This is a genomic window from Paenibacillus sp. yr247, assembly GCF_900103825.1.
Classification (GTDB): Bacteria; Bacillota; Bacilli; order Paenibacillales; family NBRC-103111; genus Paenibacillus_E.
The window spans coordinates 1-57,671 of record NZ_FNIF01000025.1 but is presented as its reverse complement, the minus strand read 5'-3'; the positions used below and the strand labels follow the sequence as shown (position 1 = coordinate 57,671).

The 57,671-nt window shown below is 41.4% G+C and carries 39 protein-coding genes and 2 pseudogenes (1 of these 41 running past the window's edge); 10 read left to right on the top strand and 31 right to left on the bottom strand.

From position 1 onward, the window contains the following. The 7 genes from BLT91_RS25285 to BLT91_RS34015 all read right to left on the bottom strand — a co-directional run. A protein-coding gene (locus tag BLT91_RS25285) for a dynamin family protein (protein WP_175532524.1) crosses the window boundary here: on the bottom strand, window positions 1-275 show its start. 1,711 nt of this gene lie to the left of the window's left edge; only the first 275 of its 1,986 coding nucleotides appear in the window; it begins with the start codon at window positions 273-275; its stop codon lies beyond the left edge, outside the window. Between the two features lie 11 nt (window positions 276-286). Then, window positions 287-823 carry a hypothetical protein gene (locus BLT91_RS25280; protein WP_090826327.1) on the bottom strand — a complete coding sequence of 179 codons (537 nt, stop codon included), beginning with the start codon at window positions 821-823 and terminating at the stop codon, window positions 287-289. Window positions 824-933: 110 nt separating this feature from the next. Continuing rightward, window positions 934-1,167 (bottom strand): hypothetical protein, encoded by a 234-nt coding sequence (locus tag BLT91_RS25275; RefSeq protein ID WP_090826325.1) that lies wholly within the window; start codon window positions 1,165-1,167, stop codon window positions 934-936. Between the two features lie 13 nt (window positions 1,168-1,180). After that, a complete protein-coding gene (locus BLT91_RS25270; RefSeq protein ID WP_090826322.1) occupies window positions 1,181-2,503 on the bottom strand; it encodes a DUF445 domain-containing protein in 1,323 nt (440 codons plus the stop codon). Further along, window positions 2,500-3,780, bottom strand: a complete 1,281-nt coding sequence (locus tag BLT91_RS25265) for a DUF445 domain-containing protein (protein WP_175532523.1) — start codon at window positions 3,778-3,780, stop codon at window positions 2,500-2,502. The genes BLT91_RS25270 and BLT91_RS25265 overlap by 4 nt, the downstream gene beginning before the upstream one ends. 561 nt (window positions 3,781-4,341) lie before the next feature. Beyond that, window positions 4,342-4,515 (bottom strand): hypothetical protein, encoded by a 174-nt coding sequence (locus BLT91_RS32000; protein ID WP_175532522.1) that lies wholly within the window; start codon window positions 4,513-4,515, stop codon window positions 4,342-4,344. Between the two features lie 904 nt (window positions 4,516-5,419). Further along, window positions 5,420-5,752: a helix-turn-helix domain-containing protein gene (locus BLT91_RS34015; RefSeq protein WP_368086856.1), complete on the bottom strand. Its 333-nt coding sequence runs from the start codon at window positions 5,750-5,752 to the stop codon at window positions 5,420-5,422. 605 nt (window positions 5,753-6,357) lie between these two features. Here BLT91_RS34015 and BLT91_RS25240 point away from each other — a divergent pair. The 4 genes from BLT91_RS25240 (at window position 6,358) to BLT91_RS25225 (ending at window position 10,857) form a co-directional block, all read left to right on the top strand. Beyond that, window positions 6,358-7,191, top strand: coding sequence for a hypothetical protein (locus BLT91_RS25240; protein WP_090826307.1), 834 nt, complete (start codon window positions 6,358-6,360; stop codon window positions 7,189-7,191). A 108-nt stretch (window positions 7,192-7,299) separates the two neighbouring features. Then, window positions 7,300-8,790: a tyrosine-type recombinase/integrase gene (locus BLT91_RS25235; protein WP_175532521.1), complete on the top strand. Its 1,491-nt coding sequence runs from the start codon at window positions 7,300-7,302 to the stop codon at window positions 8,788-8,790. A gap of 12 nt (window positions 8,791-8,802) precedes the next feature. Continuing rightward, a complete protein-coding gene (locus BLT91_RS25230) occupies window positions 8,803-9,909 on the top strand; it encodes a tyrosine-type recombinase/integrase (protein ID WP_090826301.1) in 1,107 nt (368 codons plus the stop codon). A 15-nt stretch (window positions 9,910-9,924) separates the two neighbouring features. Next, window positions 9,925-10,857, top strand: coding sequence for a tyrosine-type recombinase/integrase (locus BLT91_RS25225; protein WP_090826298.1), 933 nt, complete (start codon window positions 9,925-9,927; stop codon window positions 10,855-10,857). Between the two features lie 273 nt (window positions 10,858-11,130). Here BLT91_RS25225 and BLT91_RS25220 read toward each other — a convergent pair whose 3' ends face one another. From BLT91_RS25220 to brxF, 16 genes are all read right to left on the bottom strand, one after another. Beyond that, window positions 11,131-11,601, bottom strand: a complete 471-nt coding sequence (locus BLT91_RS25220; RefSeq protein ID WP_090826295.1) for a hypothetical protein — start codon at window positions 11,599-11,601, stop codon at window positions 11,131-11,133. Between the two features lie 299 nt (window positions 11,602-11,900). Beyond that, on the bottom strand, window positions 11,901-13,241 hold the full coding sequence (locus tag BLT91_RS25215) for a hypothetical protein (RefSeq protein ID WP_090826292.1): 1,341 nt from the start codon (window positions 13,239-13,241) through the stop codon (window positions 11,901-11,903). Window positions 13,242-13,258: 17 nt separating this feature from the next. Beyond that, a complete protein-coding gene (locus BLT91_RS25210) occupies window positions 13,259-14,746 on the bottom strand; it encodes a DUF2357 domain-containing protein (RefSeq protein WP_090826289.1) in 1,488 nt (495 codons plus the stop codon). Continuing rightward, window positions 14,721-16,955, bottom strand: a complete 2,235-nt coding sequence (locus BLT91_RS25205) for an McrB family protein (RefSeq protein WP_090826286.1) — start codon at window positions 16,953-16,955, stop codon at window positions 14,721-14,723. Before BLT91_RS25205 ends, BLT91_RS25210 begins: the two co-directional genes overlap by 26 nt. Further along, window positions 16,952-17,647, bottom strand: coding sequence for a hypothetical protein (locus BLT91_RS25200; protein ID WP_090826283.1), 696 nt, complete (start codon window positions 17,645-17,647; stop codon window positions 16,952-16,954). Before BLT91_RS25200 ends, BLT91_RS25205 begins: the two co-directional genes overlap by 4 nt. Before the next feature lie 18 nt (window positions 17,648-17,665). Beyond that, the gene (locus BLT91_RS25195; RefSeq protein WP_090826280.1) at window positions 17,666-18,604 is read right to left on the bottom strand and encodes a hypothetical protein; all 939 of its coding nucleotides are present in this window, start codon (window positions 18,602-18,604) and stop codon (window positions 17,666-17,668) included. Window positions 18,605-18,878: 274 nt separating this feature from the next. Continuing rightward, window positions 18,879-19,226: a hypothetical protein gene (locus tag BLT91_RS25190; RefSeq protein ID WP_090826277.1), complete on the bottom strand. Its 348-nt coding sequence runs from the start codon at window positions 19,224-19,226 to the stop codon at window positions 18,879-18,881. An 88-nt stretch (window positions 19,227-19,314) separates the two neighbouring features. Further along, window positions 19,315-21,150, bottom strand: coding sequence for an SIR2 family NAD-dependent protein deacylase (locus BLT91_RS25185; protein WP_254777138.1), 1,836 nt, complete (start codon window positions 21,148-21,150; stop codon window positions 19,315-19,317). A gap of 224 nt (window positions 21,151-21,374) precedes the next feature. Beyond that, a complete protein-coding gene (locus BLT91_RS25180; RefSeq protein WP_090826274.1) occupies window positions 21,375-24,467 on the bottom strand; it encodes an AAA family ATPase in 3,093 nt (1,030 codons plus the stop codon). Further along, a complete protein-coding gene (locus BLT91_RS25175; protein ID WP_090826271.1) occupies window positions 24,424-25,620 on the bottom strand; it encodes an exonuclease SbcCD subunit D in 1,197 nt (398 codons plus the stop codon). Before BLT91_RS25175 ends, BLT91_RS25180 begins: the two co-directional genes overlap by 44 nt. 619 nt (window positions 25,621-26,239) lie before the next feature. Then, window positions 26,240-29,449, bottom strand: a complete 3,210-nt coding sequence (locus BLT91_RS25170; RefSeq protein ID WP_090826268.1) for a DEAD/DEAH box helicase — start codon at window positions 29,447-29,449, stop codon at window positions 26,240-26,242. Between the two features lie 51 nt (window positions 29,450-29,500). Next, window positions 29,501-30,214, bottom strand: coding sequence for a hypothetical protein (locus BLT91_RS25165; RefSeq protein WP_141225082.1), 714 nt, complete (start codon window positions 30,212-30,214; stop codon window positions 29,501-29,503). Between the two features lie 9 nt (window positions 30,215-30,223). Next, entirely contained in the window at window positions 30,224-32,098 is a 1,875-nt protein-coding gene (gene pglZ, locus BLT91_RS25160; RefSeq protein WP_090826261.1) for a BREX-3 system phosphatase PglZ, read from the bottom strand. Window positions 32,099-32,112: 14 nt separating this feature from the next. Continuing rightward, window positions 32,113-34,863: a DNA methyltransferase gene (locus tag BLT91_RS25155; RefSeq protein ID WP_090826257.1), complete on the bottom strand. Its 2,751-nt coding sequence runs from the start codon at window positions 34,861-34,863 to the stop codon at window positions 32,113-32,115. After that, on the bottom strand, window positions 34,856-38,536 hold the full coding sequence (locus BLT91_RS25150) for a DUF6079 family protein (protein WP_090826254.1): 3,681 nt from the start codon (window positions 38,534-38,536) through the stop codon (window positions 34,856-34,858). Before BLT91_RS25150 ends, BLT91_RS25155 begins: the two co-directional genes overlap by 8 nt. A 21-nt stretch (window positions 38,537-38,557) precedes the next feature. Further along, a complete protein-coding gene (gene brxF / locus BLT91_RS25145; protein WP_090826251.1) occupies window positions 38,558-39,016 on the bottom strand; it encodes a BREX-3 system P-loop-containing protein BrxF in 459 nt (152 codons plus the stop codon). Window positions 39,017-40,318: 1,302 nt separating this feature from the next. On the opposite strand from brxF, the gene nrdI reads away from it, so the two are divergent. From nrdI to nrdF, 3 genes are read left to right on the top strand one after another with little or no spacing between them, the layout of a single operon-like run. Then, window positions 40,319-40,678, top strand: a complete 360-nt coding sequence (gene nrdI / locus BLT91_RS25140; RefSeq protein WP_090826248.1) for a class Ib ribonucleoside-diphosphate reductase assembly flavoprotein NrdI — start codon at window positions 40,319-40,321, stop codon at window positions 40,676-40,678. After that, complete coding sequence (nrdE, locus tag BLT91_RS25135) at window positions 40,665-42,749, top strand: class 1b ribonucleoside-diphosphate reductase subunit alpha (RefSeq protein ID WP_090826245.1); 2,085 nt, start codon at window positions 40,665-40,667, stop codon at window positions 42,747-42,749. The genes nrdI and nrdE overlap by 14 nt, the downstream gene beginning before the upstream one ends. A gap of 21 nt (window positions 42,750-42,770) precedes the next feature. Further along, window positions 42,771-43,763 carry a class 1b ribonucleoside-diphosphate reductase subunit beta gene (nrdF, locus tag BLT91_RS25130; RefSeq protein WP_090826242.1) on the top strand — a complete coding sequence of 331 codons (993 nt, stop codon included), beginning with the start codon at window positions 42,771-42,773 and terminating at the stop codon, window positions 43,761-43,763. A gap of 11 nt (window positions 43,764-43,774) precedes the next feature. On the opposite strand, the gene BLT91_RS31995 is transcribed toward nrdF, so the two are convergent. Then, window positions 43,775-44,053, bottom strand: a complete 279-nt coding sequence (locus BLT91_RS31995) for a hypothetical protein (protein WP_175532520.1) — start codon at window positions 44,051-44,053, stop codon at window positions 43,775-43,777. A gap of 372 nt (window positions 44,054-44,425) precedes the next feature. On the opposite strand from BLT91_RS31995, the pseudogene BLT91_RS25125 reads away from it, so the two are divergent. Beyond that, window positions 44,426-45,250 (top strand): annotated as a pseudogene (locus BLT91_RS25125) (S8 family peptidase); the annotation flags it as partial. Window positions 45,251-45,315: 65 nt separating this feature from the next. Here the strand turns inward: BLT91_RS25125 and BLT91_RS25120 are convergent. Further along, a pseudogene (locus BLT91_RS25120) lies at window positions 45,316-45,571 on the bottom strand (DALR anticodon-binding domain-containing protein); the annotation flags it as partial. A gap of 1,038 nt (window positions 45,572-46,609) precedes the next feature. On the opposite strand from BLT91_RS25120, the gene BLT91_RS25115 reads away from it, so the two are divergent. After that, complete coding sequence (locus BLT91_RS25115; protein ID WP_090826239.1) at window positions 46,610-47,050, top strand: 3'-5' exonuclease; 441 nt, start codon at window positions 46,610-46,612, stop codon at window positions 47,048-47,050. 320 nt (window positions 47,051-47,370) lie between these two features. On the opposite strand, the gene BLT91_RS25110 is transcribed toward BLT91_RS25115, so the two are convergent. The 6 genes from BLT91_RS25110 to BLT91_RS25085 all read right to left on the bottom strand — a co-directional run bounded on the left by BLT91_RS25110 (window position 47,371) and on the right by BLT91_RS25085 (window position 57,201). After that, the gene (locus BLT91_RS25110; protein ID WP_090826236.1) at window positions 47,371-47,754 is read right to left on the bottom strand and encodes a hypothetical protein; all 384 of its coding nucleotides are present in this window, start codon (window positions 47,752-47,754) and stop codon (window positions 47,371-47,373) included. A 67-nt stretch (window positions 47,755-47,821) separates the two neighbouring features. Beyond that, window positions 47,822-48,613 carry a hypothetical protein gene (locus BLT91_RS25105; protein WP_090826234.1) on the bottom strand — a complete coding sequence of 264 codons (792 nt, stop codon included), beginning with the start codon at window positions 48,611-48,613 and terminating at the stop codon, window positions 47,822-47,824. A gap of 75 nt (window positions 48,614-48,688) precedes the next feature. Next, complete coding sequence (locus tag BLT91_RS25100) at window positions 48,689-51,994, bottom strand: UvrD-helicase domain-containing protein (RefSeq protein WP_090826231.1); 3,306 nt, start codon at window positions 51,992-51,994, stop codon at window positions 48,689-48,691. Further along, entirely contained in the window at window positions 51,987-54,893 is a 2,907-nt protein-coding gene (locus BLT91_RS25095) for a PD-(D/E)XK nuclease family protein (RefSeq protein WP_090826228.1), read from the bottom strand. The genes BLT91_RS25100 and BLT91_RS25095 overlap by 8 nt, the downstream gene beginning before the upstream one ends. An 18-nt stretch (window positions 54,894-54,911) precedes the next feature. Next, window positions 54,912-55,877: a helix-turn-helix transcriptional regulator gene (locus BLT91_RS25090; protein ID WP_090826225.1), complete on the bottom strand. Its 966-nt coding sequence runs from the start codon at window positions 55,875-55,877 to the stop codon at window positions 54,912-54,914. 79 nt (window positions 55,878-55,956) lie between these two features. Beyond that, on the bottom strand, window positions 55,957-57,201 hold the full coding sequence (locus BLT91_RS25085; protein WP_090826222.1) for a vWA domain-containing protein: 1,245 nt from the start codon (window positions 57,199-57,201) through the stop codon (window positions 55,957-55,959). Window positions 57,202-57,440: 239 nt separating this feature from the next. Here BLT91_RS25085 and BLT91_RS25080 point away from each other — a divergent pair. Further along, window positions 57,441-57,671: HTH domain-containing protein (locus tag BLT91_RS25080; protein ID WP_368086855.1), on the top strand; the 231-nt coding region annotated here is incomplete at its 3' end.

The window sequence follows — 57,671 nt, the reverse complement described above, 5'->3', positions numbered from 1 at the left end:
CCCATCCCCATGACAAAAAGCGTAAACGGCTGTTCCATACCTTCCGATAATTGCCCGATCTGAACGGAGGCATTCCACGCAGAATTCGTAAATTGCCGCAAAAGAGAAGCATTGTCGAACTCCGGCAATTGCCGAAGGCGGTCAGCCTTTCCCGAAATATCCATCGCACACGTTCGAATACCAAGTTGAAGTTGCAGTCGGGTTCTTTGGTAATACATATCCCGTACTTTCTCAAAGAGATGCTGAGCTCTTTGCTCGAGCGATTGCTGCGCCATGTCGCTGCCCCTCATTTCTTCAGATAAAGTGCTACAGCAGCCCCAATGGTCACGAGCAATTCCATTCCGACAAGCCAGTATAACGTCTTGCGGAACTTATGTTGTCTGTACTGCTCCTGACTGAACAGGTTCGTGAATTCTAGCAGCTTCTCTTGCAAAAACAATCGGTTGGTATCGCCAATGTCCCGCACGTATGACTTCATAAAGATGTGCTGTTCCTGACTCAGCCTTATCGTTTCCTTGTGCGCTGCAACGGCTTCATCCGATAGCTTCTGATGAGCATGCATCAACTTCTCGTCGACAGCATCAATTCGTTTATGAACGTCTGCAAACTGGTCAGCATTCTGCCGCAAAAAATCTTCAAGCTTCTGCACCGAAAATTGAAGCCGCTCCGCGATACCCGGCAGCTTGGCCCCAGCCTGTTTAATCGTTTCTTCGCTGCGTTTGACCTCCTGCAGGACGCTTTGTTTGGAAATTTCCGTTGTAATGTCCGTAATCAGGTTTTTAAATTCATCCGCCAAGGACGTGGAAGAGTTCTGTACTGTCATTTGGAAGGCCTCCGACCATGATTTTTGATAGTTTATGCAAAATAAAAATGCACAAGATTATAATGTCTATTCAACACGGTCCCTTGGGTCAATAAGACGATTTGGTTGAGCTAGTTCAAGAACACCGCTTTAAAAATGGCGATAATGGCAGTTATACCCACGATAACAAGTAGCGCCAATGAAATATACATGAATGGTCCAATTATTAACGATAGCAGAAATGTTACTCCGGAGGAAAATAAACAAAACATTCCCACCTTTCCATTCAGCTCCATATAGTCTATTCTGCTTTTGAGAAAGCCAAAAGCCACTAACACGATAATAATTCCGATGATGAAAGGCATGCTGCTGCTCCTTTTATACAAAATAGATGAGATGCAAAAATAAGAATAAAATGCCCCCGATGAAACCGCCTACTAGCGAGCCGTTAATTCGAATCCGTTGCAAATCTTCCCCAACCTTTTCTTGCACGAACGATACCAACCGGTCTTTGGTGAAAGATGTCAAGGTTTCGCGAACAATTTGACCGATAAGATGATGTTCCATTTCAATTACTTTCCGGAGAAATTGCTGTGCATACTCTTCCAGCCAATCCTTCATGACTTCATCGTTCTTAAATGTATTCCAATATCTCCGGATTGCCTCTCCCCCCCAGTCTCTGATATCAGTACTTTGCAGCGGCAGGTCCTTTACCGTTACATACATCAGGTCCTTATCATTCTGTAAAAAATCGATTAATGTTTTTATAAATGACTCGATTGGATAGGCAAATGACGTATGGTCCAATACTTGTTGCTTCCAAGTATCAATTGCTTGTGAAAGATCGGACCGGCCATCCAAATTCCTCGCCAAACGCCCAAGCATATCGATTACGAGCAATCGGAGCTCATGATCCGAACGGCTCAAGTCGTTCACGAACTCGATAAGGTCATCATAAATAGCTTCGACTGCATCATCAATGTTTACAGAATTCGTTGTTTCAGCGAATTTATATATAGCCTTTTTGGCAACTTTAGAAAAGATATTGCCTTCATTTACTCTGTTGTCTATCTCGAGTTCCAATACTTTTCGAATCTCGAGCTTTATGGAGGGACTTGAAATTTGTTGACGGCATAAATCAATCAGGTAATCCAAACCCTTATTTATTTCACCTCTATCAAGCGCCAAAGTTAAAAAATTACCAGCAAAAGGCGAAACGTCTGTTTTTCGAAGCCAGTTAATAAGCTGCAACTCAAACGTTTGCGCGGTTTTGGTGATGTCGAGCTGAGAGAGCAAACCCGTTATCCATTTCCATCCTTGCTCCGACAAGTCGTTACCCTTGTTTTTATGCTCGACCCATTGTATCAGGGTATTTACGATATGGAACTGGGCGAGCTTGTCCTTGATCGCTTCCCGGTTGAGCAGTTCCTTCTCGACCATGCTGACAATACCATCGATTAGCTTATTCCGGTTGGTCGGGATTATTGCCGTATGGGGAAACGGCAGTCCCATTGGCCGTTTAAATAAAGCCGTGACTGCGAACAAATCCGCCAAACCGCCGACCAATCCAGCTTCCGCCATAAATATAAGAAGCTTGGTCCACCACTGATCCGGGAAGTGATGCGTCAAATAAACCGAGACAATAAAGAGTACTGTTACAAGCAGCAGCGTCAGATGAGCCTTTGTTTTCATATTCATCATGATATCAACTGCTCCGTTATCGTTTTTACAATAAAAAGTATAATCCCTACAAGTGCCCCGACGACAGTGCCGTTCAATCGTATGTATTGCAAATCCTTACCCGCCTTATCTTCAATGTATCTTACCAATTCTTGTTCGGTGAATGCATTTAATTTCTCCCAAACAAATTGGCCAATTTGATCATGCTCTTCTTCGATCCATATCATTGCTTTATCTTTGAACCAACGATCCAATTGGTCTAGTTTGACAGAGTCATCTTGTAACTTATGTAATCCCTCATCCAGCATGGAGTTGAGCCATGGGAATGGAATTTCTCCTATCTCCGAGGCTGCAGCTACCTGCCGATACCCTTCCAGCCATTCCTGTAAAACAGCATCCAATTCGATTCTTTTCTGGAACGAATGTATGAGATTGAGCTTCATCTGCTCTACCCGATATCGAAGCAATTCGTCTTTACGCAACTGTATAATAATAGCTCCAATCCAGTTGCTCAGCTGTTTGCGAAACGGATGGGAAGGTGAACGAAAGTTTTCCAACTGGTCAGCCAACCAGCTCTGAACCTTACCACTATAGCTATCGGCCTTAATCCCCATGATGTTATTGACGGCTTTTTTCCTCCAACTTCCTGACTCGTAAGAGTGAAGTACCGCTTCAATCAATTCCTCCAGAATGGAGCGGAATTCCTGAGATTTAATAATTTTTATCAGTTCATCCGTTAGGAAATGAAGGATGCGCTCGTCATAGCGGTGCCGTATTGACCATTCGCCGATATCGGCTATTATATCCGACATTTGTATTGCTCCAGCATGCTCGAGAATAAACGACTCCACCGATTTGACCATCTCCGGAAGATCCATCTTTGTCAAAATATCTGAAGCTAGTCGTTGCAAGATGGAACCGACATCACCCTTTCCTCCGTGATAATTCAAATAGGTCAGAATAACCTCTGTAAAACGATAATTGTTTAACTTTTCCCGTAAACTCTCAACGGTCAGCAGTTCATTCTGCACCATATTGACTAGCTCACGCAAAAAGCGCTCACGATTTTTGGAAATAATCCGTGTGCCCATTTTTTCAGGCCACTTGATTCCCAACGGATTACGAAAGAGTGCGCTTACTGCGAACGAATCGGCCAATCCTCCGACGGTAGCGGCACTGAATCCGATGAAGCAATACTGACCCCAGAGATGCTGCTGGAACGGGTATGTCGCAATCGAGCCGATAAAAGAGAATGCAATTAAGCTATCTGCAGCGGTTTTAGTCGATAGTTTGAACATGTCATTTTTTTCTCCTAATTTTTTCAAGTTAATATCCTTAGCAAACATTGGGTAGGTCCCTAGTAGGTAATAATACGCAACTTTCTTATTATATATAGAATCGAGGAAGAAAAATGTCGACTCTTGTCGAATTTAATATAAAAAGAGAATTAATTATTAAGGGTGGATCTGCTTGTTTCGACTCCTCCCAGTATAAATGATGAATGGTTATCTAACCGGAGAAACCAGGTAATGTTGCAACTGGATTGTCCAACTTGACGGTATCGCGAAATAAAGCCATATCGAGCAATCGCCTTGATGCTAAAACCTGTAGTTCTCATATAATAAATTAACAACCCGATCATTACTGATCGGGTTGTTATCTGCAATGTAGAACACCTTTATACTAGAATCGGCCTTCTCCATCTGCAGACTCGAATCAATCTCTTCCCCGAGCGTTCCTCTACTTCGAAAACATCGCCCGTTTACCGCTTCTATCAAATCGTAACCTTCACGATCAGCACCTTAAAGGTGCCGCCATGGCCCGATCGTGGCATGGCATAGTGCCGCCAGGTACGTACCTTATAGTTCAAGCGGTGCCTCCCTCGTTGCTGCAGTCCCGTCGCTGGCAAGCTTGCTCCACTCAAGGGTGCCTCGCAAACGGACCCCGTCATGTAGCCGGAACCGTCGGTCGACTGTGCCCGCTTGCTGATTCGCTTTTTCCGCAGCAAAGCCATGTCCTCTTTCTGCACCCATGATAACATTTTCGGGAGTACAACATTCCGTTACTAAAAACTCCAGAAACTATGCCGGTAACACTGTGTCCTTTGGAAAATTCATAGGCATCGCATAGCTGCTCGGTTTGCTGGCATAACGATGAGCAGTAGTCACTTTGGGTCTCTATATAGTGTCAATTAATATGTCTCCTTTGGAAAAATTTCACCCAAACTAGAGATTATAATAATAGAATTTCAAATTTATAGAAGTTAAGAGTACTCTTAACAGAACTTAATTACTTACATTAAGGTAATAATGCTTAGAACAACTCAGTGTATGATTGGACTCAAGAGGATAATTCCAGCTATACTATCTTGTAGACATACTGCCTTATCCTTAATTACATATCCTTCTCTCCCACTTCCGAGTATTAGTTTTTTTTGACTCAAAATCTCAATGAGAACCTCTATTGAACTTCTTGTTTCAGTTGGTCTTGTTAAGTGAGTTAGAAATGCTGAAATATCTGATCTACTACGTATTCTCATTCCTCTAATTTTTCGATTGTACATTAGAAAATACCTTCTATTCTGTCCGAATTCAAAAATATAGTGCTGCAAGAATCTCACTATTTCAAGTGACTACATACCTGGAGTAAGATATATTCTACACAACATCTTTATATCCCTCCAAAATATAACAAAAATTTTCCAAGAAATTCTCATGAGACTCCTACTAAAGTCATAATAGCGATTATGAGACTATATTTACAACACCACTTTATCACCAAATGTTATCTTAAGATCAATGAGCCCAATAACGAGACATGGTTTTTATTATTTGGAACATACATAAATGCACCGTTTCACGAAACATAAAAAAACTGCGCCGCTGGCGCAGGAGTTCGCTATTGTTTATTTTTCGTGATTAATACTATTGAAAAAGTTCACTGTTTTGATGATGGATTCTCTAGCCAAGAATTAATCGCCTCTCTATGAAATAAAATCCTTCTTCTTATCCTTACATAAGGGACTTGATTTTCCCGTACCATGGTATATATACAATCCGTAGAAACTCCTAGGTAACTAGATAATTCAACAACAGAAAATACAGCTTTTAATTGGCCGCTTTCTTGCCGATGGACATTAACTTCGGTCGGCGTTCCATAAGATACAACTTTGTTTTGTTGGTTTTCTTCATCTGATTCGACCATTAACTTCTCTTCCAATTCTAATAATCTCTTTAATAAATTGATTCTCATCAAAACATATTCCCTCATTACAAAATCTCCTTTCAACAATTATGACTATATTTTTCACCGAACAAATCAGTGCCCATCAAATCCTATTGCAAATTTTAATAAATAATAGTATAAACAAGATGCGAGACACCTCTACTCGCGCCCGTTCCTCTCGGGCTGAGCACGACTCCAGGTCAAAAGGACGCATCCCATATGCGCTGGTTGGTTATGTCCCCTATGACGCATGACCATTTATGAATGTTGCCAAATGGTAGCGGTAACAAGAGAAGGTTAAATTTACATTACGAAGTAAACCTTGCCCTGAGTATTTCACTTTTCAAAAAAGGGGACCAACTGGTTTATTTGTTATGGACTTTTACTCCTGGTCGACATTTTCATTTTACCCCTTAGAGTTGAGTCATTGACCAAAACTTGGTCTGACACTAATTTGAATAGTAATTTGAAACGGGACACTATGCAGCTGAGCAGAGTGTTTTTTGCTTTGTTCTGTAAAATAAATCTGAAGGTGGTTCATTAGTAACAAGTATTTCCAGATTTCATTCAGTTTCACTTTTTTTTAGTTCGACTAAGAGTTTCTACGTGATGCATCAAATTACAATATCATAGTTATTGGTGATGAATATATGACATTTGATCCGGTAATGTATAAAACAAATCGCAGCGCAGTATACGAGCACTATAACGTATACTTAAGTGAATCCCAAAATTTCAACTCCATACAAAGCGTATTGGTAGAATCAAGAAATAAGATTCTTAGTCTTTGGCATTATGAACTGCTGATTCTGCAAAGCTCCATCGAGCAGTGGCAGACGCTGATGAACGATCCCAGTCTTAATTTCAGACGCGGATTATGTGCAAAGCTCCTCAAACTCGAAAGGGCAGCTATCATGGATGAGCTAGACTTATCAAATGGTGCAGTTAGCAATCTATTTAATGAATCTACAAAGCCAAATTGGCCGCGGCCATTTCAACTTAGCGTTCTTTTCGAGCACCCGTGGCAGCTTGTCAATTATGAATCTCCTGATCCTTATTCTTATCTTGAATCTCCAGAGTATTTTGAGGAAAGAGTTTCAAAAAAAATGTACCTTCAAGATCTTGTTAATGAAAGATCAAAAGTAACAAGCATTCGCGGTTATGTTATTCTTGATGCTCCAAAGCTATTCTTACAAGAGTCAAATGCAGTTACTGGCCGTTGGGTTACTACTTATCCAGAATTCGATTATTTTGAATTTCATCTCAATAGCGAACCATTAGTAAATAATGTGCTTCGTAAAGGCCTTCAAGAACTATTTCCGTTGGCTAAACATGTTATCACCACTTATCGTCCCTTTAAACCGTTAACTAAACGATCGCTGTGGGTCATCGTTCCAAAGAATGAAAACCTGCCTTCGTACGCAGGAATGCTTCATGAACTAAAGGAATATCGGGAGCACACAGAGTATCACAGACTTAGATAAGATATAATTCGTTCTCGAATGCAAGTTTAGTTGAACTAAGAAATTAAGACCCCCTGTCCATTCATGTTAACGCTATTAGCAATAGGACATGAATGGAGGAAATCCCAAATGAAAAATCCCAAAAATACACCCCCTTCGAATCACATTCCTCTCCAGAGCGATGCCCTGGATACCCAAGAATCTTTTCTGCAGAATAATTATTTTGCCGAAAAGATTCTTGACCTTCCAGGTATGCTTCCCCCTCAAAGTGACGATCATGATATTAGAAAGATCACACGGGAGAAGGTGGAAGAGATGCTGTACGCTAGTAAACTTCAAGAAGTTCAAGTTACTCCTGAACACCGACCTGGTCCGACAGGTATTAATCCTTGGATATTGGAAAATAAGGTCAAGGAAGAGATCGGATCCAGACTATTACGAGAATACTTAGCCAAGTCTGTGCACCTTGCCCCTTCTACTTTTTATAAGCTTTACGCCTCTATAAATAATCTGTTGCGTCATATAGCCGGAATTCATCACATCAATCCTTTGCAAGTTCAAGATGAACACCTCCTTGAACCGGATATCTATGAGCGCATTCTAAAGTCTCCGTTACGTCCACCTGTGAACCGAAAACTCGTTCAAAACTTATTAAACACTCTAAATCAGGAACCGATAGTTGAACTGGCCACTCCTGCAACTCGGGTAACAAATGAAGTTCATCGGAAATTGCAGCAGTATCAACTATATCTGCAGCAAAAAGGTTACTCCAATGAATACACCCGACATTGCGTCGCAAACGTTCGTGAAATGCTTACTTGGCTTTGTAGCAATATACGAGAATTTGCAGGTCTATCCCCTCTAGCCATCTCAATTTTTAAGATTAAGAATGAGCACTTGTTAGAATACCGATCGTTCATGCTCAAACAAGTACAGACTGGCATTTACAGCCCCATTACATTTAGTCATGTGATTTCATCGATTCGGTCGTTTTATAAATACTTGCAGGAACAGCATGGCTACATACCTCCGCTTCAGCGTTTTCGGGCTATCAAGGCACCTCGTTATAAAGCCAGGGAGCTACCAAATGATGAGCAGATCAAGTCGTTTTTTCAAGTGGTAGATCAATACGCAAAGGACCCAGTTCGAGAACAAATCGGGTATCGGCTACTAGTAGAGCTGGGGCTGCGCTTATCTGAAGCTGGCCGAGTCACTTGGGGAGATATTAACCTGGAGGTTCGTACAATTGCAATCCACAGTAAAGGAAAACGAAGTCACACTCTCCCACTTGTGGGAAAACTGTATCACTGTTTACAACAAGCAAGAAATCAACAGCCTTCTCATGAGCTTATTCTGGGAAAAAGATCCGCTTCGATTGTCGATCAGCTTTATCGATCTTTTAAATGGTACGCATTGATTGCCGGCTGGCCGTTTCCAGGCGGAGTCCACTTTTTTCGTCATATCTTCATTACTCGGCTCACTCACAAAAAAGTTTTGCCGCAAACACTTAAGGAATTAGCTCGAGTGGCAGAATTAGATACCGTCAGTTTGTACATGCACTTGGGTCAACAAAATCAATATTTAACAAATCAAATTAATTTATTAAGTTATGACCAATAAGGAGGATTTCATATGCCTATATTTGATGATGCTGTCCATAACCAAGTAAAACTTGAAAAGGAGCTAACTGAGCTTGTTGAACAATTCGGTCCTCTCTCGCTTCAACAAGTGTTACATCAACTGCACATTATCCCGGCCACGTCGAGCTCAGATCAGGATCATGGGAATGTTGACATTCTCATAGAAGATGCAGTAACACATTATTTTAACAGCGACGCTTTTCTAAGTCTGGAGAAATCATCCCAAAAGGTGTACCGTTACGAAATGGACATGTATATGCGGTACTGCAGTAACCAAAAGGGACCCAATCCTTCCATCAAGGAGGTTTCTTCCGCGATCTTTTTAATGAAATACTTAGCCCCCGTACAAAAACTGAATACCCGAAATAAAAAGGCGGCATTCTTAAAAAGTTTCCTGTCTGAAACGTATGAACATTTCTGGAACAGTAATATTGAGAAATTAAAACGGGCGCTTTCCAATAAAGTCGAACGAAATCAAGAACCAAAAGCATTTAAGAAGGAACAGTTGGACGAAATCCTCTGCCTAACGCGGCTAGGTCGGGAAGCTCATCGAAATTTCACTATTCTATGGTCGTTCTTAGGTTCCGGGATCCGCTTAACTGAACTATGTAGCCTCCAAGTATGTGATCTTATACCAACTCGCCAAGAAATCATGGTTCGTGGAAAAGGCAAAAAAGGATATAAACAACCTAGTAAGATGACGAAATCCTCATTTGATACCCTATCCTCGTATGTAAACTTTCGTTATGGTGGTATTACCCAATTACCTGACTACAGTGAACGATACATTTTCTCCGATGACAAGGGGATAACTCCACTTCATGAAAGCACCGTACAAAAGATGTTTTCAACTTTGATTGCTGAAGCCACAACGATTCCCACGTGTGATAAGAAACCTTATCAACTATCGGTACATTCTCTTAGACATTCGTTTGCTCTGTATTTGCTGGAGTCTGGCGTTAATATCTATACCATCAAAGAGCTCATGCGTCATGCTTGGTTAAGTTCAACCGAAGTATATTTAAAGCTTTTTGACAGTATGCTGCTGAGCGCCATTGACAAACATCCCCTTGCCCAAATCAAAGTCATTAATTTTTAAAACAGGAGGAGCTATATGAAAGGTTTTCTGCTTCAGTCCCATTATGTTCAATTTTGGATTGACCATTTTTCATTAAGCAAAAATACTAAACATAAGTATTTTAATGCGCTCGAACGCTTCGAAGCTTTCCTACTGCAGGAAGGCTTCGAAGGGGATCTTAATTTCGACCAATTTCATGCAAGCCGGGATCACCCTGACCGTTATCTTCCGATTAAACGATCTGTCATTGATCGTTTTTTCCAATATTTATTAAATCAAGATCGCATGACCGACAGCTTACTGTCAGCCACCATAACAGCACTAAAACATTTTTTCGGGTTCCTCTTTGATATGGATCTTATCTCAGATAACCCTTTACTTGGTTATCCCACTCCAAAATATGAAAGACCCATTCAGAACACGGCCTTATCGATGGAGGAGTGTAAACTGCTGCTTAAGTCTGCAATAAAACGAGACCCTTTTTACAGGCAGGAATTTATTTTGATCTGGTTCATGATCCTTACGGGACTTCGTATTTCTGAGGTTCGTGCTCTTCGGTGTTCAAGAGTAAGTCTAGACACCAGAATTGTACATGTTAGTGAAGGCCATAAGACGACTATCCGACCTGTAGCTATTTCACAAGATCTGGCGAATGAAATCGCGCGTTACATCGATCACCCAATCTATCAAAAAGGGGCGAACCAAGGGGATGAATTTTTATTTCATGATCTTGGAGGGAAATTTTCCTATGAGAGAGTAGTCAAAATATTAAAAGAATGTTCAACAGAGGCTGGGTTAAAACGTAAAGTAAGACCACATGACCTTAGAAGGACAACAGGATATCTCATGCAAGTTAGCGGTTCTAGTATGATTGATATTCAACATCAACTAGGCCATGAAAAATTAGCTACAACCCTACGTTATGTGCCTCCACTAATTGATTTAGCTAAAATTTTAGAAGATGAGTGAGGGAGGCCGATTTAAATTTCACAGTTCCTGAGGGGCTACATTATTTTTTAACAACAAACATCAGAGTTACAAGTGAACGAGCACATACGTTATGCAGTTTCCTTGAATAAATTTCACCTATCTCTTTTATCTGTTGACGGCCACTGAAAATCCCTCCGATAGTAAGTATCTTTTAATTTCTTTAAATCGTATTCCCATTCAAAAATGGCGTGCGAGTACTTCTTCGCTCCGCCTTTTTGGCGCTTTCTTGCTTTTACATTTGTTGCAATTACATTAGCTGCTTTTTCTTAGTCCAAGTTTTGGTAACGCCTCATTTTCCAATATTGTCCACCTTTTTGTTCGGTTACTATCCGTTATTTTATATCCTAACTTGTGAAGAGGGCTTTCTAGACCAAATCGATCTCCATCTGACTTATTGCCTGGTTTTAATGTTTCCAACGTATATGTACTAGGCCACTGAAAATCATGCTTTTTAGGTTCGGTTACAGGCGATATAATTTTAGGTACAGCCCCCCAATCATTAATTTGAAACTGGCACCCAGGTGCTTGTTTTTTTATTTGGGAAATATTACCCTCATTTGCACACACATATTTACATGTGGAGCAAGCGCATACGGATGTTTGTACATAGCTTTGAATCTTCCCATATTTAAAAGAAGCAAGCTCAGTGGTTTCTTTTGTCAACGTCCCTGAACAGCGATAGCAAGTTTCAGCGTCTTCAGGTTTTCTCCAAATGGCAGCCATTTTTCTGAACAAGATCCTTAGCCCACAGAAGAAAAGACACATTAAATCCCTTTGGAGACATTAACGTGACCTCATATAAAAGTTGACGGAGCTCGGCAATCCCTTGTGCTGGGTTCCAGTTTATTATCAAAACTTCGTCGCACAGGATGTGCACTCAGCTTAAACAAACAACGTGTTGTTGTAGGATTTCCCGCTATTTGCTATGATTTCCCGGATTCGGTCACGGACGAGTTTGTTGTAGGTTGGCATGTTTTAAGATTCCTTTCAAAAGCATATTCTTAGACTTAAAAGTAATATCCTCATACTAACTCTTCCGCTGTTACTTCCACTACAAGCATTTTAAATAATTCATATTTTCCTGACCCTACCGTTAGAAATGGAACCCAATTAATGACGTATTTTCCTGCAATAGAAATGGTTTCTTCTCTATTAGAAGTAGTCCCGGCAGATGCATGCTTCCAAACAAGCTCCCCATGAACGCTACGTTCTTGATAAATACGGAAATCTTCATCTACAGAAGCAACTCTCTTGCTTTTCTCCCAATAATTATGGTCATTAGTTATTAAAACAGCATATCCCTTAATCCCAGGCCTACTCCTTACTACTTTCTCTAATTTTTCAAGATCCTTTAGATAATCATAACGGGAAATATCTTGCGCACCTTGATTTTTAAGATTCACATCTTTGCCGTTATAATTAGTTTGAAGTAAAGCTGTTTTATAGCGAACTTCGATAGCAAGCTCTTCATTGTCTTTTTCTGCCCAAATATCTGCCTTATCTTGACCAAAATCCCTATTAGCTTGTGTCCAATAACCAGCAATTTTTAACTGTTCGATTAATTTATCACGGAGATCATTTTGGGATAAAGGGATATTATTAATAGAACCAATGTAGTGATGAAGTGCTAGAGCTTCTTTATTCAATAGGTTGTTAAAATGAACTTTAAGTTCTTCAGGGCTCTTTAAATAATTCGCTTTAGGATTATTAATACTTTCACGAGATGAGGAGGGTATCTTAGAGTCAATCTGAACTGATAATGCCATTATATTACCTTGTGATGTATCTCCTACATGACTATATGGACTCCAATTTAAGGAATACGACCCTACTATTTCAATTGAATCCTCTCTCCCCTTCATGGTTCCTTGTCCTGTAAGTTCACTCCATGATAGTGTGCCATTGATCTTTTTACCCTGATGGAGTCTAAACTCTCTATCGGCTGTAGCTTTTTCGAAAAGCGGTTCTACATAATAAGAGGCATCATTTGTAAGAAATATCAAATAACCCTCATCTATCAAACCTCTTTTATATAGTTGTTCCAAGCGTTGCAAATCTTTCAAAACATCATACCTACCAATGTCATGAGCGCCTTGATTTAATAGAGAGAATGTCTCCCCCTGGATCGAACACTCGATTGCTTTCATCTTATATTTTAATTCTATAGCAATTTTACGTTCATCCATTTCAGCCAAAATATCTAAATAGACTCTCTTATGATCAATATCAAACCTACGTTCTAGGCGAATTTTACAATCATAGAGTTCACGTAATCCCCAAGCTAACGCGTGCTGAAAATCTGCTTCATTATGAAAAATACTTCTTTTACTTGCGAGTGATTGCAAGACGTCTTGAATATTCATCTATTTTCCAACCTCCATTAACTCTTTCGAACTCCATTCAACAATTCATCCACCCACACGCCAATTGAATCATTTACGGCTCCAGGCGTAAGCCCAATAGCCCCCATTCTATACTTCTCATGGAATTCCTTAGAAAAATACCGTAATTCATCACTTTGCACTGGAGTTATGATAAATACCCGCTCCACAGCGCGCTCATCACTACTACGCAGCAATATCCCATCGCGATATTTATGCATCTCTCCAAGCGCAGTGCTCAGATTCGTCGGAACTCGATATTTCGGGTCCAATATATACAGCCGGTCACCTGCTTCAATCACAATGTCAGGCTTCATTTGCTGTGTGAACGTGTAGAAATGAGGTGAATTATATTGATACACACGTTGATAATATAAGCGCATGCCATTAGCTAGCTTGACTACACTTTCGTTATGTTCTGAAAAATTAAGAAACAGCCCATTCTGATCCATTTTAAATAATCCGGTACTATCTTGGAGCAATCCCTTCTCCCGAAAAACCTTCACTAACTGCATGTAGCACCATATTTCATAGAGCACAAATGTCTCTTTCAATGGATAATTGTATTGAAATCCTATCCGTTCATTCCCAAGCTTATTCAAACGATCAAACCATTGATAACACTGGCGGTACACGGGATGCTTACGAAAAATTTGAGTGATACGAATTGTACCTTGATAAGGCGTCACTTGTTTCAAAATAGGATCTCGTAACCAATACCCCACTTGATCAGCATAAACCTCAGCCTTTCGCGCGCGTTCATCGTGTTGAACTCTCGTGTATAGCTTTAGCAAATGCCTAAGTTCGATAAGCTGCTTTTTTATCACCTTATTCTCATAGGTATCGAAGCTATCCTCTCGAACTGTCCCTCTGACGATCTCTGGAACGACGTTACCAGACGGACTGCGACCGATATTCCTCTCCAACCATCCTATTGTTCGTGTATCCAACGTCTTTATGCGTTCCCGTCTTATCTCTAGTTCGGTGGCTAAAAGCATTCGAGTAGGCTGCTCGAGTAGGCGTTTTATAATACTTTTCAGTGTAGGTAACGAGGCTTCAAGATAACTCCACTGCGCCCAGGACAACTCACGGGATCGCTCATTCGCATCTATCCCAGTCGCAATCTCCGAATCCTCAAAACATAGCGCAGCCTCTTGCAAAATATCGCTCAACATGATGCTATACTGGTCCTGGGTCATTTTACGCGGATCGGGATAAATATACGATATGAATGTCTCACCATTGAGTTCTATCGTCGTCTGTCCACTATGGAAAGGTGTTGTCAACACTCCATATGCTTCACCGTTCATCTGTTTGTGCGGGAAGTGCTGCAAACCACAGAATCGAAACACAGGCGGAGCGCCATCAATCATCATAAATTTCCACTCATACGTGGTAGCCTCGATCAAATACGCCTCATCCACTGGCAACCAAGGCTCTCCGGATTGTCTCAGCAGGAAATTACCGCCAAAACTGAGTTGCGCCATATCTCGTTAGCTCCCTTTCCATACGCTCCATATGTCCAAAGCTTGTTGAATGTTCTCCAAGATGAGCTTTAAATTCATCTTTTAGTTTCTTTAGCAATTCACCAATCTGATCATCGCCTCTTAGCTTAGGCAGCACCTTCTCAGAAATTACTTTATCCAATAAAACGTGTCTAGGTGCCTGATGCTCAATATCGAGCTCCAGATGTCGACACATCTTTTGAATCATTTCATTCATCGTTCTGTATCCAAAATGCAAGTGATAAGGCGCTAAACAGCTATGCAGCTTTTTCAAAAAATCAAATTCCTCATGCAGTTCAGTCTTTACTTCTTCATTCATTCGATCCCAAAATGTTATCAGATCAACATCACTCAACGTCATGACAAAAGCACGATCCAACACTTTATCAGAGATACTATGCGTAGTTTCATCCACGTTTATGGTGCCAATGAGGTAGACATTAGGCGGAATGCTAATCTTAGCAGGAATACCCTCCAAATCCGTGCGATTATGCAGCGGAATTTCTTTATGCGATTCTACGCCGCTAAGGTAATCACTTAAATAGTACTCCACCCGTGCAAGGTTCATTTCATCTAAAACGATAAAATGCGGTTTCTCCCTTTCCTCATGGGCATGAAGGAGCACCTTCAAAAACTCCGGAGCGATATATTGTTTCTCGAAAGAACTGTAGTATCCGAACAACGCTGTCGAATCTGTCCAATCTGGACGAACAGGAATGATAGACAAGTACGGGTTCTGAGCCTCGTAGGCCAAACCATAGACTGCATTCGCGTATAACTTGGCGAGCTGCGTTTTGCCTGTTCCTGAAATACCGCTTAATATGACAAAGTGTTTGTCATCCAATACAGTTAAGTTGAGATGCAGATCTCTTATCAGATCCTTCTCAAATGTTAGTGAACAGTTTTGAATAGATTCATAGATGACCGAGAAATTGAAGTTACTATTGTACTCCTGAACAAAACCGTTACCGTACTCTACTGGTAATGTATCTTGCGGCTCATTATGGGTATCCAATAATTTCATTTTACTGCGGCCGCTAACATGGGCGAAAAGAATAGCCGCTTTCACTAAGTCCACTTTAACCTTTTCTACATCTTCTACAAACCCTTGTGCTTGGTTATCATATGTCGCCAAATAATACTCATTACCATTGCGCACATGAATGTCGTGCTGCTTTAGCAAATTCATAGCCTCTTGCTTTAAATCCTCATTGTTTTGATTATGCATACGGAAGGACTTGGAGATCCACCATTCCTTAGTTCCTTCCCCTAATAAAGTACGGATATTGGTAAATATATGGTTACCTTGTTCAACATCTACAGCAAGCATAGGATTAGGGGAGCCGAAACTTTCATGGTATTCCGAGTAGAAGAACGCTCCATGAACAATAGTCTGTCCCTCAAGCTTAAGTGTATAGGACTGTTTACGTACGCCCGATTTCTCTTTCTCCACATGCCCATATTGAATTTGGTAAGTCTGCCCTATTAAAGTCAGAGTGTGGGGTGTCTCCACCGAAGCAATCAAATCCATAATATGTCGGGATCTTGCACTTCTTATTTTATCCTCCAATATGTATGTGCGGATGGACTCTGTCTGTCCCCAGATTCTTCTTAATAAGCCCATGATCTCAGTAATTTCAACATCACCCTCGAGAGGCTTTGCGATTCCAAAATATATCCAAGGTCTGTTTCTAGGCTTAATCATATCTTTCAGGCGCTGTTCCAGAATAGAACGTTCAAACTCCTCTTTCGTAAAGGAGCTGGTTCTAGCAAAAATTCGAATAGACTCATCAAGTCCATCTAGTACTGATTTATCTGTGCGAACGAGTTCATTGGCTTGATAAAAGCTAAGCTCTGTATAAATAAAGAGTTGCTTCTCAACACCGTTAAACTCTAGCGTTAATAGATTAACATCGCTGCCTCCAATCTTCTGTTGAATTGATACATAATATCTTCTACCCGTATTCGTCTCGATCGTCGGCTCAGCATACTTCGGGTTTAAGGAGTCACCGTAAGTGGTCATTAATGTCTTTCCGTAAGTTGCAATCTTGTAATCTTGTCCAATTATCTCTTCAGCTAGATTTTTAAATTGGGCTTTCCAGAAACCATCCATGGTATCGTTAGCTTTCTTGCAACGTTCTGTCGTATTGTCGATATCGAATATTTGCTGGTATTCGGTTAGGTTAATCATATTAATGTTCCTCGATTCAATTTTGATAGGATAGGTTCAAGTAAAGTAAAGAAACTCTGATGCTCGTTGTCTTTTAAATATAAGAAAGTGTGTTGAAATCTAGAGTTAAATTCCGTGACCCAGAAATCATCCCCTGCTTTTTTAGAACTATAAATGATTGTTATTGATTGAAATCTGTTTAACTGGTTATTTTGAATATTTTCGATTCTGGCCATATCCTGTAGTAGTGTAGGAACTTTGATTCTACGCTTTTCTTCCTTATAGATAGCGAGGTTTTCTTGTTTTTCAAGAATATAACTTAGGTACTTTTCCATAAGAATTGGATTACTAAAGTCAGCCCCATCCAAATATGCCGGTGTGCGTGAACTCATTTTGACTGATATTCCAACTTTAATCTTACTATCTTCCAATATCGCAATATCTAAGTTCTGATTCCCGAATTCGGCAGGATATCTCTTCTCTGGCCTTAGAATGAGACTCCCAGATTGTATTTCGCTGATAATGTTATCGCCTTTCAAATTGAAATAATGATATATACATCGAAAGATGATTGCTTCAGCAATTCGTGGATTCTTTTTATATCTGGTATAAAATTCTTCTTGAAGCCTAATTATATCTCCACAAGTAATTTCCATATCTCTTAAAATATCATCATGTTCCAATATAAACTCATTAAAATCTAAGTTAGGCAAAATATCCTCCCCTTATCTTTAAATATGATTCATTTTTCGGGTCCACTGATCAAAATACGATCTATTTCGTTCAAACCATTCCTGACATACGTAATATTTTTTGTTTTGGGAATGAAATATTTCACTCCAATAACGAGGACGACCATTGACTAATCTTTGTTGTTCCAGTGCTTCAGAATAATTAATCTCTTTAAGAAATGGATAATTAATATCAAAAGTTACTTTGGAATAATCATAAGTGGTCAAACGATTTATTTCATCACTAATAATTTCGTTATTCGCCAAATATTCACGTATTGTAGATCTTACAAGTACCCCTATTTTCATTTCAGACTCTCCAACTTGACTATGTATCGGCAAGATAGATTGCTCTTGTTTAGGACTCTTTCTCTCGACAATGTTATTTCCTGTAAACATATTATATAACTGCAGACTCCGCATAAAAAGCTCAGAAGTATCCGCAATTGAAGATGAAGAAGAAATAACTGGATTAAGAATATGTAATTGGAACTCCTCATTGCAATACATTTTTATATTAAACTCATAGCCTCTTTGTAATAAGAATTGATTTATTTCTTCTAAAATTGGATTCAGCACTATTAGAGTTGCCTGGAGAATTTTAGGTGATGCAAAAATAATGTTTGCCCCGCGGATATTAAAAAATCCTAATATAACTAAAACAGTGCGAATTAACTTCTTTATTATCCGAGAAACTGTTTCATTTTTATCTCCGTAATTTAGTCCTGCTTCATGAAATGCAACATCAATGGCGTACAACTCCATCTTGTTCTCATTTCCCATCGAAATTCCAATAACATCGATTTCTGCTTGCTGAAGAAGCTGAGACAAGGAATTGTTTTTAAATATCTGATAACTATGTCTTTCATTGAAATAATTAGCAGCGGAAGTCATAAGCTCATCTAGTTCTACTTCATTATATAATTCCCAAGATGACATCGATGGCTTCCAGTTTAGTTGTACAAGTTGGCATCCTTTTACATGCCGTAGCCATGATAATAGTTTCTCCGATTTCTATTTTCAATGAATAATCCCCATTTCTAACTTTAACTTTTAAGATTGGTTCAATAATTAGTATACAGGAAAATTTGGACAGTGACCTGTCAGGGAATGTTCGTTCCTACTAATTCTATTATTCAACACACATTACTGATGTTTAATTGTACTAACAAAAAAAACCCGCTTGGAAAGCGGGGCAGATCATACAATAAAATCACTTTTTATCTACTTGAAGCAATGATACAGTCTTTACCGAATACGTATCTCTAATCTTTTCCTCCGAAATAACATTAAGTTTCAGCAAACTCGTAATCTTCGACGAGTCGGATTTGGATAGCATACGCCATACACCGGGGTCTGGAAGTGCATCATAAAGCTTATTATCGTCATATTCTTTTCTGTCTTGAAATACAATCTTCACCTTGTGACGTCCGATCTCTAGCTCAGTAACATCCTGCTCTGCTAAATAGGTCATAATATCATTACGCAACTCCGACAATTCCTGCTCTATCTCTTTTTGCTTTTGTTTAAGTTGATAGTATCTTTTCACTTTATTGTCCATTAGTCCACGCTCCTCTATGCTACATATATATGCTGAGAGAGTCATTTTAGGACAAGTTTACATGAATTAACTTACAATAAAATTGGTTTTATAATTTTTGAACATCCAAACTTTCAGGATTAATACAATATACTTGCACTTCCAGCTCATTCAAAAGCTTCTTTAGCGCTTTCCTTTCGCCGTTTTGAAGTTTTATCATCTCTTGATGCTGCTTTGATCCTTCAACAATCAAAATTGCTTTTTGTATACTCTTTGTGGTAACGTGTTCGAATTCATGAGAATAGCTTTCCAAAAACTTAGACTTCGACAACACTTGGTAATACGTTGCTATTTCAAGAATGCATCTTAATATGGTTTCTTTGTTTTCCTTAATTTTTAATTCGATAAGATAAATTTGATCATCTTTCATAGAGATTAAGTCGATCTTGCCTAAACCCTTATCTTGAATACTATTTCTAAGTGGAACCTGATAATCCAGGATCTTTCCAATATGCTCAAACTTTTTGCCGTTTTTGCTTAAATTAAAAAGGCTAATAGCAAACCTTTCTTCCCTTCGGTTGGAAGCTTTTTCAGAATGATTAGTAGTAACCAAACCATAGCGCGATCCTATCTGGTATCCTCTTTCTCTGACAACTTCAGGTATGCTATTCAGCCTATTCTTTATTTGTAGCCGTAATAATTCACAGGAAATTACCTCCGTAAATAATTCCTTTGTATCGCTGGTTTTACCAACGTAATTTAAGTGCCTACATTTATAAATTTGATTTATGTTATTAACCTGAAATCCAATTCCTCTAATTATCTCACTCTTTTGGTACATTTGGCTTTCCACTTGTTTGGAGTGACCTCTCTCCTGTGTGCGGATATATTGGATCATTTCGTCCAGTTGCACTAATAACTTCTGGGCTTTGCCTTGAATTGTTATATCAAATCGATTCGATTCTTTAGAATTTTCCATGTTTAGATATGCGATTTTCCCTGAAGTAAGTTGAGGTAACTGATTGGCTGGAGCAACTTGAAGACTAGTACCAATGACAATAACGAGCTCCGCGGCTTGAAACCACTCCATAGCTTGGGCCCATGCAATTTCAGAAAGTCTTTCACCGAAAAGGACAATGTTTGGTCTTAATTTCCCCTGACAGACCATGCAACTCTCTTTGGATAAGAATCTAGAGACTTCCGCCTCACGGCCACATTGATTGCATCTAATGGAGCGGAGATTTCCATGGAGTTCTGAAACATGTCTATTCCCTGCAGCCATATGAAATCCGTCAACATTTTGTGTTGCAATACCATGAAGTAAGCCTTCCTTTTCCCACTTGGCAAGAACTTGGTGACCAACATGGGGAGAATATTGTTCAACAGTCTCTATTCGGTACGTATAAAATTCTCTGAATAGCTCGTAGTTGTCCTCTAGTGTCTCTATGTTTGCAACCAGATGAGGATCGATTCTTCTCCACCAACCATCTTTGGATCGAAAATCTGGAAGTCCTGATTCCGTACTCATACCTGCCCCGCTAAGCACAACAGTATAGTTGGAAGTACACAGCATTTGAGCCAGTTCGAATAAAGGATTTTGCTCTAAACATAATCTCTGCCAACGATGAAGGTTTCTATTACTAACTGATACAGAATCCTCTATAACTTGTTTATAGATAAGCCATGCGAAATCAGAATGTACTTCCACTGGATACAGATTACTCCAATTCCGTCCCAATCTTTTTAAGGCTTCCTTTATGTCCGATTCAATTAGTTTAGATTTCTGATTCAACAAAGCTGGAAGATCGCTATCCTCATCATTAATTAAATCAGCCAGTGCGTGTTCCTGAGTTTCACGATAAAATGTCCATTTCTCATCATTAGTCCTCTCTCCCAAAAGTGTAAGACTCCCACCTTCTGCTCCAAGCTTTAGGATCGTCTCCATTCAAGCACCTCCGATATTAAATACATTTTAATGTAAATTATACCTCTTTACTTTGCCATCGGAGTGTCAGCGAATGTTCGTTCTGTTCATTATTCGGAACTTGCCATAATTATGTTTGCGGCCAAGATACCAAATATTATTATTTTTCTCGACCTGAAAAAAGCCCCAAGTATCATTTGATTGCTTGAGGCTTCATCATGAACTTCATCTCATATCATTGAAAGTTAACTTACACAGAAATTGGTATAACTATGCCCCTCTTTAGTTTTCTTCACTTCCAGAATAGCCGGTATAGCTTGCTTCAATTCCTGGACATGCGAGATAACTCCGATCATTCGACCAGATTGCTGCAAATCGATCAGTGTATCAATCGCTTTGTTTAACGATTCCTCATCGAGAGAACCAAAGCCTTCATCAATGAACATCGTCTCTAGCGAAATGCCGCCTTCATAGGATTGAATAACATCCGCCATCCCAAGCGCAAGACAGAGTGAGGCGTTAAATTTTTCACCGCCTGACAAGGTCTTTACGTCCCTCAATTGACCCGTATAATTGTCATAGACGTCAAATCCGAGACCGCTCTGCTTGCCGCGCTTCTCCAGACGTTCACTTCGAATCAGATAATATTGCCCGTTCGACATACGCTGCAGACGTTGATTCGCTGTGTGGATGATCTTTTCAAGAAATTCAATTTGCAAATATCTCTCAAAAGACATCTTTTTAACATTATCCCCTTTTACTACATCATACAAATCTTTGACAAGCTGAAACTGCCGCTCCGCTTCCTTGCAGCTTTCCTCAGCTTCAAGAATATTCGCTCTGCTTTCGTTTCCTTTATTAAAGTTATTCTGGACCTTGATACAAAGGTTTCGAATATTCTCAATCTGCAGCTCCAAGTCAATTAATTCTTGTTTCAGATTGGCTAGATCCCGACGTTCTTTACCATCCAGCTTCGCAGACAGCTCCTTGATTTGATGACTCAATGTTGCTAGGGAAGTATGATAATCTTCAATTTGTTTTTTCAGCGTTGCCCGTGCCGCCTCGTTCATCTTCGCCGTTTTATAGGCTTCTTCATTCTCAAATCCAGCTTGCTCCAATGCCTCGATAAAGTTTTGGCGTGCCTTCTCCTTGTTGTCCTGTGCCTCGTTTTTTTGACCCTGTGCATTGTCGCGGCCAGCCACTGCTTTAACGTATCTTTCGTTCCCGTCCTGATATTGCTTCTGTGCATTCTTCCAATCTCTATCCAATTGCTTCTTATGTTCTTCTATAGCTCCAATCTGTTGTTTCAACTTCTCAAGATCTCTTACATCTTCAGGAATAATCGATATCGATTGTTCGAAAAGTGCCGTCTCCGTTGCATAGGCCGTCTTCTTGCCGTTAAGTTGGCTAATCAATTCTTCCTTTTGATGACGATCCTTTTCCAGCTTCATTTCCAGCGATTCTAGCTCCTGCTTGATCTTTGTAAGCTTAGCATGATCATCCTTTAACTGCTTTACTTGTTCAGCTAACGCTTTTCCATTTTCCACCAACATTTGGTAAAGTTCTTGAATCCCTTCTAGTGAAAAACCCTGCTCAAGAACTTGTCGCTGCTTCTCCTTTATCTGTTGTCCTGTTGCTTCGAGCGTTGCCTTCGCTTGGTGATATTTCTTTTCTAGTGCGGACTTCTCTACTCTCAATCGGTCAATCTCTTCTTTTGATGGGATGTCATCTGTCATCGCTGCCTTCTTCGGATGATCGACACCTCCGCACACAGGGCAAGAATCACCATCGTGCAGATGACTAGCCAGTACACCGGCCTGCCCTTCAAACCAGCGATTCTCTAGTTGTGTATAAGACTTATCTCCTTTCTCGAATGCCTCTCTATGCTGTGTTTCTTCCAACTGTTCTTCTTCAGACTTTTTCACGAGGCTAAAATAATCTTGAAGTAGTACAACCTGTTGCCTTAGAAGGTTAAGCTTTTCTGTTAGATCCGCCAACTGGCCAACTTTCCCTTCCAGCTCCTTAACATGAGCCGCTTTCGACACACGTTCGGATTGCTTGCTAACGAGTTCCGCCTCAACATCCTGTAATTGCTTTGAAAAAGCCGCGACATCTGTCTCCAGTTCTTTCACCAACTTCTGCTTCCTATCCATGTCCATTACGGTCGGCAAAAAGCCTTGCAGCCGCTCTAAATCGCGCACCGTCTGCTCTCTTATCTCCGCTTTGCTTTCTTCTATCTCATAATGTACCTTAGCTTGATGCAAAGCCGTCTCTGCTTGCAGATATTCGGAAAGGGCTCCCTCAAGAATCTTCGTCTTACGAGTGAGCTCTTCCAACATCTCATTCTCATGTCGTTCGTAAACTTGGAGATGGACGGCTTGTTCAGCCAGAGTAAACTGCCTCGTTTTCTCCTTAAATTCCTGCTCTTGACTCACTAGCTGTTGTTGGATAGCAACTTTTTGGTCCAGGAGTTCAAATTGTTCATTCACACTGAGTGCCTGATGAAAAATCGCCGTTTTCTCTTGAAATTTCACCGTTTCAACTTGCTGTGAATCTCTTAATTGCTTGATTTGCTCACTATAATAGTCCAACTCTTTATCCAACGCCTCAAGGACTTGGTAAGTATTATAATGCTCCTGCCCAAAAACGTTATAAAGGTCAGAGCCTTCGCGCCCAGCTAAGGAGGACATGACATTATTAATATGTATGATCCGAACGCTCTCATGAGCCTCGCAGATCCGCTGTACTTGCTTCCGTGTTTCATTTAAGTGATCAGCCACAGTTTTATATAAACTAGTCTTAAAAATACGTCGAAGAATCTCCTCTTTGTTTTCCGTCTCAGAGGTCAACAACTTCCGAAATTCCCCTTGCGGCAGCATAACAATCTGGCTGAACTGCTCTTTCGTTAGACCGAGGATTTCCTGGAGCTTCTGATCAACCTGAGATACAATAAAACGGTCCGTTAGAGGCTTTTCCGCTCCATTAACCACTCCATACAGCTCATACCTATCACCAGATGCGCCTTTGTTACCCGCCTTAATATGCGCCAACTGCCTGAAGACACGGTATACGCGACCTTTCAACTCGAATTCAAAATCTACCGAAGTGTATATATGATCATCTGCAAAATGACTGCGGAGCATCTTGCTATCATTGCGGTCTTCCCCGCTTGCTTCACCATACAAAGCAAAACAAATAGCGTCAAAAATAGAAGTCTTCCCAGCTCCAGTATTTCCTGACACGACAAACAATCGGTTGCCCTTTAGCTCGGAGAAATCAATGACTTCTTGATCCTTATACGGCCCGAATGCCGTCATCGTTAGCTTCAACGGTCTCATGGCGCTCACCTTCTTCCTTACTGATATCCTGCAGTGTTTCAATAAACAACTTTTCTGTTTCCTGCGAAAGCTCCGTCCCTCTCACTTCTTTATAAAATGCTTTAAACAACGAAAGATCGTCCATCTTAGCCCGCCCGTCGATCGCGATAGATTCACCCGTCAATATAGAAATTGCCGACTTCCGTTCAACGTGCATCGCATTCGGATAAACCGAGCGAACCCGTTCCATTGGTGACAGCACTGGTGCTTCATCAAGCAAGCGAACAAACACGTAGTCTTCGTTAATCGAATGCCGCTCAATGTCAGCCATAAGTCCTTCCACGGTCCGCATGTCACGTCTTGGGGTCAAATCTCTTTTCTCGATTGCGACGTTACCATGTTGATCTAACTCCACAACTAAATAGCCTTTTTTATGATGCTCCTCCGAATTGGAATATTTGAGCGGCGAGCCCGAATATCTAACCGCCTCTTTTCCAACATGGTGTGCCTGATGTAAATGTCCGAGAGCCGTATAGGCGAATCCGTCAAATAGTTTGGCGCTTACATGCTCAGCCCCGCCTATAGATAGTGGACGTTCCGAGTCACTAGTATTGTCCTGTGCTTCTCCCCCAGGTGTGACAAAAGCATGGCCAACAACCACGTGTCGTGCATTAGGGTCCATGGTTGCTTTAATAGTTTCTGTTATTTTCATCATGGCGTCATTATGCGTTTTAATCTCGTCATCATTAAGCAAATGTCGTACCTTGCCCGGTTCGGCATAAGGAATCAGATGGAAATAAACTTCACCGTGCTCATCATGTAAAACCACCGGTTCCAATGGATATGTAAGTTCACCTGCAATATGTAACCCGGCAGCTTTCATGATGCTGCTGGCGAAGTCAAGTCGGCTCGGACTATCATGATTACCCACAATTGCTAGCACAGGAATTTGTAGTTTAAGTACAATTGTTTCTAGTACGTTATCAAGCAATTGCACCGCTTCGGTCGGCGGAACCGCACGGTCGTATAGATCGCCGGCAATAATGACGGCATCCGGTCTCTCCGATTCTATGTCTTTAATGAATTGATCGAGAACGTATTTCTGGTCTTCTGTCATGTAGACGCCCTGAACTAATTTCCCAAGGTGCCAATCTGCTGTGTGGAACAATTTCATTTTTTCATCAATCCTCTCTTAAAAAAATAATAATCCTCGGACAAATCTAAGTCCACTCTTAATATTATGGCTTATTATGTAAGTCAATGAATGCAATGAGATGCTTCAATGTGATATTAGCTAAATTATAGAAAAAGTTCCCTGACATTAGATTGTCAGGGAACTTTTGTTCGGTGTTTTATAGTTTCACTAAGTGTCTTGGATTACTTTTTTGGTGGCGCGCATTAAGTCATGATTAGTGGTTAATTTTTCAAGACGCTCCATTCACTACTTGACCTCACTAAAGCAAAATTTGCATAGCGACCAATTTGTCTTACATAAATTTTATATTGTACTTTCTATTTCATTGTAGTCATCGCTACATACTTTTTCTAAGGTTGTTCTTGTTCCGGCATCTTTAGATTACTAGGTAAACCAAAATGTTTATATCTTGATCTCCCAAAACTTCGATGAATTTCGTCATCCATGAACTATAATCCTCCGGGATTTTTATTACAGCCTCATAATTGAGTGGCTACAGTATCAAACTTACTGCTCCGAGTTCAAATCTTCATTTTTCAGTATTTACCCTTCACTATTGGGCGAAATTACCCTGTGAGCGAATATCACAAACATGGGATTAGACAAGTGTATGTCGAGCCAGTCTTTGCTCGTCCACAATCATATGATTCTGTATACAATAAACAACCGTGTGCTCAGCAATGTCCGCTAGATCCTCCAAATAAGCTTCCGACGGAAAGAAATCTTTATTATCAGTTAAGATAATATACCGGGGCTCGCCATTAAAGCGCTCACTATAGAAATCAACCCTTGCTAGTTGATCGAACATTTTCACATTACTTCGGCCATGTTGACGCTCATAAACCTCTACGATATCTTTATAATCCACCGAGAGAACTCTTTCCGTTTTCCCTCTAGGAACGACTTCTAGCTGCATGATTCGCTTCGGCGGCCTCATTGTAATATTCTTCTGTCGTTCAACCTGCGTTAAACGACTTTCTTTACGCAATTCAATATCCATTAGATTTGCGTCCAGTTGATTTATTAATGCGCTATTTCGATTATCGTGATTATCTCGTTCATACTCCGTTCTTCGGTCCATAAGCTCATTCATCTGTTTTGTGAATGTTTGATCGAGGTACTGGAGGACGCGATTTAAGTATCGTTCACGTCTTGACTTTGCACGATCTCTAATCGCTATTGCTTCTTGAATTGCCATAGAGCGTATAGATTTGTCTTCGACAACTTCTAGAACTATAGGTTCTCCAATAAAATCCTGATGAAAAAGCCAATAATTATCAAGCTTTATCACCGAACCATCTTCTCTTTTGGCGACAAAGGCGATTTCACCATCCAATTCATTACCGGTTCCATCTACAACATTGACTAAATAGACGTCAACAGTCATCAGTTCTTGAATGGAATAAGAAACCATAAACCGCTGAGCTGTCAATTTTTCCTGCTCTCTCTGAGCTAATAACATACCCAGACGAAATAAAGGGTGATCATCAGAGAGCAGTATTATATTGTCAACACCATACTCAGAATATGGCGTAAAACGAATCGCCTCGTTCATTTGACTGTATGGAAAATGGTGAATTCTGCATATGTCTCTTACATACTTAGGCATTCGATCGATCCTCTTTACTTTGTCCTGATTAGACGAGTATACCCGAATGTTGCTCTTTACTAGTGTCTGTTCCGTAAAGTTAGCGTAACTCCGATGTGACAACTTCGATACAGCCAAGTCGTGCTGCTCACGTCTCATTTTGGGCAAATCAAATACATCCTCAGCTAAACGCTCTTGTTTGACAAACTCAAGTAGTCTTTGGTGTTCTTCGGATATTGTCTTTTCCATGGATGCCATCAAATCATCTAAGTTTTCACGTTCTAAGATGGCCGCTTGCATGAGTGAAGGTAAATCGTGATCTTCGCCATTAAAAATTTCACCGATAAAATCATACACGAGATCCGACCCAAGGTCGCTACGCATGCGTTCCATCTTATCCAGTAAACGAATCATAACATCGCCTTCTCGCGTGTTCGATGCAACGAGATTAAAGACTGCCACATCATTTTTCTGACCGATACGATGAATTCTACCCATACGTTGCTCTAATCTATTAGGATTCCACGGGATATCGTAATTAATCATCTGATTGCAGAACTGTAGATTGATTGATTCACCACCAGCATCTGTTGCAATCATAACCTGACATTCATTTCGGAATAACTCCACTTGTTTTCTGCGCTCATCCATCGAAAATTTACCGACTATCTTCGCTATCTTCGGTAGTCTTTCTAGTAATCTTTTTTCTAAATATTCTAATGTGTCTGCAGATTCCGTAAACAGGAGGAGCTTCTCTCCTTGGTTAAGCAATCCGTTCAGTCCAAACAATGTACTCTCCAACTCATCATACTTCCGTTCAATCGCATTGGACTTAAGAAGAGCCGTCTGCTTAATCAATCGAGACAGTTGGTCAATCTCAATCTGAAGCTCTTCGGGATCCACAAGATCTATGGATTGTTCGAGCTGCTGCTCCATTTTTTCTTGCAAATCTAATGCTTCTTCAAAATATTCATCCAAGTTGATCGCTTTTGTTTTTTCCATGAATTTCTTACGTTCTTTTACTGTAAGTTCTAATAAATTCTGTAATCGTTTCCTACGGCGTCTTAGAGACAAATCAATAGCAGCGATGGAGGAACTAAGTCTTCGTTGAAGCAACATCATTGCAAAGGCAGTACTATTGCTTCCTGAATTAATGGCACGATTAAAATAATGTCGTACATATTCCGTGACATCTCGATATAACTGAATCTCTGGCTGAGAAAGTTCATATTGAACTGTCTTCACTGTGCGTTTTGGAAACAAAGGCGTTCCGTCAAAATTCTTAATGTTCTCTTTCAATCTTCTAATAATGAATGGATTAGCTTTTTCTTTCAATGATTCATTGACTGATAAACTAGAGAAAATATCTCCATCAACTAGTTTCATCAAGTGACGGAAGTTTTCCATATCTCCCTTATGTGGGGTTGCTGTAAGAAGGATACAATGCTCACTACGACGCAACAAAAGCTCACCGAGCTGATAGAGCTTGGTCTTTGATGTCTTTTTATTAATGGTACCATGCGTATAAGCAGCCATCTTGTGTGCCTCATCCACGATAACAAGATCGAAATCTGCTTCGCTTAACATACTTTTCACATCTTCTCGTGCTGCCCAGTAAACAGAAGCCAGACATAAGTCATGCTCTAGAAATGGATTTTCGGATGCATATTGCTTAACGGTTGAACGATTTATAATAAAAAAATGCTCACCGAATTTTTCACTCAGTTCCTCTTGCCATTGCTTTAGCACAAGTGGCGGTACTAAAATAAGCACTCTTTGAATACTATCACGAGCCATCATTTCTTTAATGAGCATACCTGACATTATCGTTTTTCCCGCTCCTGGATCATCCGCAAGTAAAAATCGAACTTGAGGGGTCTGCAGCATACGGCTATATACAGCTTCAATCTGATGAGGAAGGGGAATCAATTTACTATTTCCCAAAGCTCTCTTAGATGAATACTTCGTATCCATTGAGAAAATATAATATTGTAGATATAACTGCAGTTCTTGTGCGTTTACAATTTCTGATGCATGGTTTTCATTTAGCTTTTTAAACTTTTCAATATCGGTCCGTTCAATCATCAGCTCATAATACTGATTAGATTCCCGACCAACTGCCGAAATATTAACAAAATGCTCATCTACCATATCTACCTGATTGATCTCCACCGTTTCTGGAAATTGTGGAGCACGTACGATATCGCCTTTGATTAACATACTCATCACCCACTTTGCAAAAAGACTATACCGCGGCGCACGCAACAAAGTTTATTTGAGCCCAACCATTAGTCGTCCAATTCCTTGACGAGTAATCTCTAACTGGTCGCTGTAAAGTTCCGATTCCAATACACTCAATTCGAAAGGGAAAATGCACGGTTCTCCTGCAAGATGATTCAGTTCTATTACTGTCTTGCCTGTAACGATAAGCATGACTTGTACGAGCCATTTCTTCATTTCAGGCGATAAAATGTTAATTTTCACTGCTCTGGTGTGGGTATTACGTTTCCCCAATTCAAGAACACCCCAAGAACGAAGAGAGCTAAGCACCGCGTTAACGGACACCTCAACTCGTCTTCGTTCACCATATAGGCCTTTCATCTTCCGACCGATCTGTTCACTAGTTACTTCATCTTGCAAGTGAAATAAATACCCCAGTTGCTCCGTCGTATCCTTAAAGAAAGGATATGCAAGTAGACACATCCCCCAATGAAGAACAAGCCTTTCTTCTGAGGTTCCTCTTTGGAACAACGCCAATGCTCGATCACGGAGACCAATATGCTCGTCTGAGACTAAAAACCAAATTTTAAACAAGATTGTACGTGCATTTGCACGCGATTTAGTGCCACCTATATCTGCCATAAGGCGTTCATCAACCAGCTGATATAGTGCATCTCTAGATGACATTCTTGAAATTTCATTCGCAATAAGATCAAGCTGATGAAGTTGAATTTTTTGATCGAAACCAACTGCTTTTTTCATCATACACCTACACTATCTTTTTTTAATGTGGACAAATGGAACAATTACCTCTTCTATGCTTGCACCACCATGACTAACTACAATCTCTCCTTCTCGGACAAATGCTTCTCCTGATTGGGCAATTAGAACATGATAATCATCCGGCAACCCAGTACCCGACCATTGCTTACTGGAATATTGTACTGCAGCTTGATCTCTTAAGACAACATCCCGATACACTCTTACACGTTCCCCGCGAGTTTCGGGCAGATTGCCGTCATTGGCTCGTCCCACCCCTTTACTTTCCTTGTTACCATGGTCAGAGATAAGATATACATCGAATCCTTGGTCTATCAGATCTGTAAGAAGAGCTTGCAGATAGCCTTGTTTTAACCAAACGGCAATCGCTACATGCATGCCTAACTGACCTTGGATTGTATGATGTGTAAGTTGATCTATCGTATCGACGATGAGTCCCGCTACTTTTGTTTTTGATTTGGTTAATGTTGCAATATTAGATCGTTCATAAGCTCCTTGTCCCAAGCCACGTTCGTACGATACATAGACAGAGGGAACACCATTTCTTTCCCAAACAGTCTTCCACAACTTTTCCTCTTTAGCTGTTGTGTTAATTGAATCATAAAAGAACCGCGGCATTTCACCAGAGAATATTGACTGCCTTGATACAGAGGTTAATGTAGGAATCCAGGCATATGAACCATGGACTTCACATTGAAAATCATTATCCAATGCTTGCTCTATTTGGGCCCATTGAACAAAGCTCAGCCCATCACAGACAATAAGTGCTATTTTATCTTTTACCTTCAGTCGAAGCACTTCAACAGCTTTATGTACCATCACCGGAGCATTTCGATCTGTCAACGTTGCCAATGCCCCGTAATGTTCCGTTAACCACTGTTCAAAACACGTCTCAACTTTCCTCTCCATTTCAGCTAATAGAGCACCGTCGTTTATCTCTATCTGTAATTCTAACGAGATGCATTTAGCTTTCCCATAAAGCCGGGCTATTTGTATCCAAGTTCGTCGATCATTGGCATTAGCAAGTAATGTCTCCAACTGCCGCTGTAATCCTTTTATCATATCTTGTTTATGCCGCTTAGTATCGTAAGAGATTCCCCAGAAGAAAATATTAGGGAAAGAATCCTTTTTAATTAACACCGGTGACAATACTCCCTCAGTGAAGAGCATGCCAATAACTGAGCGTACATAAGGGTCCCAGAAAACATGTGATTCCGGAAATTCTCCATCAACAAAACCATTCCATTCCTGTTGTAGATACTGAACAAAAGCGTGATAAGAGGTTATCCATTCTTGAACCGGAAAATCTGTTATACGAAAATCCAGAAATTCAATCAAATATTGTCTAATGAGATCTGGAATATCGCACTTAAGCTCATGCCAACGCATGATTAGTAATAAACAGTCAGTTAAAGAATAAACAGAATCATAGGCCAATCCATATATATGTCTTAAGATATAGTCAATCGTTGCCCGCTCGGAAGATAGATTCCCTTCCGTAGTTACTCCAGATAACACATCCAATGTCCTTGTATCCAGTTGTCGAACAACATGAGCGGCAAGTTCAGGAAATAACCAACTTTTCCTCAACTCGACCTTCTGAGCAGTGCTCCATAGATCATATGGAAGATCTCCTAAGTCTTCGGAATAACTAACAACAATAAGATTTACACTTTGATCCGGTTTCTTATTTTGGCTTTCATATTCAAAACGAAAAGAAGCCCGATCTTGGAACTTTATTAGTTTAAGTTCCTTAAGATTGGAAACGATAAGTTCATCGTCTAGTAGTTGATCTGGATCGCTTACCAGTGTTAAATGGGAGAAAGGTGCTTGAAATAAATCAAGCACCTTTTGACGCCAATGAATCAAAATAATTCACATCCTTACAGCCCAAGCTTGGTTTGTGCATTATCAAAGTATCGAAGAAGTTTCTCGTCCTCTTGTAATATAGCTTCCGGCAGTCGATTTCCGATGGAGACGATAGTATTATAATCCTTTTCGCTCCATGCCTTATAAAACCCAACACGAATAGCTTCTGTACGGAATTGCTTAAGCTTCTTCTTATTGTTAGATAGATCCTCGACGTATTGATTAAATTCTCTCAACAACGACTTCTCACGTAACTTCTCCAAATCCGCTTGCTTATTCGGATCTGGAACATACCATCGATCCATCGCTTTTTCTTTCAAATTCAGGTTGTTTTTAGGTAAATTACGCAAATCTTTATAATCCGAACTTAGGTAAGCATGAATTTGACTTGGAACATCTCCATCGCCATCGTACTTCAAAAAATTTTGCTCAAGTAGAACATCTAGTTCTGGTAACACTTCATGTTTGGATATATGTTGAATTCCCTTCATAAAGTTTGGATGAAGTTCCTGCCTCGTTTGAGGTTTCTTGAGCAATTGCTGACGAAGCCATTCAATTGCACTGTTTTCATCAGAGACGAATAGACTGAGTTGAGTAAATTCTCTTCCAATAATACGTTTTTTATCATACTCTGCCACTTGCTCTACAAGAAAAGCCATTCCATCTCTCATTGGAAACCTCTGTATCACACCTGATTGAAATTCAGCTGATGATAAAGGTACCAATATACCTTGTTGTACAAAATATGCTACCATCCGATCAAATAATGCTCTAGGTGTACGTTCAACAATAATCTCAGCAAAATCTTTAGACCCAATAAATACAGGTAACTGTGCTAAATGTTTTTCCACAAAGCTCCATACAGACTCTTCAGTGTTTTGAGTTTGTATAATTGCATCTACCATCTCACTTGTAGGTTTGTATGCTGATATTGCTAAATCCTTTTTCACAGCAACAGCATGTACATTCGCATTATAGCCACCTTGTTTTTTATCTAAGACAGCTACATTTGCAACTATAAAGCCAGCTTTTTCAATCGCTTGTTGAAGTGATGTCCAAACAGAAGCTTTTGTATTAGAAAACTCAACAGTTATCCAGCGGCCAGGTTTAAGTATTCGATAAAACTCACTTAAACATTTACTGATAAGCTCTTGGTACTCGCTTACCCCTTTTTGCTGCGTTCTATTAACTATGGCTTCAGTTGAAGTTGATGTTTCAACTTTAAGCCACCCCTCCCATATTACATTTAAATCAGAATACGACAAGTTAGACCCAAACGGGGGATCTATAAAGATATAATCAACAGAGTTTGAAGGGAAATTGTCTAGATCGGTTGACGATCCAGTAGAAATAACCGTTTCAGATGTCGAGCTTAATGTTTTTCTTATAGCATTAGTTCGTATTGGCCAAAATTTCAATGGGTTTTGTTCCAGACTAATTGTTGGAGGGTGTAACATCCCCTTCATGTTGCCAGATGCAGCTCCCCCTCCCCCATTAAAATAATTCGATATATGGAGATTACTTAACTTAGATAGTCTCATAATTAGAGAAGTGAAGATAAATCTCTCCTTATTTTCTCTACATTGATCCCAAATATTAGATGCGCAAATTAGATTTCTTTTGGTAAAAAAAAGATCTACTGAAGAAATGCCCAATCCTTTAGGTTCGTTTGTCTTATCACCATTTGGAATGTTATTTGTAGGAAACCAATGATTTATTTGAAGATGTGAGATTTCCTCCAACAGTTTCAAATCATATTCGTCTGGCCTTTTTTTGAAGGTTTTTTTTCCATATGAATAATTAATTTCAACAATTACCTTTTTGGGTAATCGATCTATTCGGTCAGGAAGCATATCTGTCGAAACACTCCATGCTCTCTCAAGTTCTTTTTTCATTAACTTTTTTTTACAATAGGGGCAAGAAAATAGATCCATAGCTTCACCTTTTTGGTGATCTATCGCAGTATCCCAAAAGATGAGCTCTTCAGAACATTCAGGACATATAAACACGTCACTCCAAATATAGTAATTAACATCACAGGGTTCTCCATTTGAATGTTTGGTCTTGTACATCCAGCTGGAAGCATGGTTTACGACTTCAAAAATTCGATCCGATTCATTCTTTAATTTTAGGTCATCGTACTTTAAGTTGTATCCTTGAGCAATAAACGTGGCCGCTGGACTGAGTTCGGAAATCAAAGCCTTCCTAATTCCTAACTTAGCTTTCGGGACACTTTGATTTATTTCTTCCATTTCATCTGTTGTTAAGTAACCACACTGTCTTGCTGCTACTGCTGTCATGCCAGTTCCGCAAAAACCATCAAATACAATATCACCAGGGTCTGTGTAATGAAGAATATATTTCATAATTGCTTTATGTGGCACCTTCGTATGATAACTATGTGCATTATAAATTGGATGGTTTTTCCCTTCAGTTACATCGGCAGCAAATGGTTCTCTTTTATATAAGACCCCTTCTCCGAATTTTGGCTTCTCTGACTCCCAAAAAGCAATAATTTCAGAAATCCAAGGATTCGGACATGCCGTATAATACGGAGGGTCCGACAAAGTCAATATATCCTCTTCTACACCAATTGGAAAACCTTCTATTTTTCTAAGTTCCGGCAGTTTCTTCCGTAGTTCTTCTGTAAAATATGCGCGACGAGCTTCTTCATTTTCAAAAGTCATACCCAAGCAGGTCACAGGACCTGCTTGGGTTGCTTTGTCTTCGCTTTGAAACTCAAGTTGTTCTACTTTATCAGCCATTTGGTTTATCACCTTTCTGTAACAAAATCCTGACTCTATTTCCGTGACTAGATCCTACATAATCTCTGACTAGTGTCTCGAATCGATTTCGCAATTCATCAACTGTCAGCGGGTTTCCGTTCCCGGCCATCTGGAATAATTGATCCACGGTAAGTTCGACTTTACGAATCCCTTCGAACAATTCCTTCAATGTCTGAACTAATTTCAAATCAATAGGGGAGGAAAACTTTCCTTCTTGTACGAATTGATCGAGCAATAGTCTTTGATCGCTACTCAATAACATAATACTGTCTTTAATCTCTACGTCGCTAAGTGTGCTGATCACTGTTCCGGTCCATGATTTAATTAATTCTTCAAGTTCTTCAGCCATATTAGAAATATTAACTTGTTGAACGTAAGATTCATCTTTTGGACGAAAGCGGCAATGAGGACAAATTACAGCATGCTCCAGGTCATCTCTTTTAAGGTTCCAGCAAAACTTGAGCTGGTCTAACTTGGTTTTCCATTCCTCCAACTGTCTTGATGGTAAAATAGAAATACTCGTAAGTTGACGCAATGTTGCATACCTTCCATCTTTCAACAGTTGATCCTTCTTATTCTCATCCGTAATACCAAGCCGCGCACTACTATGCATCGAGTAATACAAATCGATATATTGTTCTTTCAATTTCTGTAGGCTTTGAATTTCCTTTTGGCAATCTTCCTCTGCTTTCAAGACTTGGAGAATGTCTTCCAATGCCCCTTCCGCCTTAACATGCCACTCATGTTTCACTTGAACATGATTTAGTGCATTGACGATGTACTGGGCTTTTTGCGTTACATCGATAGCCTTTTGCTCTAATCTTCTTAACCGTTTAGCCAATTGAATATGTTCTTGCTTGGCTCCAATTTCAGCTGTGGAGTATTTGAAGTTCTTTAATCTCGCGGGTGTGTTATAAACATTAAGACTCTGAAGGAACTCATTAAGCTTCCGTAGTTTCTGTTGATTCTCTCTAATCTGAGCTTCAGGTAACAGTGGCAAATCCCACGTTGGAATTCCAGTCTTAATATCCTGCTCTAGCTTTACAATCTCTTTCAACAGCTTATCAACTTCCACTTGCAACTGTGCGACCCCAGTAGTTTGGGATTGAGGCTGAAGCAATCCATGACTAATATTGAAGAGATCAAATAATGCTCGCAATTCTACTAATGGCAAGTCAGACGGCTTCTTAATATGACTAAACTCAATGATTCCATCCGCTTTGAGACGAATTAGTTCATCTAGCTTTATTGAATCATAAGTAGTACCGTTAATGGTAATGACAATATCTCCGCTATAAACTAGTGCCACTAATAGTACCGCTAAGAGTTCCGGTTCTAATTTATACTCGATCGTTCGCTTAACTTCTATTCCGCCTGCGATACGGTCAATGTGTAATATTTCGGATGCATTTACAACCTGACTATGATCTTTGGCGCTAATAAGTTGCAGGATCCAAGATGCATATCCTGATTTTTGAACATTTAATTTGTCACCATCCAACAATACAAGTCCGTCTAACAGCGCCCTCGCTGTTTTGGTTTTATTCGCTGAGTTAATAGAACTTAGTGCTTCAGGGATATAGGTGGTCTTCATCACATCCCATTTAATACAGGTCTTATCAGTCCGGAATACTGGATAATCCGAGTACTTCTCTTCAAACCAATCTGTCAAGCAATCATCTGCAGCGGTATCCACAATTTCACGAACAGAAGCTTGCGCCGGTGCTGTAAAACTCCAATCTACCAACTTTTTCGTAATCCCTTTATAAGTCATCTTATATGCGTTTGGCATGTTTACTTTAAACCATGTCGTCAGTTCTTTGATATATTGGTTTGCTTTCTCCTCATATAAATTCTTCGTAGCAGTCGAAGCGGTTATTGCCATTTCTTTAGCTCCGGCATATTGTTTCAAATTGTGATACAGTGCTTGATCTTTGGTATCCAACACAAAGAATACTTCGTCTAGCTTCTTCTCATCCTTGAACTTGGGAGTATCGAATGCTTGAAGGAAATAGATATAAAAATCCCGCTCCGGCTGAGCCGTTGAACGTTCGTTAGGTGCTCCAAAGAATAGATAGCCCGGTCTAGTCGCTTTATGATTGTACCAATCAAGCTCATGATGCCAGATGCGATAACCAGTAACATAAGTAGTAGGTGAACACTCAAGTACTCGCTCTAATACTTGGAAATAGTAACGGTCTAATTGCTCTCCACTTAGAGTTTCTGCTTTGCTAGAAATATGATCATCTACAGGAACATCCTTGTCTAGATCAAGATAATATTGACCATTTTCCTGATTCGTAGATATGAATTGATAGCTAACAGACTTCAATATTTCCTTCAATGTGGACTCAACAGTAGCATCCAGAAACTCTACATCCATATCACAATTTTTATCAAATAAAAATAACTGATCCCGCATTTCTATTGGTGTCATTCCAATTCGAACACGTAGATCGTCTGTTGTAAGTCGGAAAACAGATAATGCTTGAACAATACGCTTAGCCATCGGTTTGTAGGTCGGTTTTTGAAATGAAAATTCGATGCGATCTAACAATACATCCGCTTTCTCCATCACTTCTCGAACATCTGGATCTGAACGCAGCGTACTGTCAGACTGAATATAGGTCCAATAGTTATCATAGGAGACAACTCCTGGACTTTCCGTAGGAACTTCTATGTCAAGAAGCTTATCGATCTCATCACTAACGGTGGTAAGAGCTACGCGTTTCTCCGCAATCTTGACTTTCTGGAACGCAGATAAATAGGCGGGATGAATAGGAAACATCTCAACGTGCTTTTCAAGCTGCTCTCCCAACTTATCATACAATGGAGCGAATTTTTGTAGATGCTCGCGAATATAAGCTTTCTGTGCATCGTTCTTCTTAAGCAGACGCTGCGAAACAACATATTCTATATCTTCACGAGCAATAATTGCTTGTACTGTTCGTTCCTTTACCCTTCTTAATTGCTCCGCTACAAAAGCAAATCGCGGATTATCAAATAGCATTTCTTGTACGCCTGTCATGAAACGAAAACGTGTTGACTGTGTTATTTCGCCCATAGCTCTAAGAAAGTTAAGATCCAGCATGAGTTCTTGTTCTTTCCGACTACGTAGGTAATCCAATAACTCGTCAATAATTAAGATAAACCCTTGATCTGGGTAAACTTCATGGAACGCAGACATTAAATTAACGAGCTCGTCTTTGTTACTAAGAACTTGAGACAGCTCGGGCATTTCGTATTGAACGCCGATGCTCTGTAAGTACGATGTCATTTCTCTAAACAACACTTCACGGAATGGCATATCAATGCCGTCAAATTCAATACGCAATACCTTAAACTTGCCTTCAATCTCTTTTGCTTTGGCTACAACCGCCTGATTTCGTAGTCGGTCACTTGTACCTGGAAATTCAGCTAATGCAGCTATAACACTCATCAGATGTGATTTACCTGTTCCATAATTCCCGACAACCATGATTCCTTTATGATCAATAGGACGAACAAATTGTAATTGCTCAATGATGATGTCATTCATTACTTCTGCCATACGATTTGAAATTACATAATTATCAATGATGCTCTCATCTGCAGTTCTTAATTCAATGATTGAACGAATAGGTTCATACTGAACAAGCTCACGATACTTCATATGTATTAAGACTCCTTTATGTTATATTTCGATTATATAACTTGCATACGAATTATCGCTCTGATAATTTTCATGATGTTCAGGCGTAGCATATTTTAAACTACCGCACTCCACTGTACCTGGCCAACGTATAATGATGATCTTATTCCCGCTCAAATTTTCAAAAAGCCTAATAGGGTTTTGCTTCAATTCTCGATCAAACAAATACTCAATATGATTAAGAAAGATTACATCGTTATTCACTCGCATGACTAGAGACCTAAGTATTTTTCCAACTTCAAAAGGTCTCCTCTCGAGTGGGAGCATTCGTAATTGCTCTGAAAGTAGTAAGGATACGTGAACCGCCGGGATCCCTATTTGTTGGATGACTTGCTCAAGTTCATCTGGTGATACATGGTTACTGACAACATATAGCATTTTATTACGTTTGCTTCGTGTTGCCTCTATTTCCAAAGAAAGTAAATCCTGCAATTCTGTCATTTGTTCTCTCCCAATATTCATTAATTTCATTTCAAATTATGAACCTTAAGTACTAGATTCGACAATTCAAATATTAATCCCTTCAATGGACAATTATTCTAATTATGATTGTACAATAAAAATTTGACATATTATTGTCAGCAAACATGCGTTTGTAATTCGATGTCTTTCTACAGCCCAAGTAGCGTAAGTTAATCGGCCCATATTGGAACTTCTATAACAACTGCCCTACACGTCCGTTTTATTTTCCGCTTATGATCACAACCTGACATTCCTCTTTATTCTCCTCGTAATACCGAAGCTCAACTTCCAATTCTTGCTATGTAAATATCCCATGTTCACCAGTTTCCTTACAAAAAAACAGTAGAACCAACCGTAAATATATGTATCTGCATCAGACTCTAAAATATCCACACAGTGTGCCTCACATTTATTAGACTCCACAATTGATAAATCGAACCCACGATTTTCATAAATTAGTTTCAAAAACACACTATGCTTCTTTGACCATTTCCGAGTCATCAAAAACAAAATTCAACCCAGTGATAGGGATGTTGATGATGCTTGATAACATAGAGAATGAAGTCTTCGTAGCCTTTTAAATATAAATCAACGCAGATTATAGGCTCGGCTAACTCTATCTGCTGTTGCCGGATCTCCTAGAATGACTTGAACGATTTCATCTATGGCCGATTTTGCATTCTTGCTGTGAGAAAATGAATTGAGCTATTCATGGCACCCTCGTGTGCGCGTGAACAGCTTTTTTGTTGGAGGCTAGGAGTTATCGCCCGAAGGGCTTGGAGGGCTGTAGAGGGTCTCTGAGAAGGTTTAAAGACAGTTGCCTGGGTGGTAGTTGAAACTAGATTTAGCTAGGGATAAACGTCCTAGGCAGTTCGACAATTCCGAAAAAAATCAAGTGAAAATCGAAAATATTTTTTCTAAACCTATGGAGCCACGCCCCGTCTAGGTTTAGCTGTTTTACGAGGAGAAACAGGTTATTCAGCTCGTTGACAAACACTATATATTGATATAAATTGAAATCTATCAACTAGATGTCGTGATGAAAAGCAGATTGTGAGATTGCTAGACAAAAGCATAAATAGTGCAAGAAATCAAGTGAAACTGCAGGTTTTAAGTTTTTTTTGACCGCTTACGGAGTCGCAAAGGAATTGCAGAAGCTGTCGATTAAGGGTACACTTCACCCACGAATATCAGACGTTAGAATTCGAATAAACACTACATATAGAGTAACCACAAGTAATGATTGAAGTTGAGAATTGAGATGGATAGGAGACGGAAGCTATGTTGATTGCTTACGATTCGAAGACTGGAAATGTTCGCCGATTTATTGCGAAGCTCCAAATGCCCGCTGTACAAATTGAGGATGCAATGACAATGGATAAGCCTTTCGTGCTTGTAACGTATACAACCGGTTTTGGTCAAATTCCACCCAAGGTAGCTTCGTTCCTAGAAACGAATTCTTCCCGTCTACAAGGCGTAGCAGCAAGCGGTAACCGCAACTGGGGAGACGGCTTCGCCAAAAGCGCAGATACCATTTCAGAGCTTTACGACGTTCCTGTTTTAACCAAATTTGAATTGTCTGGCACCAAAAATGATGTAGAACGATTCGTTCAGGGGGTACAAGCAATTGCGGCACATTGAACTTAATAATGAATTAATGCAACGCGGTACGGATGGTTTTTTTCAATTAGAGAAGGATAAAGAAGCTGTTGAAGTCTTCATGCAAGAAGTCCACAGTAAGAGCCTCACTTTCCCCGACACCACTTCGAAGGTTCGTTACATGATCGATAATAATTTCTACGAGAACGTTTATGAGAATTACACAGAAGCTGAAGTAAACAGCGTCTACCAAGTGGCATATGACAATCAATTCGAGTTCGCTTCTTATATGGCGGCTTCGAAATTTTATACGGATTACGCAATGCGCAGTGATGATAAGAAGTCATATTTAGAGCATTTCCCTGATCGCGTAGCGATCGTAGCCTTATACTTAGGACGCGGCAACGTCGAAACAGCGCGTGTTCTAGCGGTTTCCATGATGGAGCAACGCTTGCAACCAGCAACACCGACATTTTTGAACGCAGGTAAAAGTCGCCGCGGCGAATTAGTTTCTTGCTTCTTACTCGAAATGGATGATTCCTTAAATTCCATCAATTATGTACTTGCAACGTGCATGCAGCTTTCCAAGATTGGCGGCGGTGTAGCCGTGAATTTATCGAAGTTACGCGGGCGCGGTGAAACGATTAAAGGCGTTGAAGGCGCGGCAAAAGGCATTATTCCCGTTCTTAAGCTTATGGAAGATGCGTTCTCCTATGCGGATCAAATGGGTCAGCGTAAAGGCTCAGGAGCAGCGTATTATAACATTTTTGGCTGGGACGTTATGGAGTTCCTGGACAGCAAGAAAATTAATGCGGATGAGAAATCCCGTTTGAAAACTCTTTCCATCGGACTCATTGTTCCGAATAAGTTTTATAAACTGGCGGAGGAGAACAAGCCTCTACATATTTTCGCACCATACACAGTCCTTCAAGCCTATGGGAAGCATTTGGAAGATCTAGATCTAGATGAGATGTACGATGAACTGTTAGCGAATCCGAAAGTTAGGAAAAAGGTTGTCATGAGTGCACGCGACATGTTAACCAAAATTGCGACTACACAGCTGGAATCCGGCTATCCATATATGATGAACCGCACGAATGCGAATAAGGATCACGCCCTCAAAGGGATTGGGACGATCAAAATGTCCAATCTCTGCACGGAGATTTTCCAATTGCAAGAAACATCAGAAATTACGGATTATGGGCAAGAAGATACGATTCTTCGCGATATCAGCTGTAACCTAGCGTCCATGAACATTGCCAATGTGATGGATCGTAAAAAGCTGCGCGAAACCGTTCACGAAGGCATGATCGCCTTAACGGCTGTGACAGATATGACAACGATTAGCAATGCACCAGGTGTCGCCAAAGCGAACCGTGAGCTGCACTCTGTTGGTCTCGGTGTTATGAATCTGCATGGCTACTTATCCAAAAACAAAATTGCCTATGAGAGTGATGAAGCGAAGGATTTTGCACGAAGCTTCTTCGCGGCGATGAACTATTATTCCATCGAGAAAAGTATGGAGATTGCCAAGGCATCAGGCCAAACCTTTGAAGGATTTGAGCAGTCCGAGTATGCGAATGGGAACTATTTTGACCGCTATATAGCCATAGATTACCGTCCTGTGACTGATAAAGTAAAAGTACTATTCGAAGGTATGCCGGTTCCATCTCCTAGCGATTGGAGCGCCCTGTATGAGCAAGTACAGATGCATGGCTTGTACCACGCGTACCGACTGGCTATCGCGCCAACGCAAAGTATTTCGTATATTCAGAACTCAACTTCCAGTGTGATGCCGATTGTTGAACCGATTGAGACGCGTACTTACGCAAACTCAACAACGTACTACCCGATGCCTTTCATGGCGCGAGACAATTTCTTTTACTATAAATCCGCTTATCAAATGGATCAATTCAAAATTCTTGACCTTATTGCTGAGATACAAACGCACGTGGACCAAGGGATTTCGACTATTTTGCACGTAAACAGTGATGTTTCTACAAGACAACTTGCTAAATTATACCTGTATGCGGCACACAAAGGACTCAAATCGCTTTACTATACACGCACCAATCAGCTATCCGTTGAGGAATGTGTCAGCTGCTCGGTATAATGAGGAAGGGGATACCCATTCATGACAAGTGCTAGTGCACCAACAGTCAATAAACCGATTGTCAAAAAAGCGGTGAATTGGAACCGTCCGGATGACGATTTTACGATAACATTCTGGAATCAAAATATTATGCAATTCTGGACAGATGAAGAAATTCCGCTGTCTGACGATAAAATGTCCTGGATTACACTGAGCCAAGTAGAGCGTAAGCTATACATGAAGGTGCTTGGTGGACTAACTTTGCTCGATACGATGCAAGGCGGCGTTGGGATGCCGAAGATTCTTGAGCATGTCGATGGGTTGCAGCGCAAAGCAGTGCTGAGCTTCATGGGGATGATGGAGCAAATCCATGCCAAGTCGTATAGTTCGATTTTTACTACATTATCTTCGACAGAAGAGATCAACGAGCTGTTCCTGTGGGTGGAGAGCAATCCACACTTGCAGTTTAAAGCGAATAAGATTTCACATTACTATGAAAATATTACAACGACCAAAGAGCTGTATCTCGCGATGGCTTCGTCCGTATTGCTAGAAAGCTATTTGTTCTATAGCGGTTTCTATTATCCTTTGTATTTGGCTGGTCAAGGTAAAATGACGAGCAGCGGCGAGATCATCGACTTGATTTTGCGCGATGAGAGCATTCACGGGTTGTACATCGGCGTGTTGGCACAAGAGGTTTACGCCGAGCTTAGTCCTGCAGAGCAGGATGAAGCGTATGCTACATTGTGTGCACTGCTGAAGGAGCTTCACGCGAATGAGGAAGGCTACACAGATAGCTTATACGGACCACTGGGTCTAGCGGATGATGTGAAGTCCTTCCTGCGCTACAACGCAAATAAAGCGTTCATGAATCTTGGCGTTGAGCCGATGTTCCCAGAAGAGGAAATCAACCCGATCGTATTGAATGGCTTGAGTACGAAGACGAAGCAGCATGACTTTTTCTCCAAAAAAGGGAACGGGTACGTGCGCACGATTCACGTCGAGGCTTTGACGGACGATGATTTTGTATTTTAAGCTGTTGTGAATCAAAATAAACGGCAGAATCGTCCTTTAGGACAGGCGCGAAATGAATACAAGCGAAGGTCCCCCTTCGCCTGCGACTGTACCCAAATGAAAGCGTCCACCGTCCACCGAGCAACAGCAGCCGTTTTCACCATCTGAGAAAGAGACACTCCTGCCCTCGCCTCTCTATGTATCCTATGTGATTCCTCCACATCTGGCACGGCTTTGCGCCTATTTATTTCTACAAAGGCGATGACACGGTCAAACGAGATGACCTGTACATAGGATAGGGGAGATAGCATTATATGTTGTTTCGGGGTGGGGGGATGGCACCATGGATACACCACCTTTCTTCATCTGCTTCATGAAGATTTGGGTCTCACTCAACTGTCAGCAAGAAAACATCTCATCCACTTTACTTCCAGTATAGACTATTACGCCTGCAAATCGGAGCTCCTTCGTATGTCAACCGAGCTCCCATCTTGAGCAACGTTCAGCCCTCTTGACATTATTCATGCCTTCTCTTGCACATTATGTCCTGATACCAAACTTAAGGATTTCTCCATTTCGACACGTATCGAAGCTGACAAGAAATTAACTTTAAAAAAGTCAGAAGCGGAAAAAGATTGACGAAAAGAGCAAGCATCTTATCCCATTCACATATGCGGACGTTCCCATGGGGAGTTGATCAAATCGGTGCGCCTGAGATCTGGAGCAAAACCCTCGGGCAAAACATCCACATCGGTGTCGTAGATACTGGCATTGATTTAAAGCACCCCGATTTGAGGAATTCGATTTCCAGCGGGATCAATTTATTGAATCGCCGACTCCTGCCTCAGGACGACAATAGACACGGCACTCATATCGCAGGAACAATCGCCGCAACTGGGCGTTATTCAGGAATTATCGGGGTGGCCCCGAAAGCCATCATTCACCCGATTAAAGCTTTTGATCACAATGGCAGCGCCTATGTCTCCGATATTATTGCCGCAATCGACTGGTGCGTACAAAATGACCTCGATATTATTAATATGAGTTTCGGCATGAAAACGTACAATCCAAATTTAGAGCAAGCTGTCTTGAATGCCTACTACCGAGGAAAGGTTATCGTTGCCTCCTCCGGAAATGACGGCAAAAAGAAATCCATTGATTACCCAGCCCGCTTCTCTCAAGTGGTCTCCGTCGTTGCAATTACACGCCTTGGTAAGATCGCTCCCTTCAGCAACCGCGGCGTAGAAATTGACATTTATGCACCCGGTGAGCGTGTATACTCTGCGTGCCTTGGCGGCAAATATAACGAACTCAGCGGCACCTCGATAGCAACAGCGAACGTGAGCGGTGTCATCGCGCTCATACTCTCGCTGCGCGCCATGTCGCCGCAGCAAATCAAGAGTGCGCTGCGGCGCAGTGCGCCCAGCTTGAACAGACACTCCAACGCGCGCTGGCAGCCCGGGCAGTTGAATGCTCAGCGCACCATCCATGCGGCGCGACAGCCATAGGCGAAAAGCCCCTTAACCCGTTAAACGACGGGGCAAGGGGCTCTTCGGTTTGGAGCGGACGGAGCTTACATCCGCTCAGGAGCGGAGGTGCAACGTGTTGGCTAGGGTTGTGCGCAGCGCGCCGAGCAGGGCGAGGCGCGCCTGAGTTAAGGCTGCGTCATCTGTGATGACGTAGTGGCCTCTGTAGTAGCTATGGAACTGGCTTGCCAGTTCGTATACATAGCTGATCAAACGGTGCGGCGCATACTTCTCAGCCGCAATGGCGATCTCTTCCGGAAGCTGCCCGATCTTGCGCAGCAAGTCGAACTCGGCTTCCGAGGTGCCCGAGCTTCCGTTATCATAATGGCAAAGATCATCGGCAACGGTGAAGTTAATATGGTAAGTAAGCTAATAGCAAACGTGTTACGTAAAACGCGCATCAGTTCGGATAAAAGCACGGGATTATCTACTAGCCTTTTGAAGTTATCCAACCCAACGAATTTAGTATGGAGGAGCTTTAATCCAGCTTGGTAGTCGAAGAAGGAATATATCCAACCATACAGCGGTAGATAAGAAAATATGAAAACCATCAGCAGGTAAGGTGCTGCAAAAAGAAACAATTTAAGTCCTGATGTCATAACAATACTATGTTTTCTAGACATGGGTTCCGTGGAGCGTACCTTTGGATATCGTCAATTAACCCTGCACTTGTGCAATTAAACCGGAGAAACGATTAATCATAATTGCTGCCTGAAATAATCAGCTCAATAGACGGGTGCAAGTATCCATCCTAGGATTTTAAGTGCTTTAAAACCCAATCGGCCTTAGTCTTGATTAAATTTGATACAAGTTGTATCATTTTAGTCATTTTTGGATACAGGCTGGTAAAAAAATAAACCGAAATTAATCCAATGCCACAGCTCAAAGGTTCATTGTATCAGGGTAATCACCAAAAATGCTCGACAGCGGTTTTCAGGTTGGTGAAGAACATGTATGCGAATTGTTTTCATTTTATCTTTACATTCGCAGGCTAGAATCCGTAACGTTCCTCTATGGACGTTTTGACTCAAGCTTACAATAGGATTCCGTCACCTATTTGTCACGAAACGTATGTTCCCTGTTTCTGATAACCGAAAGAAAAGAAGGAACGGGTTATCCAAAGATGCCCACCTTGTAATATTAGTTGATTTACGATCGTCAAGCCGAGCCGTTTAGATCTAAGGTGTGACAATTCAACAAAAAGACCTAATTTCCTTCCATCCCCTACGAATACTAAACCATTACATATTTAATTGAATAGAAACGTACGTTCCATGACAATAAAGTGTCAGACTCATATGATATTTTTAAAATATTAGCTGACGAAAGGGTGAAATTTTCATGAATTACATCATTTTCGATATGGAATTTACTGTTTTGCAGAAAAATCAGTACATTGCAGATATTTTAGAAATTGGTGCTATTAAGATAAATGATGAAGGTGGTCATCTTTCCAATGTTGATCTTTTTCACTCATATGTTCGTCCGAATAATTACAAAACGATCACTAACCAAACTACAGAGTTTACGGGGATTACTCAAGAACAGGTGAACGGCGCACCTACTTTCAATGAGGTTGTGACGAATTTCAAACGTTGGCTGAGAGACTCACCCTATTACATGTGTGTATGGGGACCGGATGACAAGCAACAATTGGTAAGGCACTGTGCTTTACATAAGGTTGAATTAGAATGGATACAAAATTATAACGATATACAACTCATGTTCACTCGATTGCAAGGTGGCGACACGGTCAGCGATATGGGCTCAAAAAGGCACTAACGGCTACAGAGGCAGTCAACATAACGCATTAGATGATGCATTTAATACTGCAAAGCTTTTTAAAATGATATTCCCTCAACTATTACTTGAGGAGAATAATGCTGCTAATGAGCTGCGTTATTCTACATCCGTTGTTTATTCAACAGGTGATGGGATGAGTAAACCCTTTTGCCAACTAGCTGAATTGCTGGGTAAGGCTATATAAAAATAAAACCAAGGACTGCCGCTAAAGGTAGTCCTTGGTTTTTTAGGGCTATGAAGATCATTTCATCATGCGATTCAATTCTATAATTTCTCCATTTTCAGCATTATGAATAAGGTCAATATTGCGGCCATGAAAAATTTGATTTGTAATATTCTTGTTTGAGACTTTTCAGGTCATGCTCCCACTCCGCAATAGCGTAAGCAAATTTGGTTTTACCACCAGCTTGAGATTTACGCAAACGAACATTACGAGCGATTGTGTAAACAATTTCTTTCAGGGTCATCTTGGGAATCACTTTACGAACCAATACATCCCAACGCTGAATTCGATTAAGGCCAGTAATTCTGTACCCCAGTCGATGTAGATCCGTTTCCTCTCTGAAGTTACCTTCCTTATCTGATTGTCCTTGCGACTCCTTCGCTTCCGTACTTGGCCACGCAAAATATTCATTTGTCGTTGGAGTTACTGGCGTTATCACTACTGACTTTGATGAAGCCATAAGTTTATTCAACTCCTGTTTAGGCGGGTACTCAATTGGATCTAAATTAACTTTACATCGATAAGGTTCAAGAGCACGGTTTTTCGGACTCTTCAAATAATCGGCTCTGATCCATTAGAGCAACAATATTTTCCGATCTCTGACTGTGATGTTCTCGATTATTTTTAACATCATAGTACTTCTTATAGAGAAGTATTTCAGGACTTTGAACTTGTTCGATGAAACGTCCACTTTCCTTGGAAATTTCTATTAAAACATCATCCATAGAGAGATAAAAGGCTATCCACAAGAAGTCAGCAAACTGCTCTTCCTGAATCTTAGAATCCAGAAAAGGCCACTCTACTCCCAAAAGATACTCCATCATAACTCTCATCGGATTATAAAAATCGAAGGACAATAAAGTATGTAAATAAGCTAAAATGAGATCAGGAGAATTCGTATCCGCTATAAATTGATTTAATTTAACGTGATTCGCATGTAGGTATTCATGAACACTGTCACGTAAATTTGTTCGGGCTGCCATCTTCATCCATCTCGTGGTTTCAATGAGTAATCTGTCCATTTCATCTAGATCGGATATGTTCATTGAAAACATCCAATCAAGAATATTTGATATAGACACCTGAACTTTTTCCATGAGATCTTCATTTTTCGGTATAATCAAAAGATGATTAAGACCAACAATGGCTAGAGAATATTTGTTTTGTTCAAGCAATTCTCGGATCTTCTCAAGTAGCACTTCCCACAATATCCCATTTCCCGTTTTTACTTCCCTGCACCATACTTCTAACTGGTCAAAAGTACTCCGCACGGTGTTTAGACCATGATCGAATTTCGCTTTACTTTCAAAAATATTCATGGGCATCTCCATAAATAAAAATAGAAATTGACGAACATTCCCAACTTGTTGGTAATCGATTTAATATCAACGTATTCATTTATTCAATTCAACATACCTCTCATGCCCCACAAAATAAAGCCCCGCTTCCTTCACCCTATACCCAAAAGTCTGCTCCCACTCCCGCGCATATGTCATCACCTGCGGCCGATAGAAGCGAACAAACGCCTCTTCCTTTCCTTCCTCGAAGTGATCCGTCTTGAAGTCAACGATGACCCAACCTTCCTCTTCTTCAAACAAGAAATCGATAACACCCTCGACATAGACTTTACGCACAGTTTCTGCTACTGTCCCTGCTTCAATAGAAGAAACGACATCTCCCGGCTCGGACACAGCCTCGACAGCGATCTCCTCCAAACTCTTCTTAAATAAAAGCCTAACTTCATGCAGGCGTGTTTTCGCTCGGAGCGATCGTTGCCAGAGCTCACTGTTCGTGAAAGCAACCACGGCAAGAACGGCTTCCGCTACAAAGTCATCTTTCACTTTGAGCTGATCTGCCAGCATTTCCATATAAGCTGCTAGCTGCTCGCCTGCCATGCCTTTACCGGCAGCTTCTATGCCCATATGCACAAGGCTGCCATAAGACATGCCGCGCCCTTCTGATGACCATTCGGGTGCTTCTCCCGAACTCTTGGTCAGACCAGTGACAGATGCACGCGCATATGAAGACTGTCCTAGGCGTACTACTTTCGCAGCTCGTTCTGCCATGAACGCCGCTACATCCAACTGCCCTCTATATTCCGCACGTTCCTCCGCCTCAAAGACAGGAACTTCAAGCTCCGGAACCATTTCCATTCCCAGCAGGAGTGGACTCCACGGGCATTTCGCTGGCTGCTCTGGATACTGGCTTATGACCAGCATTTGCTTCGCTCGCGTAGCCGCTACATATAGCAAACGATCCCTTTCAGCGTTCATAAACTCTCGCTCTCTGAGGTTCATCGCCTCCCAACCCACGGGTTGAGCCAACGTTTCTTTCACGAATTCATACTTTTGCTGCGAGATGATAAAATAGCCAACAGCTGGATCAACGGTCCGGTCAACATATTCTGTTGCATCGTGATCCGATTCGCCGCAAGGGCAAGCGAGGAAAACTACGGGTGCTTCCAGCCCTTTGGCCTTATGCAGGTTCATAATACGCACGGACTGGTTCCGTCCCGCGTATAAGCTGGAGGTTTCTACACCTTTACCCTGGCACCATTCCGCGAGTGTGTCAGCCAAAGCCCCCCAACCCGCTGCACTGTCGATTTCATCCTGTAACTGCTGCAATAGCTTGATTAAAGTTCCCGCCCGTGTCGCGCCTGCTTCTTTCTGTGAGGCATGGACGAGCAATCCCATATCCTCCATGATACGAGTTAGCGCGGTAACTGCCGGCAGCTTACGGGTCCAAGTATAGTAGGTGCGCAGTTTCTCCAGCACAACATATACTGGCATTGCTTCCGGTATTTCTACGACATTATCGGGTATAGCCAGATAGTGGTATGGATGTCCTGCCTTTTTATAGTCATAAAGTTCCTGATCACTGATTCCAAAAAACTCGCAGCGTAGCACGGATAAGAGTGCTATTTTATTCGAAGGATCTGCTAAACAGGCAGACAACTGCGCCAAACTAAACATTTCCAAGTAAATAGCCGCACTGCCAGCCGTATCTGCTGGAATTCCGCAGCGATCCAGTGCTTCCGCATATAGACTGATGAATTCTCTCGTTTTGAGTAAAATAAGAAAATCACTAGGCACGGCTCTCCGCACCTTATAATCTCCATTCGCATCTCGCTCCTGGATATTCAGCCCGTTCTTGCCACAAGCCCATGCGATATAAGCTGATACTTGTCTGGCATCTTCGTTTGCAACGGCCGCCTTGCCCCCTGCTATTTTCGGATACGTCAAGGTGTGGATACCATGTGTGGCCATTTTGTTCGCGACAGGATTCGGAGACTGCGTCTGCATCTGCACGAAGGCAGCCTGCTCCTCACTTGCTACCTTCGGAAATTTCGACTCAAACTGATAGTTCACATAGTCGCCAATAGCCTGCACAGATCGGAAATTTGCATAAAGCTGCAGCACATCCCCAGACTCTGCGATTCTACGCTTAACTTCGTTATAAATGGAAATATCTGCACGACGGAAACGATAAATCGATTGTTTCGGATCTCCCACAATAAATAGGGAGCCTGGTCGCGGCTGCAGCTTACGCCAATCATTTTCACCTTCGTTGACACCCGTTCCTGTTAAAAGAAACAACATCTCCGCTTGAATCGGATCGGTGTCTTGAAATTCATCCACTAGGAGCCGCTGAAATCTATTTGCAAAATAGCCCCGCACAGCGGAGGATTCACGCAGCATGGCAGTCGCCTTTTCGAGTAAGTCCTGAAAGCTGACAACCCCCAACTCTGTTCTTCTCTGCTGCGTATACACAACGGCAGGCATAACAAAATGAATGAACTTCGGATACAAATACTCTCGCCAAGCTCTAATGAAGGGAAAAAGAACGGTTATCTGCCAGTCTTCGAAGCGATCCCGAATTTCCTTCGCCATTGCCTTCTCCGTCCAACGATTTTGCGTGACCTCCAACTTCTTATCGAACTCCATAGCCATGGACAGCACATGAAGGTCGTTCTCCCAGCTCCAGTTACGCTCCTTTTGTTTAATTAAGCGTAGAACCCTTTGCAGCGCATCCCAACCTCTCTCTGGCTCATAGGTCGGCATATAAGACCATGCCTCTGCCATCAACCGTGGCAAAGACAATCGAATCAAATCGAAATCAGGACGCGGCACTTCAGGGGCTTCGATTTGCACATCACTAAACAGGGAAACACGATCATACACAGCTTTCAGTGTGTTCACGTTGATGCAATACCGCTGAAGCTCCTCCAACTCGTTTACCCGCCCAAGCTCTTCAAGCCGCAGCAAATAATCATCCCAACACCGGCTTTGGAATTCCTCCCCCGCTTGCTCATCTAACTCCCTGAAGGCAGGGTCCAATCCCGCTTCTACAGGGCGCTCACGCAGCAGCATGCCACAGAAAGCATGGATGGTGCCTATGAAAATCTGATCGAGCCCCTCCATCGCTGCAGCATAACGTTGCTTTTCCTCAGCATCTTCTGCGTTACTCAGCGACTTTTCCAAAGCTAACCTGAAACGCTCCCGAAGTTCATCTGCCGCTTTATTCGTAAAAGTGATCGCTGTAATCCGGTTAACCTGTGCGTTCCCTGTTCGAATCAGAGAGATCATTCTACCTACGAGACTCGTGGTTTTACCAGAACCCGCTCCTGCTTCAACTAATAAGTTGGTCTCCAGATCATCTTCAATACGATTTCTAGCTTCCCAATCGTTGGGTCTATTCAACGGCTTCCACCTCCAAGAGCACTTTCAGCTTCACGGCATTGTCGGGATCTCCCTTTTTATCTCCCATAAAGGAAGCATGATTCACACAAACTGTCGCATAATCACAATACCGGCAACGCTTCGCATCCTCTGTCGGTATGTACAAGCCCTGTTCCATGGAGGTCAACAGACTTCTCAAAACGCCAGTCAGCAACTCACGCTTATCTTGCAACCGCACCACTTCCCGACCAACACCTCTCGCTGTCGGAAAATAGTACGCTGACTCCGTAACCTGAGCATCCCTATCTCTGCCCGTATCCTTCAACCACTGCTCCGCCGCTAGCGCATACAGCGCATGTTGAAGCTGCGTTCCGCCTGCAAAATACGCATTGTCACGATATTTCCCCGGACTCCCCGTCTTATAGTCGATGATCCGGTAACAATGCGGCTCAATCTGATCTATGCGGTCAATAAATCCTTTAATTGTAAAAATGGAACCGTCAGTCAGTTTTAATTGCATAGGTTCGCCATCAATCGTAAGCTCTTGCTCGAAGTAGATAGGACGTGTCGTCTTTGTCAATTCTTCGTTATAGAACCATTCCACATCCTGACGGATCTCGTCAGACTCTTTTTGCAAAATATGCTGGCTTGGCGCAGGAACTAACCGATTGTAATACGTCAATTGCTCTTCTGTTATGGACTGCATAATGCTTCTGTCATGATTCGCTGGCGATGAGCCAACCGCCGTAATTTGTCTCAGATACTCATAGAATATACGATGTAATAAGTTCCCGCGATCCATTGGTTCTAACCAACGCGTTCGGTTATAGACAGCTTCATCTTTTGACCATATCCCTAATACGTAACCGAAGTAGAACCTCATTGGACATTCGGCATAGCGTTCAAGCTGACTTGCACTAAAAGCGCGTTGCCCCATTTCAGCGACTAATGTGACTGATTGTATAAAGCCATCATGCGCAGTGATCTCGTTTGAAATGCGATTCATTACAGCTTGACTACCCTTATTCATATGCGGGTACTCCACATTCAACTTGCCTCGTCCGTCACGCATGCGGCCTTGCTCATCCGTCAACGCGATCGTCCATTGATCGGAACTGTCCACAGGCAGGGAATTCTCCTCAAGGACCGCCTTATGGGATAAATAACTGACAGGCATGCCTAGTGCTTCTCCCATAACGCTGTAATCTGCATTCGACAATTGATGCTTGTTTCGGAAGATCTGCAGAAGCTCAAAAGCAGGACTAGCTTGCTTTCCTTCTGCTAACTGATAGGAGGAGTAGCTTAACGTCACATCCCCCGTAATGCTCCCTATCCTTCTATCTCGATTTATTTTCAAGTTTCTGCTACGTTCTGATGTCAGTGTAAGATTAGCACTAATGCTTTGCCTTTCTTCATCCAGCAGGACCGGATCCTGGCGAGATGCCGCAGACCAGTTATGTTCATCCATGCCGACCATATACGTTAAATGCCTTCCCGTTAAGCCACCGCCTGACAGGGAAGAAATGTGAATAGCTCCCGGGGTGGGAGTTGAAGCAACCTTCACGCGAATTCCTGATAGAAGCTGTGCGACATATTGCAGAGCAACGTCTTTTTTCATGCCTGATGACGAAATAGCATTCACAGAAGTTAATGAGGCCACCAGCTCATCCAGTTCTTTGACTATAAGCGCATCGTCTTCATTCTGAATCGCTCCGTACTTTGTAATAATCTGCTGTAACCATGTCATCATAAAAGTAGGACTCCATGCATCGTCGCTTGGCCATTTTGTTAATATACCCTGAAATACTTTTCTAAGATTGTCTAGCAGAGGCTTCTCTTCTGCAGTTACCCCATCTTCAATCGATTCGAGTAAATCTACATACCTCTCTTTGCCCCAACCGATATGGAGATTTTCTATTGAACGAATCCATTCCGATGATGGAATGCTTTCATCCACATTCCGAAGCGATAATCCCCCATCACGCAGCAAAGCAATGAAATCAGCAATGGGAAAGTCATTTTCGAGCCAATGGAGCAGCTTCAGTAATGTGCGGCCCATTCTAGCGTATTGAAGCGGCAACCCGCCCCCATACGTACAAGATATATCCAATTCAGAAGTCAGCGTATGAAACGTACTCGCGTATGCCTCATAGTTCGATGCAATGACCTCCACCTGATCAAGTGGATTCTCATGGGATAATACCCTTCTCATCACTTCGCGAACCTCAGCCAATGAACCCGTTGCATGGAACAACTGAGCCTTGTCAGCAGGAAAATCAGATTCGGTTGCTGTAAACGGCAAACCAAACTTCGGCTTCACTAAGCGCTCTCCAGCTATCGTCTGAAGGGTCGTCTGCTGTGCTTTGGTCAGTAAGCTGTTCTCAGGCATGATAAACATCGTACCATCTTTTTCAGCATCTACTAGCTGGGATATAAGCATTTGATCCACGAAATGATACGCCTGAAGTATCTTCTCGTATCGCAGAAGAACTTCCCGTAAATACGCTCCCTTTCGATGGTCAATAAACTGAAACAGCTCTAGGTCCTTGGCATGGACAAAGGCTTGCCGTAAGTCTTCAATAGATCGATGAAAACAAGAAACCATACCTGGTGTGATCATTGCTTCGGACAGATAGGGATCCTCTCCCTTGGTCAGTTCCATCATGATCTGCTGAATGATCCAAAACGACTGCTTAGGGCGTATAACTCTTTTCTTTTGCTGAAAAAGCTTAAGAGCTGCTTGCTTTAGGGCCAGGCTTTCTATCGTTTGTACCTCGACATTCAAAACGTGGCCGTAGTCTCTACATACTTGATGAAGCCACTGTTGCCCGTCAGCAAATCTTGGCGCGAGAAATACCTTTTTAGACAATGGATAAGCTTCAAAGCTCTCATGCAAGTTACGAATAAAGGTTGATGACATGCTATGTTCGCTCCTTTTTTACTCGTATAAGGCTCTCCAAAGATCTAGCTTCTGCCTCATGGCATCCCGATACGCCTTGGGTTCCAGAATCTCCGCTTCCGGACCATATTGACTTAACCAGTTCATAAATTCTCTCTCATGATTAACTGTCACTTCAAAAAGTAGACTTCCATCCTTCAGAGGCGTCAATTTGGGTTTTACAAAAAGCTCTTCTTCCTTTACATACCGAGCGATATTCGCATGAAATTTGACTTTAAAGCGAATTTGGTCTGCACCGCGTTCAATGGACCATGTGTTCTTCATATAGGTTTTCAAATTGAAATCACCTTTATCGAAGGTAGCACTTAGTAGTTTCACATCCCGAAACCGACTGATTCGGAACGTTCGGATACCGCCAGCAGAATGGCAATAGCCAATTAAATAAAACCGATGGTCTCGCGGAACTAAATAATAAGGATCAATGTCTCTTTGAGATTCCTCGTTGCGACTCTGGGTGTAATACACCGTTCTTATCGTTTGCTGAGATAACCTGGCTTGAATAATATCATAAAGGAAAGAAGGGCTCCCATCCTCCTCACGATAGGCGGGTGTACCCATTTGGATAACATCCGTAACATGCTGCAATATATCGGCTCGCTTCGATTTCTCTTTCTTATGAACGCCCATGACCTTTTCCAAGGCAGAGTCAAATCCTTCCGGCAGCAATGACTTCATTTGTTCAAGTACAGAGGGCAACATCGAGAATGACAAAGCCTCTTGCTCCGTCCAATCTAGCGGGTACATGGAGAAATTACTGATGAATGCATAGCCTTTGCCATGACCGTAATTCGAAATTGGGATATTCATGGCATGAAGCGCTTCAAGATCGCGATAAATGGTTCTTTCCGTTGTCTCGCAGCGATCCGCTAACTCCCTTGCCAATATCCCCGGTTTGGATTGTATCAAATTAATCATTCGCATTAGCCGAATTAAGCGTTCTTTCACGTCGATTTCTCTCCCCTATAGTGCTTCAGTACCAACCTACTAGATATAGTAAATTCGACCTATGGTTAGGAGAGTCCTGCTATTTCTTTCTTTTCATCTGCCTGTACTTCTGTTCATGAAGTGTCTTTCTTGTCTTGCTTGAAAAAGTGAAATTTTCTAACTGGCTGTACAACAATTGTGCTTCCTCACGCAGCTCTGCATCCTCCGATTTAACAGCGGCCACCAACATCTCATCCGCTTGTTGCTGAAGAAGCATGATCCCAGTTTCCTCATCCCCTCTATCAAAAGCAGTAATCGCGTGCTCAATGACAATCGCGGATTCCGTAATTTTCACTTGTTTCTCTACAAGCGGATTAGGAGAATGGGCAATCAAATTAAGATCATTCGTAAAATGGGATTCAACCATGTGCTGGAGGGAAATCATCTTAGCCCCCTCTGTCACATCAACAAAGTCCCATTGAAGATCTACAATTTTATGCGTCCCAGCAGTGTGCGGGAAGAGCGTGAATTCAATTAAGATGGACTTCACTTCTTGTTCATATACGTCCCCTAATGACAGCTTCAATCCATCTTTAACATCATGAGCATTATAACCAAATATATTGGTAATTTGAGTTGCACCTGATGGTTGTATCGCTAACTGCACATTCTGTGCTACGATCGAGGATAGACCTTCTAGTTCCTTCGAGAAAATCCCAGGTATATCTTCCGGGTGCTCAATAAAATAGAAGTTGCCACCGCCCTGGTTAGCTATGCCCTCCATAAGTTCTTCATCAAAACCATCCCCGACACCCATTGTTGTGACGCCGACTCCCATGCTATGAAATTCCTTCGCAATGGATTGCAGCTTAGCAGGATCCGTGATACCTGCATTTGAATGCCCGTCTGACAATAAGAGAACCCTGTTAACACTGCCATCTGCTTTCCCCTGCATCACATATTGAATGCCTTGTAAGAGTCCTCCACTTAAATTAGTTGAGCCACCTGTTCGAATACTATTTATCTTCTGTTTCAATAATTCTTTGTGCGTAACAGGTTGAGGTGCAAATACCGTATCGACTTCATTGTCAAAAGCAACAATACTGAGTTGATCCATCTGACTCATTTGTTCTACGACGAACTGGCAAGCCTTCTTACTATATTCAAGCGGAGCCCCTGACATGGATCCACTGCGATCCATCACAAGTGACACATTCATCGGTGCCCGCTCCGATTGAATACCAGCATTCCCCTTCATTTCAAGTAGTAAAAATGCTTTCTCCGTTCCTCCTGTTGGCCAAAACTGGTTATTCCAAGCGTGGGTTATTTGAATGGGTGCGTTCATGTGTATCTTCCTCTCTTGTCGACTTCTGAGAGTAGTGTAGCAAATGCGTTGGTCATCTACTTGTCAGAGAATGTTTGTTCGTTAGATATCTATGCACTAATTTTTGCATAATAAAAAAACAGCGCCAATGATCGATAACGATCTACACTGGTACCCATAGTCTGGACACTTTGAAAAAGTGTTCAGACTGTGGGTACCTTTTTTTGTATACTAGAGTAAGCACCGGAGGGGATTACATCATGTCTAAAAAAATCTTTAACGAAAAAGACCGAATGAAATTATCAACCAATAAATATGTTGTCAAGATAAGTGAGAAAGCAATAACCTATGCTGATGAATTTAAACAGTTGTTCATCGATCAATACATGGAGGGGAAAACCCCTTGGGAAATCTTTGAATCAAACGGTTTTGATGTAAACATAATTGGAAAGCAACGTGTAAAAGCATGCGCCAAGCGTTGGAAGAAAGCA

Bases quoted from the DNA above. Each gene is read 5' to 3' on its own strand.
- BLT91_RS25270 (WP_090826322.1), bottom strand. From the start codon at position 2,503: ATGATGAATATGAAAACAAAGGCTCATCTGACGCTGCTGCTTGTAACA.
- BLT91_RS25195 (WP_090826280.1), bottom strand. From the start codon at position 18,604: ATGTCATCTTGGGAATTATATAATGAAGTAGAACTAGATGAGCTTATG.
- BLT91_RS32000 (WP_175532522.1), bottom strand. From the start codon at position 4,515: ATGGGTGCAGAAAGAGGACATGGCTTTGCTGCGGAAAAAGCGAATCAG.
- BLT91_RS25185 (WP_254777138.1), bottom strand. From the start codon at position 21,150: ATGGAGACGATCCTAAAGCTTGGAGCAGAAGGTGGGAGTCTTACACTT.
- BLT91_RS25265 (WP_175532523.1), bottom strand. From the start codon at position 3,780: ATGTTCAAACTATCGACTAAAACCGCTGCAGATAGCTTAATTGCATTC.
- brxF (WP_090826251.1), bottom strand. From the start codon at position 39,016: ATGACAGAATTGCAGGATTTACTTTCTTTGGAAATAGAGGCAACACGA.
- BLT91_RS25205 (WP_090826286.1), bottom strand. From the start codon at position 16,955: ATGATTAACCTAACCGAATACCAGCAAATATTCGATATCGACAATACG.
- BLT91_RS25155 (WP_090826257.1), bottom strand. From the start codon at position 34,863: ATGGCTGATAAAGTAGAACAACTTGAGTTTCAAAGCGAAGACAAAGCA.
- BLT91_RS25215 (WP_090826292.1), bottom strand. From the start codon at position 13,241: ATGAATATTCAAGACGTCTTGCAATCACTCGCAAGTAAAAGAAGTATT.
- BLT91_RS25170 (WP_090826268.1), bottom strand. From the start codon at position 29,449: ATGTTAATCAAAGGCGATATCGTACGTGCTCCACAATTTCCAGAAACG.
- BLT91_RS25235 (WP_175532521.1), top strand. From the start codon at position 7,300: ATGAAAAATCCCAAAAATACACCCCCTTCGAATCACATTCCTCTCCAG.
- BLT91_RS25220 (WP_090826295.1), bottom strand. From the start codon at position 11,601: ATGGCTGCCATTTGGAGAAAACCTGAAGACGCTGAAACTTGCTATCGC.
- BLT91_RS25210 (WP_090826289.1), bottom strand. From the start codon at position 14,746: ATGGCGCAACTCAGTTTTGGCGGTAATTTCCTGCTGAGACAATCCGGA.
- nrdF (WP_090826242.1), top strand. From the start codon at position 42,771: ATGACAAGTGCTAGTGCACCAACAGTCAATAAACCGATTGTCAAAAAA.
- BLT91_RS25230 (WP_090826301.1), top strand. From the start codon at position 8,803: ATGCCTATATTTGATGATGCTGTCCATAACCAAGTAAAACTTGAAAAG.
- BLT91_RS25275 (WP_090826325.1), bottom strand. From the start codon at position 1,167: ATGCCTTTCATCATCGGAATTATTATCGTGTTAGTGGCTTTTGGCTTT.
- BLT91_RS25175 (WP_090826271.1), bottom strand. From the start codon at position 25,620: ATGAAATTGTTCCACACAGCAGATTGGCACCTTGGGAAATTAGTTCAG.
- BLT91_RS25110 (WP_090826236.1), bottom strand. From the start codon at position 47,754: ATGGCTTCATCAAAGTCAGTAGTGATAACGCCAGTAACTCCAACGACA.
- BLT91_RS25095 (WP_090826228.1), bottom strand. From the start codon at position 54,893: ATGTCATCAACCTTTATTCGTAACTTGCATGAGAGCTTTGAAGCTTAT.
- BLT91_RS25240 (WP_090826307.1), top strand. From the start codon at position 6,358: ATGACATTTGATCCGGTAATGTATAAAACAAATCGCAGCGCAGTATAC.
- BLT91_RS25105 (WP_090826234.1), bottom strand. From the start codon at position 48,613: ATGAATATTTTTGAAAGTAAAGCGAAATTCGATCATGGTCTAAACACC.
- BLT91_RS25225 (WP_090826298.1), top strand. From the start codon at position 9,925: ATGAAAGGTTTTCTGCTTCAGTCCCATTATGTTCAATTTTGGATTGAC.
- BLT91_RS25190 (WP_090826277.1), bottom strand. From the start codon at position 19,226: ATGGACAATAAAGTGAAAAGATACTATCAACTTAAACAAAAGCAAAAA.
- BLT91_RS25165 (WP_141225082.1), bottom strand. From the start codon at position 30,214: ATGATGAAAAAAGCAGTTGGTTTCGATCAAAAAATTCAACTTCATCAG.
- BLT91_RS31995 (WP_175532520.1), bottom strand. From the start codon at position 44,053: ATGCTATCTCCCCTATCCTATGTACAGGTCATCTCGTTTGACCGTGTC.
- BLT91_RS25085 (WP_090826222.1), bottom strand. From the start codon at position 57,201: ATGAACGCACCCATTCAAATAACCCACGCTTGGAATAACCAGTTTTGG.
- BLT91_RS25150 (WP_090826254.1), bottom strand. From the start codon at position 38,536: ATGAAGTATCGTGAGCTTGTTCAGTATGAACCTATTCGTTCAATCATT.
- BLT91_RS25115 (WP_090826239.1), top strand. From the start codon at position 46,610: ATGAATTACATCATTTTCGATATGGAATTTACTGTTTTGCAGAAAAAT.
- BLT91_RS25280 (WP_090826327.1), bottom strand. From the start codon at position 823: ATGACAGTACAGAACTCTTCCACGTCCTTGGCGGATGAATTTAAAAAC.
- BLT91_RS34015 (WP_368086856.1), bottom strand. From the start codon at position 5,752: ATGAGGGAATATGTTTTGATGAGAATCAATTTATTAAAGAGATTATTA.
- BLT91_RS25180 (WP_090826274.1), bottom strand. From the start codon at position 24,467: ATGAGACCGTTGAAGCTAACGATGACGGCATTCGGGCCGTATAAGGAT.
- nrdI (WP_090826248.1), top strand. From the start codon at position 40,319: ATGTTGATTGCTTACGATTCGAAGACTGGAAATGTTCGCCGATTTATT.